Raw genomic sequence first — 57,671 nt, 5'->3', positions numbered from 1 at the left:
GCCACTGGCGCCCACAATCAGCGTATTCAACATCGGGGCTGCTCACCTTCTTAGATTCTGTTGCCAGGTATAAGCCTTTATCACCTCACCTTACACTTGGTGGGTTTTATTACGCTCAACGTTAATGTATTTTTATTCATAAATACTGCATGAATATTGATACTATCATGACCCGAGGTGTGTCAACAATGAAAAACAATTTACCGCCATTTATCGAGATTTACCGCGCTCTGATTGCCACGCCATCGATTAGCGCTACCGAAGAAGCGCTCGATCAAAGCAATGCAGGTTTAATCACTCTGTTGGCGGGCTGGTTTAAAGATTTAGGCTTCAATGTGGAGGTCCAGCCGGTTCCCGATACGCGGAATAAATTCAATATGCTGGCGAGCATTGGACAGGGCGCTGGTGGTCTGTTGTTGGCGGGCCATACCGATACCGTACCCTTTGACGACGGACGCTGGACGCGCGATCCGTTCACCCTGACCGAGCATGACAATAAGCTCTATGGTTTGGGTACGGCGGACATGAAAGGCTTCTTCGCCTTTATCCTCGACGCGTTGCGTGATGTCGACGTCACGAAGCTGAAAAAGCCCCTCTACATTCTGGCCACTGCTGACGAAGAGACCAGCATGGCGGGAGCTCGCTACTTCTCTGAAACCACTGCTCTGCGCCCAGACTGCGCGATTATTGGCGAACCCACTTCACTGCAACCGGTTCGCGCACACAAAGGTCATATCTCTAATGCGATACGCATTCTGGGACAATCGGGTCATTCAAGCGATCCGGCGCGTGGCGTTAATGCGATTGAACTGATGCATGATGCCATCGGCCATATCATGCATCTGCGCGATGACCTGAAAGCGCGCTATCACCATGATGCCTTTACCGTTCCGTATCCAACGTTAAATTTGGGCCACATCCACGGCGGCGACGCCGCCAACCGAATCTGCGCCTGCTGCGAACTGCATATGGATATTCGCCCGCTACCGGGTATGACGCTAAACGATCTCAATGGGTTACTTAACGAAGCGCTGGCCCCTGTCAGCGAACGCTGGCCGGGCCGCCTGACCGTATCGGAACTGCATCCACCGATTCCAGGCTATGAGTGTCCGCCTGACCATCAACTGGTAGAGGTGGTTGAGAAACTGCTGGGCGCACAGACTGAAGTGGTGAACTACTGCACCGAAGCGCCATTTATCCAGACGCTTTGCCCGACGCTGGTATTGGGTCCAGGTTCTATTAATCAAGCGCATCAGCCGGATGAATATCTGGAAACACGCTTTATTAAGCCAACTCGCGAATTAATCACCCAGGTTGTGCATCATTTCTGCTGGCATTAACTGCTTGTCACCCCGCTAATCCTTTAGTGGTAAGCGGGGTGATTTTTTAACATTTCCATAAGCAACGCTTATTTGATTGGATGTGAATTAAATAACGTAAATTCACGGCATTTATTCGTTTGCTGAACCGATTTCGCAGCAATTGACGTCACGTGTTTTACGTGGCTTTATAAAAGACGGCTAAAAAGTTAAGTCCGCAAGATTTCGCGTGATAGTCAGGCGTGAAAGATACAGGACATATTCAAAATAGATGGGGTGTCTGGGTTAATATGAACGAACAATATTCCGCGTTGCGTAGTAATGTCAGTATGCTCGGCAAAGTGCTGGGAGAGACCATCAAGGATGCGCTGGGAGAGAACATTCTTGATCGCGTAGAAACAATTCGTAAGCTGTCCAAATCATCTCGCGCTGGCAATGAAGTTAATCGCCAGGAATTGCTCACCACACTGCAAAATCTGTCTAACGACGAGCTGCTGCCGGTTGCCCGCGCATTTAGCCAGTTCCTGAACCTGGCCAACACCGCCGAGCAATACCACAGCATTTCGCCAAAAGGCGAAGCAGCCAGCAACCCGGAAGTGATTGCTCGCACTCTGCGTAAACTGAAAGAGCAGCCCAACCTCAATGACGCCACCATCAAGAAAGCCGTAGAATCACTCTCTCTGGAGCTGGTACTCACCGCCCACCCGACCGAGATCACTCGTCGTACGCTGATCCATAAAATGGGTGAAGTAAACGCCTGCCTCAAACAGCTTGATAACAAAGACCTCGTCGATTATGAACGCAACCAACTGATGCGCCGTCTGCGTCAGCTCATTGCCCAGTCCTGGCATACGGATGAGATCCGCAAGCTGCGCCCAAGCCCGGTTGATGAAGCTAAATGGGGTTTCGCGGTAGTTGAAAACAGCCTGTGGGAAGGTGTACCGAACTACCTGCGTGAGCTGAATGAACAACTGGAAGAGCATCTGGGTTATAAGCTGCCGGTTGATTTTGTCCCGGTTCGATTTACTTCCTGGATGGGCGGTGACCGTGATGGTAACCCGAACGTAACGGCAGATATCACCCGTCACGTGCTGCTGCTCAGCCGCTGGAAAGCGACAGACCTGTTCCTGAAAGACATCCAGTTTCTGATTTCTGAGCTGTCGATGGTGGATGCCACGCCGGAGCTGATGGCGCTGGTAGGCGAAGAAGGTGCAGCTGAACCTTATCGCTATCTGATGAAAACCCTGCGTTCTCGTCTGATGGCAACCCAGGCCTGGCTTGAAGCCCGTCTGAAAGGCGAGAAATTGCCGAAACCAGCGGGACTTCTCACCCAAAACGAACAGCTTTGGGACCCGCTTTACGCGTGCTACCAGTCTCTACAGGCCTGTGGCATGGGCATCATCGCCAATGGTGAATTGCTCGACACCCTTAGGCGCGTGAAGTGTTTCGGTGTGCCGCTGGTGCGTATTGATATTCGTCAGGAAAGCACCCGTCATACTGAAGCCTTGGGCGAACTGACCCGTTATCTGGGCATTGGCGACTACGAAAACTGGTCGGAAGCGGATAAACAGGCTTTCCTGATCCGCGAACTGAATTCCAAGCGTCCGCTCCTGCCGCGTAACTGGGAACCGAGCAACGACACCCGTGAAGTGCTCGATACCTGTCGGGTCATTGCCGAAGCCCCATATGGCTCCATTGCCGCCTATGTTATCTCGATGGCGAAAACTCCGTCGGATGTGCTGGCCGTGCATCTGCTGCTGAAAGAAGCCGGAATTGGTTTTGCTATGCCGGTCGCTCCGCTATTTGAAACGCTGGACGACCTCAACAATGCCGATGACGTCATGTCTCAACTTTTAAATATCGACTGGTACCGCGGCTTTATTCAGGGCAAACAGATGGTCATGATTGGCTATTCTGATTCCGCAAAAGACGCGGGCGTGATGGCGGCCTCCTGGGCGCAATACCAGGCTCAGGACGCGCTAATCAAAACCTGCGAAAAAGCCGGTATCGAACTGACGCTTTTCCACGGTCGCGGTGGTTCCATTGGTCGCGGCGGCGCGCCTGCACATGCGGCGCTACTCTCTCAACCGCCGGGCAGCCTGAAAGGCGGTCTGCGCGTGACAGAACAAGGGGAGATGATCCGCTTTAAGTACGGCCTGCCGGAAGTGACCATCAGCAGCCTGTCGCTGTACACCGGAGCAATTCTGGAGGCCAACCTGTTACCACCGCCAGAACCGAAAGATAGCTGGCGTCATATCATGGATGAGCTTTCCGATATTTCCTGCGAGCTCTATCGTGGATATGTGCGTGAAAACAAAGACTTCGTCCCTTATTTCCGCTCAGCGACACCGGAGCAGGAACTGGGTAAACTCCCGCTCGGTTCACGTCCGGCAAAACGCCGTCCGACCGGCGGGGTAGAGTCTCTGCGCGCCATTCCGTGGATCTTCGCCTGGACGCAGAACCGCCTGATGCTCCCGGCCTGGCTGGGTGCAGGTACCGCGCTGCAAAAAGTGGTTGAAGACGGCAAGCAAAGCGAACTTGAAGCCATGTGCCGCGACTGGCCATTCTTCTCCACACGCCTTGGCATGCTGGAAATGGTTTTCGCGAAAGCAGACCTGTGGCTGGCAGAGTATTACGATCAGCGCCTGGTCAAAAAAGATCTGTGGCCGTTGGGTGCAGAGCTACGCCAACGCCTGGCAGCAGATATCGATGTCGTACTGGCGATTGCCAACGACTCACATTTGATGGCCGACCTGCCGTGGATTGCCGAGTCCATTCAGTTAAGAAATATTTATACTGACCCGCTAAACGTATTACAGGCAGAGCTGTTACACCGCTCACGCCTGGCGGAAGAGCAAGGCAATGCACCGGACCCACGCGTAGAACAAGCATTGATGGTCACAATCGCTGGTGTCGCCGCTGGTATGCGCAATACAGGCTAACGTCCCTCCCCCGTCGCCTTCGTGCTATTATTCGGAGGCGACGGCAAAAACCGCTGTTACAACCACTTCATTTTCAATATATTCCCCCTCGAATATATTCATCAAATGAATATAAAGATGGCAAAACACGATCCTAAGATCGTGATGCTTCAGTTCCTCTTAATGTTTAAGTGCTACTCTTGGCGCTACAATTAAAGACAGGCTTACATTATGCAATCCTTACACCCCCAGTCTAAACCTAAATTTAGCTGGAAAGCCCTGGGCTGGGCGCTCCTCTATTTTTGTTTTTTTTCCAGTTTACTCCAGGTCGTTATTCTCTTATCCGGCTATAGCGGAACTAATGGTTTACGCGACTCCTTGCTGTTCAGTTCGCTGTGGTTGATTCCGGTATTCTTATTTCCAAACCGTATCCGCGTTATTGCTGCCGTCATTGGCGTAATGCTATGGGCAGCCTCGCTGGCTGCTCTAAGCTATTACGTCATTTACGGACAAGAGTTCTCGCAAAGCGTTCTGTACGTAATGTTTGAAACCAATGCGAACGAAGCCAGCGAATATCTGAGCCAGTATTTCAGTCTGAAGATTGTCTTGATTGCGCTGGCCTATACAGCTGTGGCAATTCTGCTATGGACACGTCTGCGTCCTGTGCATATTCCATCGCCCTGGCGCTATCTGGTGTCGTTTGCACTGTTATACGGTTTGATTCTGCATCCGATGACGGTGAACACGTTTATCAAACATAAACCATTTGAAAAAACGTTGAATGGTCTCGCCTCACGCATGGAACCAGCTGCACCATGGCAATTCATCTCCGGTTATTATCAGTATCGTCAGCAGTTGACCGCGCTGAACAGCCTGCTGAATGAGAACAATGCCCTGCCGCCGTTGGCCAACTTTAAAGACAGCTCAGGTGATGCACCGCGTACGCTGGTACTGGTGATTGGCGAATCAACGCAACGTGGCCGCATGAGCCTGTACGGTTACCCACGCGAAACAACGCCGGAACTGGATGCACTGCATAAATCCGATCCTAACTTCACCGTGTTCAATAATGTCGTGACCTCCCGTCCGTACACCATTGAAATCCTGCAGCAGGCGCTGACCTTTGCCAACGAGAAGAACCCGGATCTGTATCTGACTCAGCCGTCCCTGATGAACATGATGAAACAGGCAGGTTATAAAACCTTCTGGATCACCAATCAGCAGACGATGACCGCCCGCAACACCATGCTGACGGTGTTCTCTAAGCAGACGGATAAACAGTTCTATATGAACCAGCAGCGTACGCAAAGTGCGCGCGAATATGACAGCAACGTGCTGGCACCGTTTAAAGAAGTACTGGCCGACCCTGCACCGAAAAAGTTCATCATCGTGCACCTGCTGGGAACGCATATTAAGTACAAATTCCGCTATCCGGATGGTCAGGGTAAGTTCGACAATAATGTCGACAATGTGCCCGCAGGCCTGAGTGACGATGAGCTGGAAGCCTACAACGATTACGACAGCGCGAATGTCTACAATGACCATATCATTGCCAGTCTGATCAAAGACTATAAAGCGACCGATCCGAACGGCTTCCTGCTGTACTTCTCCGATCATGGGGAAGAGGTATACGATACGCCGCCGCATAAAACGCAGGGTCGTAATGAAGACAACCCAACGCGTCATATGTATACGGTGCCGTTCCTGCTGTGGACCTCGGAAAAATGGCAGGCCGCACACCCGCGTGACTTCTTACAGGATGTGAATCGTAAATACAGCAGCTCAGAGCTTATCCACACCTGGTCTGATTTAGCGGGCTTCACCTATGATGGTTTCGATCCAACTCGTGCCATTACCAGCCCGCAGTTCAAAGAGACGACCCGCTGGATTGGCAACCCGTACAAAAAGAATGCCCTGATTGATTACGATACCCTGCCTTACGGCGATCAAATCGGTAATCAGTAACAGTCTGCCGGATGCGCTACGCTTATCCGGCCTACAGCTCGCAAAGACTTGTAGGCCGGATAAGGCATTAGCCGCCATCCGGCAATAATCACTTGAGGGCGATTGTTTTCAACGTTACTGTTTCCCTGTCTGCTGCCTGCAAGGGATTAACATGTATCACGACATCAGCCACCTGCTCTCTCGCCTGATCAACGGCCCCACACCGCTGCGGCAGATTTACTTTGCCAGCACCAGTAGCTCAACGCCGGAACTGGCGTATCAGGTCGATTTTCCCCGACTGGAGATTGTGCTGGAAGGTGAATTCATCGATAACGGTGTTGCTGGCGCATCCGCGACGTTACAGCCTTGCGATGCCTTGTTCGTTCCGGCTGGTGGCTGGAACTTTCCACAGTGGCTCACACCGGTGACCACGCTCAGTATATTATTTGGCAAACAGCAACTGGGTTTTAGCATCGTGCAGTGGGACGGTAAGCAATATCAAAACCTTACCCGCCAGCACGTCGCGCGCCGTGGACCGCGTATTGGCTCATTCCTGCTGCAAACGCTCAATGAAATGCAGATGCAGCCGCAGGAGCAGCAAACCGCCAGGCTAATCGTTGCAAGCTTACTGAGCCACTGCCGCGATCTGCTCGGCAGCCAGATCCAAACCGCATCACGCAGCCAGGCGCTTTTCGAAGCCATTCGCAACTATATTGACGAACGCTACGCTTCACCGCTCACCCGAGAATCCGTCGCGCAGGCGTTCTACATCTCACCCAATTATCTTTCCCACCTTTTTCAAAAAACGGGCGCTATCGGTTTTAACGAATACCTGAACCACACGCGACTGGAACACGCAAAAACGCTGTTGAAGGGTTACGAATTGAAGATTAAAGAGGTGGCGCACATTTGTGGGTTTGTTGACAGCAACTACTTCTGCCGCCTGTTTCGCAAAAATACAGAACGTTCACCATCAGAATACCGTCGGCAATACCACAGCCAATTGACGGAGAAAGAAGCTAATCCAGAGTAAGATGTGTGTGCTGTGGCGCTGAAAGCAGCTTTCGCACGGCGCTCATCACCCGCTGCGGCTCACGCAGAAATGCGCTAATGCCCGACTGAACGTATCGGCTCTGCGTAAAACGCTCTGCTCCTGCCAGTTCAATATCAGTAATGAGCAACACCACATCAGCGCGGTTAATATCCTCTTCCGTCAGGCGATTTTCGGTACCCAGTGCCCCTTGAGTTTCGATCTTGATGCTCCATTTTTCCTGCTGGCAAAGTTTCTCCAGCCGCTCAGCTGCCATATAGGTATGGGCTACGCCGCTTACGCACGCGGTGACAGCAACCAGATATCGTACAGGTGCGATGGTCATACTATCCTCCTACTGTTACCTGAAATCCGGCGCATTCTGCCATCTTACGTATAATATCCACCTCTTGCGCTGTCGGTACGGGCACTTCTTTCATCAACCAGGGCAAACCGAGCAGGCTGTATTTGGGCTCGCCATATTGATGAAACGGTAGCAGGTGTACCTGTTTTATGCCTAGTGATGACAACATCGTCAACACATGCTGCGTGTTATCTGAATTCATCGTAAAGCCCGGAATCAGCGGCAGGCGAGGTATGACATTAACCCCTTCCTCCACCAATAGCCGTAAATTCGCCAGTACACGCGGTAGGTTCATGTTGATGACCTCACGAGCCAGATCTCCATCCATTATTTTGAGGTCGAACAACACCTCATCACACTCTTTTGCCAGCGATAACAAGCGACCGGCCGGCGCATCGCCAGCCGTTTCAATTGCACAGCGCACATCCCAGCGCCGCAGACGTTGCAGGAACCGTGTGGCAAAGGGCGCTTGCATCAGCACTTCACCGCCGGAAAGCGTTACCCCCCCACCAGAAGAGCGAAAGAAAATATCATCTTTCATCACTTCACGTTCCAGATCGTCCAACGTGATATCACGACCAATACGTTCAAATGCCCCAGAGGGACACTCGTCGGCATCACGCAGACAGGGTGTACAGTGCAGACATTTACTCTCCCGCCGTACCGTTTCAATACGTGGCGAGAGTGATTCCGGGTTAGCACACCAAGGGCAGGTATGCGGACAGCCTTTAAAAAAGACGACCGTACGAATACCCTGCCCATCATTCAGTGAGTAACGCTGAATGTTGAATATACGCGCGACTTCCTCGCCTCGTGGGTCAATTACCTCACAGTTGATGCGCGGTGCGGCGAATAATGTCATCCTGGATCTCCTTCGACAACTCGACAAAGAAGGCGCTGTAACCCGCCACGCGCACCACCAGCCCGGTGAAATCCTGCGGGCGCTGCTGCGCTTCGCGCAATGTGTCGGCATTCACCACGTTAAACTGGATATGCTGGAGTTTGAGCTGGGTAAATGCCCGCAGAAAATCCGCCAGCTTGCGTAAACCGGCCTCACCTTCCAGTGTGGCTGGCGTAAACTTCACGTTCAGCAACGTCCCATTGGAAAGCAGTGTGTTATCCAGCTTGCTGACCGACTTCAATACCGCCGTCGGTCCTTGCATATCCTGTCCCAGCATCGGCGACAGCCCCCCATCTGCCAGTTGCTCCCCGGCTAAGCGGCCATCCGGTGTTGCCCCAACGACCGAACCCAGCGGCACGTGTGCAGAGACGGTATACGAACCCGGCGTAAATTGCCCGCCGCGCGGATTCTGGTATTTCTCTACCTCTTTGCAGTAATGACGTAGCAGTTCGGCGCTAATGTTATCTACATCATCGATATCGTTGCCGTATTTTTCGAAGCGATTGATCAGCCTGGCGCGAACTTTCTCGCCTTCCGGGGTAGCAAAGTTATCTTTTAGCACCGACAAAAGTTCATCAAAAGATAAGCGCTGTTGTTCGAATACCAGCCCATTGAGCGCATGCAGCGAATCGCTCAGGTTTGCAATACCGATCCCCTGTACGCCGGAGAAGTTATAACGCGCACCGCCGTCGGTAATATCGCACCCTTTATCCAGACAGTCGCTAATAAACGAGGAGAGCAGCGGCACCGGCGCCCAGTCGCGGTGACCGATATCGCAGATATTACTGCCCTCCACCATCAACGTGATGTAGTGGCTGATTTTGGCACGAATATGCGCCAGGAGATCGTCGTACGTCAGAGTACGGTTGCCTTCGTTCTCATGCAGACAAATTTCCATCACTTTCAGCAGATTAAACATAGCGATATCGTGCAAACCGTATGTTCTGCCTGGAATAGACAGCTCGACACAGCCTACTACCGCGTAATCCCGCGCATCTTCCAGCGAAACACCGCGATTCAGAAACGCGGGCACCACCACTTCATCGTTAAAGATTTGCGGGATGCCGGTACCAAGACGAATGGTCTGTGCTGTTTTCATCAGGAACGGTGTATCGATCAACGCATTCGTGCGCACACCGAGGTTTGGTTGTGGTAGCTGTACGTTCTGATACGCATCAAGACAGAGGAAAGACAATACATTTACCGCACTACGACCATTCTCCGTCAATCCCCCCAGTAGCGCGGTGTAGCCTGTTGGGAAGCCAGCGAAGTAGCGCGCACTGCTGGTGGAACGCAGCAGTACGATGTCATTACATTTCACCCACAGGGATTCGAGGATCTCTTGTAAGAATGCTGGGTCTTCCCCCTGGGTCAGCGAGGCCTGATAAAACGGCAGCATATACTGGTCGAAGCGTCCGAGTGAAAGAGAACTGGCGTTGGATTCATATTGCAAAATAATGTTCATGTACCAGAACAGCTGACATGCCTGCCAGAAAGTTTGCGGCTTGCTTTGAGCGTTATGCCGAGAGTTTTCAGCAATCGTCAGTAATTCCTGGCGTCGCTGCGCATCCGGGCAGCTTTCCGCCATCTTCTCTGCCAGCATAGCGTAACGCAGAATATGGTTTTGCGAAGCCTCAAGCAGCAGCAGCGCAGCCTGATAAAAGTGATTCTCCGGCTGCTGCAGACAATGCGCTCGCATCTGCGCTACCAGTTCGCCAAGCCCATGATTCAACAGGCGTGGATAATCAATAATGATATGTCCCTGACCTTTGTCAGTCTGGTTAATGCTAAAAATCTGGGTACTGACGGCAGCTTTAACCTCATCGGTCATCTGACCGTTGATGAAATCTTTCATCGACCGCTTTTCCCAGTACGGATACAGCACATCGCGATAGAGATGTTTATCCTCTTCGCTGATGTCAAAACGGTCCTGCGGACGGGTTGGAAACTGCTCCAACTCTTTAAGCAGCCAGTAAGGATCCATTTCCGGTGACATAATGCCCGCACGCGGTTTAACAGTACGGTTTCCGGCAATCAGTTCCTCATCACGAATCGAAATCTCAACGTGCTCAAGAATATATGCGGTGGCTTTCGCCCGACGCAGAATAACCGGCTCTCCCTCCGTCTGCTGGTGGCTGGCGGTATATAACAGCGCACGTTCAAGCGAAATTTCACGGTTGTTCTGAAACAGAGCGGTTTTTAAACGTTGGATACGGTTCGTCATGAGGAACTCCTGCGGAAATAGTTGCCTGATGGCGCTACGCTTATCAGGCCTACGCATCTGTAGGCCGGATAAGGCGAAGCCGCCATCCGGCAAACAAACGGTTAAGCGGTTTGCGCCAGATGCGCGCCAATCTTGTTCATGATGGCGTCGGCACGTTTCACTGCATCGCTGATGTTGACGCGAACGATAGTTTTGCCCGCAAAACGTTCTTCAAATTTAATACCAATGTCCTTGGTCAGAATGACCATGTCGGCTTCCGCCACATCCGCCGCGGTCAGTTCGTTTTCCAGACCGATCGAACCCTGAGTCTCAACCTTTACTTGCCAACCTTTAGCTTTAGCGGCGCTTTCCAGCGCTTCGGCTGCCATATAGGTGTGGGCAACGCCAGAAGGACATGCGGTTACTGCGATAATCTTGGTCATGACTCATTCCTCACTTAATTCATTTCAAAATCTAAATCCAGGTCATCTTCTTTCTGATCGACCTGAGACACTTTTTTCCGCGCCAGACTTTTCAGTACGTTAACGCACACGGCGGTCACTACAGCACCAACGGCAACCGCCGCGATATAACCCAGTTTTCCTTCCACTACAGGCAGAACAATCAGCCCGCCCCAGCCGGCATAACACTGCGCACCAAACAGGGCGGCGGTTACCGTGCCACAGGCGGAACCCACCATAATCGATGGAATGACACGCAGCGGATCGGCTGCAGCAAACGGAATCGCGCCTTCCGTTACGCCAACGCAGCCCATTACCAGCGCAGCTTTACCGGCTTCGCGTTCTTCAGAAGAGAAATTCTTACGACCAATCAACGTCGCCAAACCTAAACCCAGCGGCGGCACGCAGATCCCTACTGCGGCGATTGCCACGACGGTATAAACCCCCTGCGCCACGCAAATCAGCATGAAGGCGTAGGCAACTTTGTTAATTGGCCCTCCCATATCGAAGGCCAACATCAGTCCCATAATTACCGCCAGCAGCACAATGCTGCCCTGCTGCATACCCTGCAGCCACTCGGTCAGGCTAGTGGTTAACGCGCCAACAGGCTCCCCCAGCCCCCACATCATGATGCCTGCGGTGATAAAAGTGCCGACGATGGGAATAACGAAGATAGGCATTACCGAACGCAACACCTTATGTACGGGGATCTTCTTCAGATAATGGACAACGATACCGCCAATAATCCCAGCAATTAATGCGCCAAAGAAACCTGCACCGAAGCTGTTTCCCACCCATGCGCCAATCGCACAAGGGGCCAGAGCAGAACGTTCAGCGATGGAATAGCCGATATAAGCAGCAAGAAATGGCACCATCAAAGTCAACCCGGCGACGCCAATATCAAACAGCTTTTTAAGATTAGGATCGGTCGCAGCATCCGGTACCGCGCCTTTGCCATACAGCATGACGGAGACAGCCAGCAAAATACCGCCCGCTACTACGAAGGGGATCATATGCGAAACACCGGTCATCAGGTGCTGACGAGTATTTTTCAGGATTTGTACCAACTCTTTCATAAGTCGCTCCCGGGCTGCCTAAAGCCCATATCCATAAACTTGTTGCGGAAAACAATAGGCAATCTGACGCGACGCAAACAGTGGATAAAAAGGCCATTTGCTGGACTTTTGTAATGTCAGTACAAAAATGCGATCCGCCTCATAACTTGCAGTTTCTCAGAATTTATAGTGGATACGCTGACTTGTGAGGGATGTCTCACTTTGATAGTTACATTACATTTATCCAGTTTTTGGCAGATTTGTCACATGGCAGGCTCAGGCGTTGCCCTTTTATCCTGTAGCGAGAAATCGTTATGGGAGATGAGGCTATGGCCCTGATTGTGGAATTTACCTGTGAGCTACCCAATGGCGTACATGCACGCCCGGCAAGCCACATAGAAACGCAGTGCAACACCTTTACCTCACACATTGAGTGGCACAACCTGCGTACCGAACGTAAGGGCAACGCTAAGAGCGCACTATCGTTGATTGGCACCGATACTCTGGCGGGTGATAGCTGCCAGTTGCTGATTTCCGGTACAGATGAACAGGCAGCCCACCAGCATCTGAGCCAATGGTTACGAAATGAATTTCCGCACTGCGATGCACCGCTAGCGGAAGCCAAAAACAACGAGCTGGAGCCACTTCCGGCATCGCTCACCCATTTAAATCCACAGCTTTTCCGCGCTCGCACCGTCTGCAGCGGCAGCGCAGGGGGCGTTCTGAGTCTGCTTTCTTCGCTGGATCTTAACGCGCTCAGTAACCTTCCATCCGCTCAAGATATTGAAACCGAGCAAGCGGCACTGGATAACGGTTTAACGCTGTTGATGAAAAATATTGAGTTTCGATTACTCGACAGCGACGGCGCTACCAGTGCGATTCTGGAAGCACACCGCTCGCTGGCAAGCGACCTCTCACTGCGCCAGCACCTGCTCGCCGGCGTATCACGCGGGTTAAGCTGCGCCCAGGCGGTTGTCGAAAGTGCCGGACATTTTTGTGATGAATTCGCCCGTTCAAGCAGCAGTTATTTACAGGAGCGTGCACTGGATGTACGCGATGTTTGCTTCCAGCTTCTGCAGCAAATTTATGGGGAACAGCGCTTCCCTGCACCGGGAAAACTGACCCAGCCTACGGTTTGCATGGCGGATGAGCTAACACCGAGCCAGTTCCTCGAACTGGACAAAACATTGCTGAAAGGCTTGCTGTTAAAAAGCGGTGGTACTACGTCACACACGGTGATTCTCGCCCGGTCATTCAACATCCCTACGCTGGTTGGCGTAGATATTGAATCTTTGATGCCATGGCTACAGCAAACGGTTTATATCGATGGTAACGCAGGAGCAGTCGTCGTTGCCCCTGATGAATCCATCGTACGTTATTATCAGCAAGAAGCCCGTATCCAGGATGCCATTCGGGAACAGCAACGTATCTGGCTGACCCAGGAGGCACGCACGGCTGATGGCATCCGTATGGAAGCCGCCGCCAACATCGCCCACTCCGTCGAAGCACAAGCAGCTTTTAGTAACGGTGCGGAAGCGGTTGGCCTGTTCCGTACGGAAATGCTGTATATGGACCGTACCTGCGCCCCGGATGAGAACGAGCTATACAACATTTTCTGCCAGGCGCTGGAACCCGCAAAGGGACGCAGCATTATTGTACGCACCATGGATATCGGCGGTGATAAACCCGTTGATTATCTTAATATTCCTGCTGAGGCCAACCCGTTTCTCGGTTATCGCGCGGTGCGTATTTATGAAGAATATGCCACGTTGTTTACCACGCAACTACGATCGATCCTGCGCGCCTCAGCGCACGGTAGCCTGAAAATCATGATCCCAATGATCTCCTCGATGGAAGAGATCCTGTGGGTCAAAGAGAAACTGGCAGAAGCCAAGCAGCAACTGCGAAGTGAACACATTCCGTTTGATGAGAAGATCCAGCTCGGTATTATGCTGGAGGTTCCGTCTGTGATGTTCATCATTGACCAATGCTGTGAAGAGATTGATTTCTTTAGTATTGGTAGCAATGACCTGACGCAATACCTGCTGGCAGTCGACCGCGACAACGCCAAAGTTACCCGCCACTACAACAGCCTGAATCCGGCCTTCCTGCGCGCACTGGATTACGCCGTGCAGGCAGTACATCGGCAGGGGAAATGGATTGGCCTGTGTGGCGAACTGGGTGCCAAAGGTTCGGTGCTGCCATTGCTGGTGGGACTGGGTCTGGACGAAATCAGTATGAGCGCTCCCTCCATTCCCGCCGCCAAAGCGCGGATGGCGCAACTCGACAGCCGTGCCTGCCGTCAATTGCTGAATCAAGCGATGGCTTGTCGAACCTCGCTGGAGGTCGAACATCTGCTGGCTCAGTTCCGCATGACCCAACAGGATACGCCTCTGGTTACCGCCGAATGCATCACACTGGACAGCGACTGGCGCAGTAAAGAAGAGGTCATCAAAGGGATGACCGACAACCTCCTGCTGGCAGGCCGTTGCCGCTATCCACGTAAACTGGAAGCAGACCTGTGGGCGCGCGAAGCCGTCTTCTCTACCGGATTAGGTTTTAGCTTCGCCATTCCACACAGCAAATCCGAACATATTGAGCAGTCCACCATCAGCGTAGCGCGCCTGCAAGCGCCGGTACGTTGGGGTGATGATGATGCACAGTTCATTATTATGCTGACGCTCAACAAACATGCCGCTGGCGATCAGCATATGCGTATTTTCTCGCGTCTGGCGCGCCGCATTATGCATGAAGAATTCCGTAACGCGCTGGTTAGTGCCGCCTCAGCCGACGCTATCGCCAGCCTGTTGCAACATGAACTTGAACTTTAAAGAGGATGTTTTTGTATGGAACTTTACCTTGATACCGCCAACGTCGCGGAAGTTGAACGTCTGGCACGCATCTTTCCTATCGCGGGAGTCACCACCAACCCAAGCATTGTGGCGGCAAGCAAAGAATCTATCTGGGATGTACTGCCACGCCTGCAAAACGCCATCGGCGAAGAGGGTATTTTGTTTGCCCAAACCATGAGCCGCGAGGCGCAGGGCATGGTGGAAGAAGCCAAACGCCTGAGCAATGCAGTGCCCGGTCTGGTAGTGAAAATCCCGGTGACATCCGAAGGTCTGGCCGCGATTAAGATGCTGAAAAAAGAGGGTATCACCACGCTGGGAACCGCCGTTTACAGTGCTTCTCAGGGGCTACTGGCTGCGCTGGCAGGAGCCAAATATATCGCGCCTTACGTTAACCGTATCGACGCACAGGGCGGCGACGGGATTCGCACAGTACAAGAACTGCAAACGTTACTGGAGCTGCATGAGCCAAACAGCATGGTACTGGCAGCCAGCTTTAAAACCCCGCGTCAGGCGCTGGATTGCTTACTGGCAGGATGTGAAGCTATCACCCTGCCATTAGACGTAGCGCAACAAATGCTCAATACCCCTGCGGTAGAGTCAGCAATAGAGAAGTTTGAGCAGGACTGGAACAACGCATTTGGTCACATCAACCTGTGAGGGAAATAAAGTATGGATCGCATTATTCAATCACCTGGTAAGTACATCCAGGGTGCCGATGTTATTACCCGTCTTGGCAGCTACCTCAAACCACTGGCAGAACGCTGGCTGGTCGTTGGGGACAAGTTTGTCTTAGGCTTTGCCCAGAGCGCACTGGAAAAAAGCTTTCAGGATGCCGGACTGGCGCTGGAAATTGCACCGTTTGGCGGCGAATGTTCACAAAACGAAATCGACCGTCTGCGCGGCGTAGCGGAAAAAGCGCAGTGTGGCGCAGTACTTGGTATTGGCGGCGGTAAAACGCTGGATACCGCCAAAGCGCTGGCACACTTTATGGGCGTGCCTGTCGCCATTGCCCCAACCATCGCCTCTACCGATGCGCCGTGCAGCGCGCTGTCCGTCATTTACACCGATGCCGGTGAATTCGATCGCTATCTGCTGCTGCCCAACAATCCGGACAGGGTCATTGTGGATACCAAAATTGTTGCGGGTGCACCGGCGCGTCTGTTATCTGCGGGTATTGGCGATGCGCTGGCAACCTGGTTCGAAGCGCGTGCTTGTTCACGCAGCGGCGCAACCACCATGGCGGGCGGTCAGTGTACTCAGGCGGCGCTGGCGCTGGCAGAGCTGTGCTTTAATACGCTAATCGAAGAAGGTGAAAAAGCGATGCTGGCAGCCGAGCAGCACGTGGTTACACCAGCACTGGAGCGCGTTATTGAAGCCAACACCTATCTGAGCGGTGTCGGTTTTGAAAGCGGTGGTCTGGCAGCTGCTCACGCCATTCATAACGGTCTGACCGCAATCCCGGATGCGCATCACTACTACCACGGCGAGAAAGTGGCTTTCGGTACGCTAACGCAGCTGGTGCTGGAAAACGCGCCAGTTGATGAAATTGAAACCGTTGCCGCGCTGTGTCATTCCGTTGGCCTGCCGATTACCCTGGCGCAACTGGACATCAAACAGGATATCCCGGCGAAAATGCGCATTGTGGCTGAGGCAGCCTGTGCAGAAGGCGAAACCATCCACAACATGCCTGGCGGCGCAACTCCGGACCAGGTGTATGCCGCCCTGCTGGTGGCTGACCAGTACGGTCAACGTTACCTGCAAGAGTGGGAATAACCTGCCAATAGAAAATCCCCGCAATCGCGGGGATTTTCTTATTCATACTATGCCGGATACGCACAAGCGACATCCGGCATTATCTGTTACAGCAGATCGAAACGATCCAGGTTCATCACTTTCACCCATGCGGCAACGAAATCTCTCACGAACTTCTCGTGAGCATCGCTGCAGGCATAAACTTCAGCCACTGCGCGCAGTACGGAGTTAGAACCGAACACCAGATCGGCGCGGGTTGCCGTGTATTTTACTTCACCGCTCAGACGGTCACGACCTTCGAACAGCTCTTTTGACTCATCAACCGCCTTCCACTCATGGCGCATATCCAGCAGATTGACGAAGAAGTCAGTGCTGAGCACGCCAGGACGATCGGTAAAGACGCCATGCTGGCTGCCGTCGAAGTTGGTGCCCAGTACGCGCATACCGCCCACCAGCACGGTCATTTCCGGTGCGGTCAGCGTCAGCTGCTGCGCTTTATCAATCAGCAACGACTCGGTGGTCGATACGTCAGGACGGGAGCGGTAGTTACGGAAGCCATCGGCGATCGGCTCAAGCAGTTCAAACATCTCAATATCCGTTTGGTCCTGACGCGCATCCACGCGGCCCGGCGCAAAAGGTACTTTAATGCTGACACCCGCAGCGCTAGCCGCCTGCTCTATACCAACAACACCGGCCAGCACGATAATATCGGCTAACGAAGCGGTATGGGCTGACTTATAAATGCCTTCCAGCACAGGCAGTACGCGTGCCGCGGTAGCATTCACATCCCAGCCACGCTGTGGGTCCAGCGCCAGACGCGCACCGTTAGCGCCGCCACGTTTATCCCCACCGCGGAACGTTGATGCAGAAGCCCACGCCACTGACACCAGCTCGCCCACGGACAACCCGGAAGCAGCAATGGTCGCCTTCAGTTTCAGGATATCTTCTTCGCTTGGGTTAAAGAACGCATGCGGCAGCGGGTCTTGCCAAATCAGATCTTCTTTTGGCACTTCCGGTCCGATGTAACGCGCTTTTGGCCCCATATCACGGTGCGTCAGCTTAAACCATGCGCGGGCAAACGCTTCGTTAAACGCCTGCGGATCGTTCAGGAAACGGCGGGAAATCTTCTCGAACTCCGGATCGAAACGCAGCGTCAAGTCGGTAACCAACATTGTTGGCTTACGTTTTTTCGACGGATCGAACGGATCGGGGATAATTTCCGGTGCGTCAACCGCTTCAAACTGAATAGCGCCTGCCGGACTGCGAGTTTGCACCCATTCATATTTGAACAGGTTCTCGAAGAAATAGTTGCTCCATTGGGTCGGCGTCTGCGTCCAGACCACTTCCAGACCGGAAGTAATTGCGTCTGCACCCGCGCCGCTGCCGTAGCTGCTGGCCCAGCCCAGGCCCTGCGCTTCAATTGGTGCGGATTCTGGATCGGCGCCTACGTGCGAAGCCGGCGCTGCACCGTGAGTTTTGCCCAACGTATGACCGCCGCCAATCAGCGCTACGGTTTCTTCGTCGTTCATACCCATGTTACCGAAGGTCGCGCGAATAGCCGCTGCCGCAGAAAGCGGTTCGCCGCTATGGTCCGGCCCTTCCGGGTTCACATAGATAAGACCCATTTCGGTTGCGCCCAGCGGCGCTTTTGCCAATTCTTCCGGATGACGGTGGGTCAACCAGGCTTTTTCATCACCCCAGTTTACGTCGAGATCCGGTTCCCAGACGTCTTCACGACCGGCACCGAAGCCGAAAGTGCGGAAGCCTGAGTTTTCCAGCGCCACGTTACCCGCAAGGATAAACAGGTCGGCCCAGGAAATTTTCTGGCCATATTTCTGCTTGATTGGCCACAGCAGACGACGCGCTTTATCCAGGCTGACGTTGTCTGGCCAGGAGTTCAGTGGTGCAAAACGCTGCTGTCCGCGACCCGCGCCACCGCGTCCATCGATGGAACGATAGGTCCCAGCACCGTGCCATGCCATGCGGATAAACAAACCGGCATAAGAGCCCCAGTCAGCAGGCCACCACGGTTGAGATTCGGACAGAAGGGCTCTGAGATCCCCTTTCAGGGCAGAGTAATCAAGTTTGCTAAATTCTTTGCGGTAGTCGAAGTTCTCACCCAGCGGGTTCGAACGATTGGAATGTTGGTTTAAAAGATCAACGCGGAGTTGATTAGGCCACCAGTCGCGGTTATTTCTTCCTGCACCCGCGCTGTGATCCGGCCCGCCCTGATGAAAAGGACACTTACCGGCAGTTGATGCGTTTTGGCTATCGTCGGACATGCTCATCTATATGCTCCCTTTACAGTGTTCTGACTACGATATACACCACCAGAGATAAGATATAGTCGAAAAAACCCACAGATTCGATAGCTCATTCCTTTTATATTTAAAGTTACAGAGATGTAGATCAAAATGATCAATAAAAAACCCTCCGAAGAGGGCTGAGGCACTAATTATGCTGGTCTTACTCCCAGCGTGTGACAAATTGCGTAGCTCATCTCGGCGCGATTTAGAGTATAGAAGTGAAAATCTTTCACCCCTTCGCGACTGAGGATTTTCACCATGTCCATGGCGATGTTTGCACCTACCAGCTTGCGGGTTTCCGCATCGTCATCCAGACCATCAAACATGGTCGACATCCAGGAGGGGATACGAACATTGGTCATATCGGCAAATTTTTTCGCCTGTTTAAAGTTGGAGACTGGCAGGATACCCGGAATAATTTCCACATCGATTCCCGCAGACACGCAGCGATCGCGAAAGCGCAGATAGCTTTCCACATCGAAGAAAAACTGAGTAATGGCGCGGTTTGCACCAGCATCAACCTTACGCTTCAGGTTCAGCAAATCGGCCTGAGCGCTCTTCGCTTCTGGGTGTACTTCCGGATAAGCCGCAACGGAGATATCAAAGTCCGCAACGTCTTTCAGCAGAGTCACCAGGTCAGAGGCATACATATCCGGTTTACCGCTTCCCGGCGGCAAGTCACCGCGCAGAGCAACAATATGACGAATACCGTTATTCCAGTAGTCCTGAGCAATGGTGCGCAGCTCATCGCGGGTAGCATCAATACAGGTCAGGTGCGGAGCTGCTTCAAGACCAGTGCGATCCTTAATGCCTTTAATAATGCTGTGCGTACGGTCGCGCTCACCAGAGTTTGCACCGTAGGTGACTGAAACAAACTTCGGCTTCAGGCTGCTCAGGCGATCGATGGAGTTCCACAGGGTTTGCTCCATTTCACTGGTGCGCGGCGGGAAAAACTCAAACGAAACGTTAATCTGACCCTGTACTTCCGCCAGGCTCTGATTCAGGGCTTCCCGCTGGTTGGCGTGAAAAAAGCTCATACCTTACCTCATCAATCTTTTGTCGTTATATGTTGTGTTGTGAACTGCTATACGTTTAGACGTCTAGATGTAAAAATGACGGAAAAGCACGCTGGCGTCAACACAAAAATCATCGTTAAAGGTGAGGAATACTCAGCCAACGTGAAAAAAATTCACATCAGCCTGAAATGATGGGGAATTGCGTCACGACCGTCTGCAGCCACGCTAATTTTGTTACGTTCTCAGGCAGCATCAGCAACCCCATGCTAATACGCAATTCGGTATCGGTAAGAGGAAGGAATATCACGCCCTGACGCTGGATCGCGGAAAAGGAGGCCGGAATCAGGCTCAGGCCGTCACCCTGCGCGATCCGCGCCAGCAGCACGTCATGTTCCAGCGGCTCTTCAATACAGGCAGGCGAGTAACCCGCACGACGAAAAATGTGTCGGGTGTAATCAAAGAAAGCAGGGTTACGTTCGCGTTTGAACCAGAACAGCGGTCGGTGGCTCAGCGCGGTTAATGAGAGTGACGACAGTGCCGCTTCTGCCCACTGCGCGGGTAAGGCGGCAATCATCGATTCTTGCCAGCCAAGCGGCGTGACGCTAAGCCCCGAAGTTTCAAGCGGTAGTGCCACCAGAGCGGCATCCAGTTTGCCCCGACGCACCTGGCGCGCCAGTTCAGGCGAACCATGCCGGACAATATGTAGCTTCTGTACGCGCATATTAAGCCGGGACTCAAGCGCCGTAAAGACACCCTGCTCAAACGCCGTACTTAGCCCTAAGCGCAGAGATTGCTCCCCCGTTTTCACTAACTGACCCAGCGCCGCCCAGGTTTTATCCTGTAGCGCCAATAGCGGGCGTACGATTTCAAGTACGCGTTGGCCATCCTCCGTCAGCGTAAGTCCACGGGTATGACGGACAAAAAGCGTCACTCCCAGGCGTTCTTCAAGCTGGCGAATGTGGCGACTCAGCGGCGGCTGCGACATAAACAAGCGCTGCGCCGCCCGGCTCATATTGTTCTCTTCCGCTACTACGGAAAAGTAACGCAGCAGGCGAATGTCCAGAGAGTGCAAAGACGATGTTGTCATACCGAAAAGGTATCACGGAAACGGTATTATCCCAATCATTCCGCACGCCCTATCCTCACACTACAAACCACACGAAAGAGGAAGGAATGATGCCTTCAGAACGCTTTATTACCGGTCAGGAGATGTTGCAAAAAGTGGATGGTAAAGGGGGCGATGCGGTCGTCGAAATTCTGCAGGATATTGCGCCAGACTTCGCCCAATACCTGATTGAATTTCCTTTTGGCGACATCTATTCAAGGCCGGGGCTGGATTTACGCAGTAGAGAAATCGCTACCGTCGCGGCATTAACTGCGCTGGGTAACGCCGCACCGCAGTTGAAAGTGCATATTGGCGCGGCATTACACGTGGGTTTAACGCAGGATGAGATCATTGAAGTGATTATGCAGATGGCCGTATATGCTGGCTTCCCCGCGGCACTCAACGGCTTGTTCGCCGCAAAAGAGGTGTTTGCCTCCCACAAAGGCTAAAACAACAGGCCAGCGGAATATCTGCTGGCCTGACCTCACTACGGTTTCACATCTTCCACACGCATGCCTTTGAGTTGCTCATCCGTCAGCGTATTTCCCACTTTGAAATAATCAACGACAGCATTAGAGACATAGTAACCGCCGGATGTGTTACGCGCTTTACCTTCGGTGAAGGCCGTAAAACCATCACCGCCGTCTGCCAGGAAGCTATTGGTGGCAATGTGATAAACCACAGCGTCCTCAATTGGCTTACCGTTAAGCGTCAATACGGTGACCCGCTGGCCAACCGGTTTGCTGCTGTCATACTTCATCTCCAGTCCTTTGGACACCTGCAATACGCCGTTGCTTAAACCCGCGCCGTGCTCCATCAGGCTACGTAACTGCTTCCCGGTGAGATCCATGGTTGCCAGCTCGTTCGGAAACGGGAAGGTGCTAATGACGGCACCCATCGTGATAGCACCCGCCGGAATTTCATTCCGGATGCCGCCCGAGTTAGTGAGTGCTAACTGGGTATCTTTGCCCGCCGCAGCCAGCAATGCATCTGCCGCCAGATTTCCCAGGGAAGAAGATTCACCGTAAGCACGCGTCAGCTCAACCGGAGAGTTGGCTACCGTTTGTTGTACCACTTTATCGAGCTTTTTATTCCAGCCATCAATGACCTGTTTCGTTTGCGGGTCTGGCTGCCACTCATCAGCAAAAATGGTCTTCAGTTCGAAGTTCTTAACGGTAAATTGATGCGGTTTTTGCTGGTAATCCAGCACCAGTTTACCCACATCAATACCGCCGCTGTCGGTAGACAGAATCAGGGTGTTACCGACTTTAATCGGCTCCGGCGTGCCCACATGCGCATGACCGGTGATCAGGATATCCAGCCCCTGCACCTGGCCTGCGGTCTGGATATCTTTATCCAGCGCACGGCGCACATCGGTGCCCCCCAGACTGGACTGACGTGCTGGCGTGCCTTCGTGGATGAGTGCCACGGTGAGATCGACTTTGCCTTTAAGCTCATCGATATAGCGTTGCAACCACTTAACCTATCAGGGATGGTGGCAAAATGAGTGGCAAATCTGGCAACGAGGCGATACGCGTAAAATGGTGTGTTTGTTAACGCAGGGGCGTGTTGAAGAAGGCGCGTCAAAAACTCTGGCGGCAAGCCATCATTTTCTCGCCTGGTTGCGGCAGCAGACGGAATTTCAGCAAAGCCCCCGCTACTCCGCCCATTCGGTATTTCAGACGATAAGGACGCTGGTAGATCAATACAACGCCCTGATCACCCAGCACGATTTGCCCCGGTGGTGCTGCCGCTTACCGGGCCTACGATTCATGAAATATGTAGGCCGGATAAGCGTAAGCGCCATCAGGCAACGCAAACTACAGCAGCTGCGCCAGACGGTTGATGTCTGACTGAATAGCGCCGGCGGTGACGTCACGACCTGCGCCCGGTCCACGGATCACCAGCGGGTTATCGCGATACCAGCGGCTTTCAATAGCGAATACGTTATCGCACGGCAGCAGCGCCGCCAGCGGGTGTTCAGGACGAACCGCTTCAACACCAACGCGCGCTTTACCGTTAGCATCAAAACGCGCCACATAGCGTAGCACCAGCCCCATTTCACGCGCCGCTTCCAGACGCTGCACCATCTGCTCGTTAAGCTCATCACCATTCTCAAAGAAATGGTCAATAGAGCCTTCTTCACAGTGCGCAGGCACCAGCGATTCCACGCGAACCTGGTCCGGTTCGATGTCGTAACCTGCTTCACGCGCCAGAATCACCAGCTTACGCATCACATCTTTGCCGGAAAGATCTACGCGCGGATCGGGTTCAGTCAGCCCCTGTTGCCACGCCTGATCCACCAGATCGGTGAACGGGACCGTGCCATCAAATTGCAGGAACAACCACGACAACGTACCGGAGAAGATCCCGCTGATCGACAGAATGGTATCTCCGCTATCAATCAGATCGCGCACGGTATGATTGATCGGCAAGCCTGCGCCTACGGTAGCGTTATACAGCCAGTGGCGACCGGTTTTTTCAAAAGCGTCATGAATTTGGCGATAATTATGACTGCTGCTCGCCCCCGCCAGTTTGTTGGCGCTGATAACGTGGAAACCATGGCTGGCAAAATCCAGATACTGATCCGCAAGTTGCTCGCTGGCAGTAACGTCCAGCACCACTAAATCATCATACGGGTGAGCACGCATCCACAGGAATAGAGACTCTTCATCCTGCTCTACTGCCTCGTCATCAAAGAAAGCTAACGCGCGGCTGGCATCCAGCCCTTCGTAATTCAGCAGGCTACGACGGCTATCAACCACTCCCGCCAGCACAAACTCTAATCCGGTGCGCGCCGAGAGCGTGCTCTGCTCGCGAGCGAACAGTTCCAGCCAGCGCGAACCAATGTTGCCTTTGCCGAACAACACCAGACCAATGCGTTTTTCCGCGCGGAAAATTGACTGATGCAGGCCCTGAATCAGGCTCTCTGTTGGCCCAGTACGCAGTACCGCGACCAGGCTGATACCCTCTTCCGATTGCCAGGTGAATTCAACCGGCTGACCTTTCAACTGTTGCCAGAAACGGTGGCAGTGCAGCGGATTACGGGTGACGCCCGCCCCGACCATCGCTACCAGCGCCAGCCCCTGGCGCAAACGCAGCTCGCCCGGCAGACCAGCTTCATCCAGAATTTTCAGTGCGCCATCAGCGACTTCGGAGGTATAGCAAAATTGCAGCAGTTGGCGGTCAGAATGCACACCCACTGCCAGCGGACGCACCTGGGTACGTTTTAAAACCTGATCAATCTCTTTATAAGCCAGCTTAAAGTCCTGGCCAGTCGGAACCAAAAACTCAATCAGGCAGACGTCATCATGACTGGTCACAATACGCGCCCCGGTACCGGAGGCCAGTACGCGTTCAATGCGCGTTGAACCCTGCTCCGGCGTATAGCTACAACGCAGTTGGAGATCGATATCGCTACCGGAAACCGGCTGTAAGGTACGGGCATGGAGAACCGGCGCCGCCAGACGCGCCAGTTCGCTGGCTTCATCCAGACGCAGCAGCGGCAGCAAACAGGCGTCTTTTACTTTACGCGGATCCGCACTGTAAACCCCGGCGACATCGCTCCAGATAGTTACGCGAGAAACGCCCGCCAGCGCGCCAACCTGCGTCGCCGAGTAGTCGGAGCCGTTACGCCCCAGCAGGACCGTTTCACCGCAATTGCTGCGGCTAATAAAGCCGGTAACCACCAGCCGTTTACCCGGATGCTGCGCCAGCAGTTGCTGTAGCAGTGGGTAAGAAAGACCTTCATCTACCTGCGGCTGGGCACCGCGTTCAGCACGTAAAAAATCGCGCGCATCCAGCCAGGCTGACTCCAGCCCCTGTTGGTTAAGGACCGCAGACATCAAACGCGCGGACCATACCTCACCATGCCCAACAACCTCAGCATAGACGGCATCGTTCACGCCGCTGTCGAGTAATCCAGCCAGACGCTCCAGATCGTGAATAAACGCGCCAATCAATCCATCCGCTATCTCAGGCGGTAACAAACCGCTGATAAGCTCGCTCTGATAGCGACGTAACGCCTGTTGAACCTGATGCGCAGAAAGGCGATCGGTCTGGCTTAATTTCAGCCAGCTAATCAACTGGTTAGTGGTACTGCCTGCGGCTGAAACAACCATCATGTCATCAGGCTGCGAGTACTCCGCCATAATGCCTGCGACACGCAGATAACATTTCACATCAGCCAGACTACTACCACCAAATTTGTGCAGTTGACGACCCTTCGCCCCTGCCTGCGCAATCACACTCATGTTTACCCCTTGTTTGCAGCCCGGAAGCCATTTTCCAGGTCGGCAATTAAATCTTCGCCATCTTCAATACCGGTGGAGATACGCAGCAGCGTTTCGGAAATTCCGGCAGCAGCACGCGCTTCTGGCGCCATGCCCGCGTGTGTCATGGTTGCGGCGTGGGAGATCAGACTTTCAACGCCCCCTAACGATTCCGCCAGCGTAAACAATGACAACCCGCCAAGGAAGCGGCGCAGCGTTTGCTCATCACCATCCAGTTCAAAACTTAACATCGCGCCAAAGCCTTTTTGCTGACGCGCGGCAATCTCATGGCCCTGATTATCCGGCAATGACGGGTGATACAATTTTTTCACCAGCGGCTGAGTTTGCAGATAATCGACTATCGCCTGAGCATTACGTTGCGCCACCTCCATTCGAGGAGACAGAGTACGCAGGCCGCGCAACAGCAGATAACTATCAAACGCGCCGCCGGTCACACCAATATTATTCGCCCACCATGCCAGTTCAGTGACCGTTTCCGGATCTTTCGCTATCACAACACCAGCCACCACATCTGAGTGACCGTTTAAATATTTCGTGCATGAATGCAACACCAGATCGGCGCCCAATGCCAGTGGATTTTGCAATGCCGGGCTTAAAAAAGTGTTGTCGACCACGCTGACCGCGCCAGCTTCACGCGCCAGCTGACAGATTTTCGCAATATCCACCACGCGCAGCAGCGGGTTGCTTGGGCTTTCTACCAGCACCAGTTTCGGTTTTTCCGCCAATGCGGCCTGCAATGCCTGCTCATCACCTTGATCGACAAACAGGACGCGGTAACAGCCACGTTTTGCCAGACTGTCAAACAGTCGGTAGCTCCCGCCGTAGCAGTCATGCGGTGCGACCAGCAGATCGCCTGGCTTGAGGAAGACCGTGGTCACCAGATGAATCGCCGACATGCCAGTATTGGTCAGCACAGCACCTGCACCGCCTTCCAGTTCCGCCAGCGCACGCTGAACAACATCGCGCGTTGGGTTGCCGCGACGCGAATAGTCATGGGCGCGAGGTTCATTAAATCCGGTAAAGTTATAGGTGCTGGAGAGGTGAATCGGCGGGACAACGCAACCGTACTGTTCGTCGTCATTTAACCCGCTACGCACTGCGATGGTGGCCTGTTTACGCGTCATATTGAGGAGATCCTGGCTGAGTCGGTGAAAAGTCAGACACCAGAGTAATCATAGTTACGATAGCCGTCAATACATCTGGACATCTAAACTTCTTTGCGTATAGATTGAGCAAACTGGAAATAGCCGTTAAAATTATATGCATTAGCGTACATCTGCGTCGGCTTACTTCGTGTCAGGGCCACGCCACCACGATAAACTACGCGCAATTATGGTCCGGGCTCAGGTTCTGGCCTCAATATTAATGACGAAGAGGATTAGGTATCTCATGGCTGAATGGAGCGGCGAATATATCAGCCCATACGCTGAGCACGGTAAGAAGAGTGAGCAAGTCAAAAAAATTACGGTTTCCATTCCTCTGAAGGTGTTAAAAATCCTTACCGATGAACGCACGCGTCGTCAGGTGAACAACCTGCGCCACGCCACCAACAGCGAACTGCTGTGTGAAGCGTTTCTGCATGCTTTTACTGGGCAACCCTTACCCAACGATGACGACCTGCGTAAAGAACGCAGTGATGAAATCCCGGAAGAAGCAAAGGTAATCATGCGTGAACTGGGTATCAACCCGGAAACGTGGGAATACTGATAGTTAGAACAGCAATGGGCGTGTAGAGGCGGGAATGCTCCCGCCTTTTCTCACAGTGTTACTTACTAATACCATTGAGTTTATTCAATGTTTCTTCCATTTTGAGCGTTTCCGTACGGTTCAATGGATAGAAATAAATCAGAATGACCGCCGCCAAAAACAGGCATAGCGCCGGCAAGAGATTCGCCATCGTATAAATATTTTCCTGCACAATGCTGGTTTGCACTGCACCACCTGTTGACAATGATTGATAGCCAATGATAGCCAACATAAAGCCACCAATCGCCCCTGCGCATGCCTGACCAACCTTGCGCGCAAAGAAGTTCACACCATAAACCGTGCCATCCTCGCGATCGCCAGTGACATACTGATGGTAGTCACAAACATCAGTCATAAACGCCCAAATCATCAGGTTGAATAACCCTGCACCCAGCGTCGCCAGGAACAAGAAAACCAGATAGACCTTTGCATCCGTAATGTGGACAAAGTACATAATCACATACATGACCACGGCAAAAAGCAACGCGCCTACACTGGCTTCTTTTTTACCAAACCGCTTCGTGAGCCAGGATGCCGATGGCGCCAGCAAAACCAGGGAACCAAAGGTAAACAGCAACGCGACTGACATCGCCTCTTTATTGTGGAAATAGTCATTAAACAGGTAAGTCATGTTGGTACCGGACAACCCCTGATTAATTACAATCAGCAAATCCACAACCACTAAAACAATCAGCGCCTTATTGCGTGCCAGTCCCTTCAGCAACACCGAAACGGGCATGCTCTCTTTTCTCTCCACGCGCACGCGCTCCGTCGTTAAATGACAGGTCAAGGATAAAAAGATCAAGCCCAGCACTGCGCAACCAATGGAAATCCAGAAGAAGTGTTGCCCGGAAATCACCTGGCTTCCATCCACCAGGGTGGTGTACATCAGGATTGGAATGAAAAAGCCAGTTGCCCCACCGCCAATTGCTGACCCAACGCTACGCCAGGTTGAAAGCGATACACGATCTTCAGGATTCGAGCTAATCGCCGCAGACATAGCACCGTACGGAATACTCACGGTCGATAACAGCGAACCGTAAATGAAATAGGAGCAGCAGATGTAGATGATTTTCGCCGTATAAGAAAAATCATTCACAAACGGCAGGAACAGGACAACCGCAATGATGCAAAATGGATACTTCATACGACGCACCCACGGGTTGAAACGTCCATGTACCGTCAGTTTAGAGGTATCACATAAGCGCCCTACACCAACATCAACAAACGCATCAAAGAGTTTGGTCACAAAATAGAGTGAACCAACAATAACGCCGGAAATACCGAGGACGTTAGTGTAATAAATCATTAAAAAACTATTAACTAAGCCAAGAATAAAACAGGTTCCGAGGTCACCACATAAATAACCAATTTTATCTCTAATTCCGAAAGGCCTGACGGCAGTGGTTTCATTATTTCCGATAATAGTTCCATCATTAGACATGATGTCAACTCCTTAGACATATTATTCACACAAACTATGCTTATCGACGTAATCAGCCGATACGAAAACTATTACCGATTAAAAGTTATAACCAAGACCGACACGATAACGGGTCTGACGATCGTCTGTCGTTGTTGTGTTATAACCCGAGGAAACGTTGCCAACCTCAACAAATGGAACCCAGGAGCCTAATTTGTACGCCACGCGGAAGTTATATTCATAATCATCTTTCCGGTTGTTATATAAATCTTCGCTATCGGCAATTTTATAAATACCATTTAGCTCAAACATCCAGTCATTGACATTATAACCAAGCCAGGCTTCCGGACGATAGACCATGCGGTCATCTTTGCCGTCAGTGTTTCTGCGCATGTATTCCTGACGATAGCGGAACGCGGTCCACCAGTTGTCGTTGATGTTGTACTGCACGCGGATATAAGGCTTATAAATCGCGATATTATCGCCCGTTTCGATCGCAATGCCGGGCTGCCAGACAAGACCCTGCCAGGTGAACTGATAGCTTGCGGTATACTCGTTGCCGTTACTTTCCATATTATTCCACGCATCATTTGACTGCGTGTTTTCGGAACGAGAAATGGCTTCTACTGCCACACCAAAACCCGTGGCAAAACGGTGAGACATATACACACGATCGTAATTACGTCCATCGTCATAATATTCATGTCGGTAATCAACATAACCCGCCTGTGCGGCCGCAGAGAATAATGGAATCAGTAATAACGCAGATTTAAATTTCATGACAATCCCTCTTCACACTCAACAACGGAAATAATCCATCTCGTTTGTCCATAAAATGGGAAAACAAAAAGGCTTTTAGATTAATTTTATATTTCCACGAAAGTGTATTTTAGAAAGAAAGCAGAAACCTTTGGTATTTTGCCAGGAGCTGGTAAAAGTGGCAAAAGACAGAAGATAAAAAGGACGCAGATCACCAGTTGCAATATTTTATCGAAAAAATAAAACACCGTTTTATTTATTGAATAAAATAGATTATTCAATACATCAATATATATTTCAGTTCTGAAGCGCAGAAACAAAAAAAGCGCCATAAGGCGCTTTTTTCTGACAGCTGAAACTTACTTGCTGCCTGGGATGCTGAAACGCTTGTTGAAGCGATCAACACGGCCACCGGTAGCAACATCACGCTGCTTGCCAGTATAGAACGGGTGGCACTGACCGCACACGTCCAGGTTCAGATCGTGACCGACGGTAGAGCGGATTTTCATGACGTTACCGCAAGAGCAGTTTGCAGTAATTTCTTCGTATTTCGGGTGAATATCTTTTTTCATGGGAAAACCTCGGTTTAAGGCCGCGTCGCTCTTCCAGCCCTAACGCCAGACACCACGCGATGTTAATTATTCCCCGTCACCTTTCACGCTGCATCAACAGCCTGAAACTCTCGGGTAATGGTCATTGTTTGACGCAATCAATTTGCATCAAAGGCGGCGAATCATACAGAAATTAACCTGCTCATGCAAACTGATCCGCATTCTACCCTCCACTAATGTGTATACTAACCCGCCAGATTTCAAGTCAGGATGATTCAATGCCCGTTGCGCACGTTGCCTTACCTGTTCCGCTACCTCGCACCTTTGACTACCTCCTGCCGGAAGGCTTGAGTGCCAAAGCCGGGTGTCGTGTACGCGTGCCCTTTGGCAAGCAGCAGGAGCGCGTGGGTATCGTCCTTTCCGTCAGCGAGCACAGTGAACTGCCGCGGAGCGAATTGAAAGCCGTTCTCGAAGTGCTGGACAGCGAACCGGTCTACTCGACCTCTGTCTGGCGTCTGCTGTTGTGGGCGGCTGATTATTATCATCATCCCATCGGTGACGTACTGTTTCACGCTCTGCCAATTTTACTGCGCCAGGGACGCCCGGCGACAAACGCGCCCATGTGGTACTGGTTTGCCACTGAAGAAGGCCAGGTAATTGACCTCAACAGCCTGAAGCGTTCTCCCAAGCAGCAACAGGCGCTGGCTGCGCTACGCCAGGGGAAAATCTGGCGCGACCAGGTGGCTGAACTGGAATTTAATGATGCCGCATTACAGGCTCTGCGGAAAAAAGGGCTGTGCGATCTGGCGAGCGAAACACCAGGCTTTAGCGACTGGCGTACGCACTACGCGGTTTCTGGTGAGCGTCTGCGGCTGAACACCGAGCAGGCCACCGCCGTCGGGGCGATTCACAGCGCCTCAGACAGTTTTAGCGCCTGGCTATTAGCGGGCGTAACGGGATCAGGCAAAACAGAGGTCTATCTTAGCGTTCTGGAAAACGTCCTTGCCCAGGGCAAGCAGGCTCTGGTGATGGTGCCGGAGATTGGCCTGACGCCGCAAACTATTGCCCGTTTTCGCGAACGTTTCAATGCGCCGGTCGAAGTCCTGCACTCCGGTTTAAACGACAGTGAACGTCTTTCAGCCTGGCTGAAAGCAAAAAATGGCGAGGCGGCGATAGTTATCGGCACGCGTTCTTCGCTGTTTACGCCGTTTAAAAATCTCGGCGTGATTGTCATCGACGAAGAACACGACAGCTCTTATAAACAGCAGGAAGGCTGGCGCTATCATGCGCGCGACCTCGCGGTTTACCGCGCCCATAGCGAGCAAATCCCGATTATTCTCGGCTCAGCCACCCCGGCACTGGAAACGCTGTGTAACGTGCGGCAGAACAAATATCGCATGCTACGCCTGACGCGCCGCGCCGGAAATGCGCGCCCAGCCACTCAGCACGTGCTGGATCTCAAAGGTCAGCAGGTGCAGGCCGGACTCGCCCCTGCGCTAATCGCCCGTATGCGTCAGCACCTGCAGGCGGATAACCAGGTGATCCTGTTTTTGAACCGTCGCGGTTTTGCACCCGCCCTGCTTTGCCACGACTGTGGCTGGATTGCCGAATGTCCGCGTTGCGATCACTACTACACGCTACATCAGGCGCAGCACCACCTGCGTTGCCACCACTGTGACAGCCAGCGCCCAATACCACGTCAGTGCCCCTCCTGCGGTTCGACGCATATGGTTCCGGTAGGACTCGGCACCGAACAGCTTGAGCAGGCTCTGGCACCTTTTTTCCCCGGTGTGCCAATTTCACGTATCGATCGCGACACCACCAGCCGTAAAGGGTCGCTGGAGCAGCATCTGGCGGAAGTGCATCGCGGCGGCGCACGAATTCTTATAGGCACGCAAATGCTGGCCAAAGGCCACCACTTCCCGGACGTCACTCTGGTGGCGCTGCTGGACGTTGACGGCGCGCTATTCTCCGCAGATTTCCGGTCAGCAGAACGCTTCGCCCAGCTCTATACGCAGGTCTCTGGCCGTGCCGGACGCGCCGGGAAACAAGGCGAAGTGGTGCTGCAAACGCACCATCCTGAACATCCGCTGCTGCAAACCTTGCTGTATAAAGGCTATGACGCGTTTGCCGAACAGGCGCTGGCCGAGCGACAAACGCTCCAGCTTCCACCGTGGACCAGCCATGTGATCGTGCGGGCAGAAGATCATAACAACCAGCATGCACCAATGTTCTTGCAGCAACTACGGAATCTCATTCAAGCCAGCCCGTTGGCCGATGATAAACTCTGGGTGCTCGGCCCGGTTCCCGCACTGGCGCCCAAACGCGGTGGTCGTTATCGTTGGCAAATATTGTTGCAACATCCATCACGAATTCGTCTGCAACATATCGTCAGCGGCACGCTGGCACTGATCAATACGCTACCCGATGCACGCAAGGTTAAATGGGTGCTGGATGTCGATCCCATCGAGGGTTAACCCCTCACGATGCGAGGCGGATCGTAAAATTAAAGATCCATCACACTTTTTATGAAAATTCTGTAACCGCTTCCATTCACTATCTGATAAAAATGTTTCAGATGAAGGTTATCCAGGGACGAGTCTGTGCCAGCAGCTCTCTGGCGAGGAGAAAGAGTGAAACCGAATAAGCAGGTTGCCGCCGCTACGATGAAAGATGTTGCTCTGAAGGCGAAAGTCTCAACGGCAACCGTATCCCGCGCATTAATGAACCCGGACAAAGTCTCGCAGTCAACCCGTAACAAGGTTGAGCAGGCAGCGCTGGAAGTGGGATATCTACCCCAATCAATGGGACGTAACGTTAAGCGTAATGAGTCACGTACCATTCTGGTGATTGTGCCGGATATCTGCGATCCCTTTTTTAGCGAAGTGATTCGTGGCATCGAAGTGACTGCCGCAGAACAGGGATACCTGGTGCTTATTGGCGACTGCGCGCACCAGAATCAGCAGGAAAAGACGTTTCTTAACCTCATTATCACCAAGCAGATCGATGGCATGGTACTGCTCAGCTCGCGCCTGCCGTTTGATGCCAGCGTGGAAGAACAGCGCAATTTACCGCCGATGGTCATGTCGAACGAGTTCGCGCCAGAGCTGGAACTCCCTACCGTGCACATTGATAACCTCACCGCCGCCTTTAATGCGATGAATTATCTGCTGGAACTGGGGCATAAACGCATTGGCTGTATCGCCGGACCCGAAGATATGCCGCTGTGCCATTACCGCCTGCAAGGCTACGTTCAGGCATTACGTCGCAGCGGAATTACGGTCGATCCGCATTTCATCGCGCGCGGTGACTTTACCTATGAAGCGGGAGCCAATGCGTTGAAGCAGCTCCTTGAACTACCACAGCCGCCGACCGCTGTCTTTTGTCACAGCGACGTCATGGCGCTGGGCGCACTCTCTTACGCCAAACGTCAGGGTCTGAAAGTCCCTGATGATTTATCCATTATTGGCTTTGATAACATTTCGCTCACGGAATTTTGTGATCCACCCCTGACAACCGTCGCACAGCCGCGTTTCGATATCGGACGTGAAGCTATGCTGTTACTGCTCGATCAATTACAAGGGCAGAGCGTCAGCAGTGGCTCACGTTTACTGGACTGCGAGCTTATTATTCGGGGTACTACCCGGGCACTGACGTAAAGTAAAGTGCTTTCGGACTCCCCTGTCTGGTCAAAGGCCCGCCGCTTAAGTAACATGGCGGGCTGACGAACGAATAAATACAGCGAAACGATAGTGGCACAACGAGATTATGTACGTCGCGGCCAACCGGCACCTTCGCGGCGCAAGAAGAGCACATCACGGAAAAAACAACGCAATACGCCTGCGGTATCGCCCGCAATGGTTGCTATTGCTGCAGCCGTACTCGTGACCTTTATCGGTGGTCTGTACTTCATTACGCATCACAAGAAAGAAGAGTCCGAAACGCTGCAAAACCAGAAAGTCACCGGTAATGGCATTCCGCCAAAACCGGAAGAGCGCTGGCGATACATCAAAGAGCTGGAAAGCCGTCAGCCTGGCGTACGTGCGCCTACCGAACCGTCTGCGGGCGGCGAGGTGCTGAATGCCGACCAGCTAACCAATGAGCAGCGCCAGCTATTGGCGCAAATGCAGGCTGATATGCGTCAACAGCCGACACAGCTCAACGAAGTACCGTGGAACGAGCAAACGCCTGAACAGCGCCAGCAAACGCTGCAGCGTCAGCGTCAGGTGCAACAGCAGCAGTGGAACAACACCCAGCAGCAGGCTCAGCAGCCGCGTCCACGGGCAACAGAACAGCCGTATCAGCAGCAGCAAACGCGTACAGCACAAGCCGCGCCGGTACAGCAGCCGAAAGCGCAGCCAAAACCGGCGGCGCAACAGCCGTATCAGGATCTGCTGCAAACGCCAGCGCATACCACCGCCGCTCAGCCGAAAACGCAACCGGCCGCGCCAATAACGAATGAAACGCAGCCGCCAAAACAGACTGCTGAGAAAAAAGATGAACGCCGCTGGATGGTTCAGTGCGGATCATTTAAAGGCGCTGAGCAGGCAGAAACTGTGCGTGCGCAGCTGGCCTTTGAAGGCTTTAACTCCCGTATTACCACCAATAACGGCTGGAATCGTGTGGTCATTGGTCCGGTCAAAGGCAAAGAGAATGCCGACAACACCATCAGCCGCCTGAAGGTTGCTGGTCACACAAACTGCATTCGACTCTCCACTGGGGGTTGAAACCCCCAAAATCCCCCCCATCTATACTTGCATTACGCCCCGTACACTGTGCGGGGCCTGTACATTGCATTTGTAACCAAGGGGTCTGCTCGTGACAACAATAGTAAGCGTACGCCGTAACGGCCATGTGGTAATCGCCGGTGATGGTCAGGCCACACTGGGTAACACCGTAATGAAAGGCAACGTGAAGAAAGTCCGCCGTCTGTACAACGATAAAGTCATCGCGGGCTTTGCGGGCGGTACTGCGGATGCATTCACGCTGTTTGAACTGTTTGAACGCAAGCTGGAAATGCACCAGGGTCACCTGGTGAAAGCTGCCGTTGAACTGGCAAAAGACTGGCGTACCGACCGTATGCTGCGCAAACTCGAAGCGCTGCTGGCCGTCGCAGATGAAACTGCATCGCTCATCATCACCGGTAACGGCGACGTCATCCAGCCAGAAAACGATCTGATTGCCATCGGCTCCGGCGGTCCCTACGCCCAGGCTGCTGCACGCGCTCTGCTTGAAAATACCGAGCTTGGCGCACGCGAGATTGCTGAGAAAGCGTTGGATATTGCAGGGGATATCTGCATTTATACCAACCACTTCCATACCATCGAAGAATTGAACTCCAAAGCGTAAGGATCCCCCATGTCTGAAATGACCCCACGCGAAATTGTCAGCGAACTGAACAAACACATCATCGGCCAGGATAACGCTAAGCGTTCCGTGGCGATCGCCCTGCGTAACCGCTGGCGTCGTATGCAGCTCAACGAAGAGTTGCGTCATGAAGTCACGCCGAAAAACATTCTGATGATTGGCCCGACCGGCGTCGGTAAAACCGAAATCGCCCGTCGTCTGGCAAAACTAGCCAACGCGCCGTTCATCAAAGTTGAAGCAACAAAATTCACCGAAGTCGGCTATGTTGGTAAAGAAGTAGATTCCATCATCCGCGATCTGACCGATGCTGCCATCAAAATGGTCCGCGTGCAGGCAATCGAGAAAAACCGCTTCCGTGCCGAAGAGATGGCGGAAGAGCGCATTCTCGACGTGCTGATCCCACCAGCTAAAAATAACTGGGGGCAGTCAGAGCAGCCGCAGGAACCTTCTGCAGCGCGTCAGGCATTCCGTAAAAAACTGCGTGAAGGCCAGCTGGATGATAAAGAGATCGAAATCGATCTCGCGGCCGCACCGATGGGCGTTGAAATTATGGCGCCTCCAGGAATGGAAGAGATGACCAGCCAGCTGCAGTCCATGTTCCAGAACCTGGGCGGTCAGAAGCAAAAACCGCGTAAGCTGAAAATCAAAGACGCGATGAAGCTGCTGATTGAAGAGGAAGCGGCCAAACTGGTGAACCCGGAAGAGCTGAAACAAGAAGCTATCGACGCCGTTGAGCAGCACGGGATCGTGTTTATCGACGAAATCGACAAAATCTGTAAGCGCGGCGAATCCTCCGGCCCGGACGTGTCCCGTGAAGGCGTACAGCGCGACCTGCTGCCGCTGGTTGAAGGCTGCACGGTCTCCACCAAGCACGGCATGGTGAAAACAGATCACATTCTGTTTATCGCTTCTGGTGCATTCCAGGTAGCCAAACCGTCCGACCTGATCCCAGAACTGCAGGGTCGTCTGCCGATTCGTGTCGAGCTGCAGGCGCTGACCACCAGCGATTTTGAGCGTATCCTTACCGAACCGAATGCCTCCATCACCGTCCAGTACAAAGCGCTGATGGCGACTGAAGGTGTGGACATCAACTTCACTGAATCCGGTATTAAACGCATTGCCGAAGCGGCCTGGCAGGTTAACGAAACCACCGAAAACATCGGTGCACGTCGTCTGCATACCGTTCTGGAACGTCTGATGGAAGATATTTCCTATGATGCGAGCGATTTGAACGGCCAAAGCATCACAATTGATGCCGAATATGTGAGCAAACATCTGGATGCGCTGGTCGCAGATGAAGATCTGAGCCGTTTTATCCTATAATCGCGTTCAATGCATTTTCATCACTGTTGATGGGGCTGATAAAGCCCCATTTTTATTGGCGCTAAATATGACTGAACAACAACAAATTAGCCGCTCACAAGCCTGGCTGGAAAGTTTACGACCTAAGACCTTACCGCTCGCCTTCGCGGCGATCATCGTCGGTACGGCATTAGCATGGTGGCAAGGATACTTCGATCCGCTGGTTGCTCTGCTGGCATTGATTACGGCAGGACTGCTGCAAATTCTGTCCAATCTCGCTAACGACTATGGCGATGCCGTTAAAGGCAGCGACAAGCCCGACCGTATTGGACCGCTGCGCGGTATGCAAAAAGGGGTCATCACCCAACAGCAGATGAAGCGCGCGCTGATCGTCACCGTGGTGCTGATCTGTCTGTCCGGGCTGGCACTGGTTGCTGTAGCCTGTCACACGCTGGCGGACTTTGTCGGTTTCCTGGTGCTCGGCGGCCTGTCGATTATCGCCGCGATCACCTACACCGTGGGTAATCGCCCTTACGGATATATTGGCCTGGGCGATATTTCTGTGCTGGTATTCTTCGGCTGGCTCAGCGTAATGGGAAGTTGGTATCTGCAGGCGCATACATTGATTCCAGCGCTGATTCTGCCTGCCACCGCCTGCGGCCTGCTGGCAACCGCCGTGCTCAATGTCAACAACCTGCGCGATATCAACAGCGACAGAGAAAACGGCAAGAACACGCTGGTCGTGCGTTTAGGCGCTGTCAATGCCCGCCGCTACCACGCCTGTCTGCTGATGGGCACGCTGGTCTGTCTGGCACTGTTCAACCTGTTCTCACTGCAAAGCCTGTGGGGATGGCTGTTTATCCTCGCCGCTCCGCTGCTGATCAAACAGGCTCGCTATGTAATGCGCGAGATGGACCCGGCTGCAATGCGTCCGATGCTGGAACGCACCGTAAAAGCGGCATTGTTAACTAACCTGCTGTTTGTCGTTGGAATTTTCTTAAGTCAGTGGTCTCTTTAACTGACAAATATCAATTAACAATTGATGATTTTGCCAACAGTACACATAGCGCGATATACTAAAAATTCTCGCAGCAACTGAACGTTAAGCCTATGAAATACGATACATCCGAGCTTTGTGACATCTATCAGGAAGATGTCAACGTCGTGGAACCGCTGTTCTCTAACTTTGGAGGACGGTCGTCGTTTGGCGGACAAATCATCACGGTAAAATGTTTCGAGGACAACGGGTTGCTGTACGATCTGCTCGAACAAAACGGCCGTGGTCGCATTCTGCTGGTCGATGGCGGCGGTTCTGTTCGTCGTGCGCTGGTCGATGCCGAACTGGCACAGCTGGCCGTACAGAATGAATGGGAAGGTCTGGTCATCTACGGCTCAGTACGCCAGGTAGACGATCTGGAAGAACTGGATATCGGCATTCAGGCGATTGCCGCTATTCCGGTAGGTGCCTCAGGTGAAGGCATTGGAGAAAGCGATGTACGCGTCAACTTCGGTGGCGTGACGTTCTTCTCCGGCGACCACCTGTACGCCGATAACACCGGGATAATCCTCTCCGAAGACCCGCTCGATATCGAGTAAGCGAAAAAGGCACCGCAAGGTGCCTTTTTTATGCGTTGTCGCTGATTGCCGGATGTCGGCTTACGCCTTATCCGGCCTACAGGTATCCGCATTCTAAATCCTCTATAGATTTCGCGTCAGGGCAAGGCGGCAAGTAAGTGAATCCCCAGGAGCATAGGCCACTATGTGACTGGGGTGAACGCACGCAGCCAACGCCGCCATAACGTGAAATATGACGAGGATTAGACTTCTTCCATACGACCCAGCAGGGCATGCAGACGATCCTGCCAGCCGCTCTGCTGTTCTTTCAGGCTGTTGTTCTCACGCTCCAGTTCTTCACGCTGCTGCTGTGCAGTCTGAACTTCCTGCGACAGTGAGTTGTTCTTTTCTTTCAGCTCTTCGATTTCCATCTGCAACAGCGTGATGGTATCAATCGCCTGCTGTACTTTTGCTTCCAGTTTCTCAAACACTTCTAATGACATCGTCATACCTCTCCTGAATTGCAAGGCGTTGATGGATAAAAATCCTCGTCCCGATAACCGGCGACGCCTTAATAAAAACGAGCGCACTCTACTTAACACCGATTGTATGAAGCCGCGTCATCCCTGTCCAGCGGCATCCCGCGCAGATTGCGGTTTGCAACACTTTTAGTCTTTCTCCTGGTGACATTACTGTCATAACTCTTAAGTGTTAACAGGTTGATCAGTGAAATGATTCAGCTCACACTATTTTTGTATAACAAATACCTCACAATGGCGCGAAAACGCTCATTTTGTTGATGCAGTACACACATTTTAATTTCGATATTTCTCGTTTTTGCGCGTTAACGATAAATTAACAGTGTGCCTACCGGCTCCGGGGATGTCAGTGACCTTCTCGCACACAATAAACATTAAACTCTCTTCAGGATCCGATTATGAGTCAAACATCAACCTTAAAAGGCCAGTGCATTGCTGAATTCCTCGGTACCGGGTTGTTGATTTTCTTCGGTGTGGGCTGTGTCGCTGCACTTAAAGTGGCTGGGGCTACTTTCGGTCAGTGGGAAATCAGTGTCATCTGGGGTCTGGGGGTAGCGATGGCTATCTATCTGACCGCAGGCGTTTCTGGTGCACACCTGAATCCCGCGGTAACCATCGCACTCTGGCTGTTCGCCTGTTTTGATAAACGCAAAGTTGTTCCTTTTATTATTTCTCAAATTGCCGGCGCCTTTTGCGCAGCGGCACTGGTTTACGGGCTTTATTACAATCTTTTCCTCGATTTCGAACAAACCAACCATATCGTACGCGGCAGTACCGAGAGCCTGGGTCTGGCAGGTACTTTCTCCACCTATCCGAACCCGCATATCAATTTTGTGCAGGCCTTCGCGGTTGAAATGGTCATTACCGCTATTCTAATGGGGCTGATTCTGGCTCTTACCGACGATGGTAACGGTGTACCTCGTGGTCCGCTGGCACCACTGCTGATCGGCTTGTTGATTGCCGTTATTGGTGCTTCCATGGGTCCGCTGACAGGTTTTGCGATGAACCCGGCACGTGACTTCGGACCGAAACTCTTCGCCTGGATGGCCGGATGGGGTGAGATTGCCTTCACGGGTGGTCGCGATATCCCTTACTTCCTGGTTCCGGTGTTTGGCCCGATTACCGGCGCGATTTTGGGCGCATGGGCATATCGCAAACTGATTGGTCGTCATTTACCGTGCGATGTCTGCGCGATTGAAGAAAAAGACGTTGCGGCCAACACTCAACAAAAAGCTTCGCAGTAATGTGACTACGGGACAAAAAATTATGACTGAAAAAAAATATATCGTTGCGCTCGACCAGGGCACCACCAGCTCCCGCGCGGTCGTAATGGACCACGATGCGAATATCGTTGCCGTTTCACAGCGCGAATTCGAGCAAATTTACCCGAAAGCAGGTTGGGTAGAACATGACCCGATGGAAATTTGGGCGACCCAAAGCTCCACGCTGGTAGAAGTTCTGGCGAAAGCCGATATCAGTTCCGATGAAATTGCAGCGATCGGTATTACCAACCAGCGTGAAACCACCATTGTCTGGGAACGCGAAACCGGTAAACCTATCTATAACGCGATTGTGTGGCAGTGTCGTCGTACCGCGGAAATCTGCGAAAAGCTCAAGCGCGACGGTATGGAAGAGTACATCCGTAATAATACAGGTCTGGTCATTGACCCGTACTTCTCCGGCACCAAAGTGAAGTGGATCCTCGACCACGTGGAAGGCTCACGTGAGCGCGCTCGTCGCGGCGAACTGCTGTTCGGTACCGTAGATACCTGGCTTATCTGGAAAATGACGCAGGGACGTGTACACGTCACGGATTACACCAACGCCTCACGTACCATGCTGTTCAACATCCACTCCCTGGACTGGGATGACACGATGCTGGATGCGCTGGATATTCCGCGTGCAATGCTGCCGGAAGTACGTCGTTCTTCTGAAGTGTACGGCCAGACCAACATCGGTGGTAAAGGCGGCATTCGTATTCCTATCTCCGGTATCGCTGGTGACCAGCAGGCGGCGCTGTTTGGCCAGCTGTGCGTGAAGGAAGGGATGGCGAAAAATACTTACGGTACCGGCTGCTTCATGCTGATGAACACCGGCGAGAAAGCCGTTAAGTCCGAAAACGGACTGCTGACCACCATCGCCTGCGGACCGACCGGGGAAGTGAACTACGCGCTGGAAGGTGCGGTATTTATGGCTGGCGCATCTATCCAGTGGCTGCGTGATGAAATGAAACTCATCAGCGATGCGTTCGACTCCGAATATTTCGCCACCAAAGTGAAAGACACCAACGGCGTGTACGTCGTTCCAGCATTTACTGGCCTGGGCGCACCATACTGGGACCCGTATGCTCGCGGCGCCATCTTTGGTCTGACCCGTGGGGTAAACTCCAACCACATCATCCGTGCCACGCTTGAGTCTATTGCATACCAGACCCGTGATGTTCTGGAAGCAATGCAGGCTGACTCCGGTATTCGCCTGCACGCCCTGCGCGTTGATGGCGGTGCGGTCGCCAATAACTTCCTGATGCAGTTCCAGTCCGACATTCTCGGCACGCGCGTTGAGCGCCCGGAAGTCCGCGAAGTCACCGCATTGGGTGCGGCATACCTGGCCGGTCTGGCAGTAGGCTTCTGGCAGAATCTGGATGAGCTGCAGGAAAAAGCGGTCATCGAGCGTGAATTCCGCCCAGGCATCGAAACCACCGAACGTAACTTCCGTTACAGCGGCTGGAAAAAAGCGGTCAAACGCGCCATGGCATGGGAAGATCACGACGAGTAATACGTCATAGCCGGATGGCAACTGTGCCTTATCCGGCAATATCTTCGTGCGGGGGCAACCCCGCACACACATCAATAATCTCGCCCCTCCCCTGTGCTACACTTCGCGCCATTCCTTTCAGCTACGAGTTTGCAATGAGACGAGAACTTGCCATTGAATTTTCACGCGTGACCGAAGCGGCCGCGCTGGCTGGCTATAAATGGCTGGGCCGCGGCGACAAAAATACCGCTGACGGCGCGGCGGTAAACGCCATGCGTATTATGCTCAACCAGGTCAACATTGACGGCACCATCGTGATTGGCGAGGGTGAGATCGATGAAGCACCGATGCTGTTTATCGGTGAGAAAGTCGGGACCGGTCTTGGTGATGCGGTCGACATCGCCGTCGATCCTATCGAAGGCACGCGTATGACGGCAATGGGTCAGGCAAACGCGCTGGCCGTACTGGCTGTTGGCGATAAAGGCTGCTTCCTGAACGCGCCAGACATGTACATGGAAAAGCTGATTGTCGGCCCAGGCGCAAAAGGGTCTATCGACCTGAACCTGCCGCTGGAAGCCAACCTGCATAACGTTGCCGCTGCACTCAATAAGCCGCTGAGTGAACTGACCGTCACCATTCTGGCCAAGCCACGCCATGATGAAACGATCGCCGAAATGCAAAAACTGGGCGTGCGCGTCTTTGCTATTCCAGACGGTGACGTTGCGGCCTCCATTCTGACCTGCATGCCAGACAGTGAAGTTGACGTGCTGTACGGCATTGGCGGCGCACCGGAAGGTGTCGTTTCTGCCGCCGTTATCCGCGCGCTGGACGGCGACATGCAGGGTCGTTTGCTGGCGCGTCATGACGTCAAAGGCGACAGCGAAGAGAACCGTCGCATTGGCGAACAGGAACTCGCTCGTTGCGCCGCCATGGGTATTGAAGCGGGCAAAGCGCTGCGTCTCGATGAAATGGCGCGTAGCGACAACGTCATTTTCTCTGCCACCGGCATCACCAAAGGCGATTTGCTGGAAGGGATTAGCCGCAAAGGTAATATCGCGACCACCGAAACGCTGCTGATCCGCGGTAAATCACGTACGATCCGTCGCATTCAGTCGATTCACTACCTCGATCGTAAAGATCCCGATGTGCAGGCGCACATCCTGTAATTGATTTGATCAATAGAGCCTTCCAGCCCATATGGGCTGGAAATCTTTCGTCCAACGAACGAAGATAAGGCAATCAAAGCAGACAGGAGAAAACCATGGCAGATTGGGTAACAGGCAAAGTCACGAAGGTACAGAACTGGACCGATGCCCTGTTTAGTTTGACCGTGCGAGCTCCGGTTCTTCCTTTCACTGCAGGTCAATTCACCAAGCTTGGCCTTGAGATCGAGGGCGAGCGCGTCCAGCGTGCTTATTCTTACGTCAATGCCCCTGATAACCCCGATTTAGAGTTTTATCTGGTGACGGTTCCCGACGGCAAACTCAGCCCTCGTCTGGCAGCACTGAAGCCTGGCGATGAAGTCCAGGTGGTGAGTGAAGCTGCTGGTTTCTTCGTGCTGGATGAAGTCCCCGATTGCGACACGCTGTGGATGCTGGCAACCGGCACGGCTATCGGCCCATACTTGTCGATTCTACAATTAGGCAACGACCTGGATCGCTTCAAAAATCTGGTGCTGGTCCACGCCGCGCGCTATGCCGCCGATTTGAGCTATCTGCCGTTGATGCAGGCGCTGGAAAAGCGCTACGAAGGTAAATTACGCATCCAGACGGTAGTCAGCCGTGAAACCGTGGCAGATTCGCTGACCGGGCGTGTACCGGCGCTAATTGAAAGCGGTGAACTGGAAAAAGCGGTCGGGCTGCCAATGGATAAAGAAACCTGTCATGTGATGCTGTGCGGAAACCCGCAGATGGTACGCGACACGCAGCAGTTGCTGAAGGACACCCGGCAGATGACCAAACACCTGCGCCGCCGACCAGGCCATATGACCGCAGAGCACTACTGGTAAGAACGTTTCAATGCCCGGTTAACACCCGGGCAATTTGCCGGATGGCGCTTATCCGGCCTACGAGTCAGCCCTGTACTTTACGTCCTGCGTATCCTTACCATATTTATTTGCGTCCTGGGTGCCGATGAACGCACCCAGATCGATAAGCATGCCGACCAGAATCAACGTTGGAACAAAGCGGCCTACCGCCCATTGCCAGACGCCGGGTAACATCGCCCAATTTCCGGCCAGCAGCATCCACGCCAGAATCATCAACAGCGCCCACGCTCCAGAACGCCCACGGTCATGCAGACGTTTTACCGTCACTGCCGCCGTTGGCCATAGCAGACATACCAGACAAAAAGCCGCGGTCTGAATATCGAGTAATTGTTTGCTCGCCAGCGAAAACAAAACCAGCATGCCGACGATCCATAGGCCAATCCAAATCCAGAAATCACGGCGCCCGATGCGCCCTTTAAATGAGAATAACCACTGCTGTATGGTCATGTAAGTTCCTTTATTATTACCTTCCAGAACAGTTTACCCTTTTGACAAGCTCGACGGTTACCGTTTTAATCGTGAGCAGTGAGAATGAAAGGTACGATTGATGAAGCACGGATTTACACTGTTTTTATTATTGTTTTCAGCCTTAACCGCCAGCCCTGCGGCATTGGCGGAAGCGCCATCGACGGCAACCACAGCCCCCTATTTACTGGCGGGCGCGCCGACCTTTGACCTGTCGATTAGCCAGTTTCGCGAAAACTTTAATACACAGAATCCGAAGCTTATCCTGAATGAGTTCCGCGCCATCGACAGCAGTCGCGATCGGGCAAATCTCACCCGCGCGGCCAGCAAAATCAATGAAAACCTGTATGCGTCTTCCGCCCTTGAGCGCGGTACCCTGAAAATCAAAAGCATGCAGATAACCTGGTTACCAATTCAGGGACCAGAGCAAAAGGCAGCTAAAGCGAAAGCGCTGGAATACATGACCGCCGTCATCCGCACCGTCGCACCGCTACTGACGAAGGAACAGAGCCAGAAAAAGCTACAAAAACTGCTCGCCGCAGGCAAAGGTAAGCACTATTACGCCGAAACAGAAGGCGCAATTCGCTATGTCGTGGCAGATAACGGTGAAAAGGGGCTGACCTTCGCTGTTGAACCGATTAAGCTGGCTCTATCTGAAAACCTCGAAGGGTCGAATCCCCCCTAAATTATTCACGTTTCAGGAAGGCGGCGACGCAACGAATCCCCAGGAGCTTACATCAGTAAGTGACTGGGGTGAGAGAGTACAGCCAACGCACCTGCAACGTGGAGAATGACGGGGAAATGACAAAAAGCAAAGCCTTTCGGGGGATGAATCTCTATACTGTTTCACAGACCATGCTGCCCTTACGGGCGGCCATATTCCTTAATTCGCTGACAAGCGTGGAGAAATGAAATGCGACATCCTTTAGTGATGGGTAACTGGAAACTGAACGGCAGCCGCCACATGGTAAACGAACTGGTTGCTAATCTGCGTAAAGAACTGGCTGGCGTTGCTGGCTGTGCAGTAGCGATTGCTCCGCCGGAAATGTATATCGACCTGGCGAAACACGCCGCTGCCGGTAGCCACATCATTCTGGGCGCGCAGAACGTTGACCTGAACCTGTCTGGCGCATTCACTGGTGAAACAAGTGCTGAAATGCTGAAAGACATCGGCGCACAGTACATCATTATCGGTCACTCTGAGCGTCGTACTTATCACAAAGAATCTGACGAGCTGATCGCTAAAAAATTCGCCGTGCTGAAAGAGCAGGGTCTGACTCCAGTTCTGTGCATCGGTGAAACCGAAGCAGAAAACGAAGCGGGCAAAACTGAAGAAGTTTGTGCACGTCAGATCGACGCGGTTCTGAAAACTCAGGGCGCGGCAGCATTCGAAGGCGTCGTTATCGCTTACGAACCAGTATGGGCTATCGGTACCGGTAAATCTGCAACTCCTGCTCAGGCTCAGGCTGTTCACAAATTTATTCGTGACCACATTGCTAAAGCTGACGCGAAAATCGCTGAGCAAGTAATCATCCAGTACGGCGGTTCTGTAAACGCGGCTAACGCGGCAGAACTGTTTGCTCAGCCGGACATCGACGGTGCGCTGGTTGGTGGTGCTTCTCTGAAAGCAGACGCCTTCGCCGTCATCGTTAAAGCAGCAGAAGCCGCTAAACAGGCTTAAGTTGTTAAGGCGGGAGGAGCACTCCTCCCGCTGTATTAACTACCAGTATCCCAACCAGTGCCACCAGAAGGCGCCGGTCACCCCCCAAATGGTCAGGTTGACCACACTCATCACCAGCCCCGTTTTCCACCACTCTGCCAGCGTGACATAGCCCGAACCAAAGATGATCGGCGCAGTACCCGTGCCATAGTGCGTGAGCGACATCATCAGGGAGGAGGAGAAACCGAGCATTAAACCAAGCAATGCTGGCGGCGCGCCGAGGCCTAATCCTGCGGCGAAAAACGCAGCGAACATAGCCGTAATATGCGCAGTAGTGCTGGCGAAAAAGTAGTGCGAGTAGACATAAAGCAGAATCAACAGCAGCGTTGCAACACTCCAGTGCACGCCAAGATGGTCGATTGCGCTACCAACGCTGGTTGCCAGCCATCCCACCAACCCCAGTTTGCTGAGAAAATCCGCCATCATCACCAGCGCGGCAAACCAGACTATCGTATCCCATGCCCCGCGGCATTTAAGAATGTCATCCCAGCTCAATACGCCCGCCATCAATAGAATCGACAAACCAATTAACGCGGCGCTAGTGGGGTTTACGCTCCAGGCACTGCCCATCAGCATCGCTGGAACACCCGCCCACAGGCAGAGCAGCAAAATGAACACTGCCAGGGTGATTTTTTCTGCCAGTGATAGTGGACCCAGCGCATCCAGTTTTTGCCGCGCGAACTGCGGCGCATTTGGCGTGCGCGTGATAGCTGGCGGATAGAGCCACCAGATTACAATCGGCATGACAACCAGTGATACCAGAGCGGGAAGAAGCGCCGCAATAGCCCACATTCCCCAGGTCATGTTCAGCACGCCATCCGTCCCCTTCGTCAAAAAGCTGACGATTAACGGGTTAGGTGCGGTCGCGGTGATGAACATTGCCGAGCTGATCGGGTTAATGTTGTAGTTCACCAGCGCGAGATAACGGCCCGTTGAGCCATTCTCGGCATGGCCTGGCTGCGAGCCGAGGCTCTCCGCAATCGCCCGCATTACCGGGTGGATAATGCCGCCGCCACGCGCGGTATTACTTGGCGTTACGGGTGCAATTAGCGTTTCCGCAAGGGTTAATGCCCACGCAATACCCAGCGTTCTTTTACCAAATAGCGCAATAAACCCGTAGCCAATACGCGCTCCCAGGCCAGTCTTTAACAGACTTTGCGACAGCATAATGGATAAACCAATCAGCCAGATTAACTGGTTCGAAAAGCCACTCAACGCATCGTTCAACGCCGCGGAGGGTTTGCCGGGGTTAGTAACGCCAGTCATAGCCACCAGCATAATCGCCACAATCGCAATTGCGCCAATGGGCATAGCTTTACCGATAATCGCAGCGATCGTACCAATAAACAGTGCCAGCAGGTGCCACGCTTGCGGGGTTACGTCAGGAGGACACGGGATAACAAACCAGATGGTCAGCGTAATCACGAGCGAGATGATGGCAGGCCAACAGCGGATGGGGGTCAAACTGTCCATGAATCAATCCTTGAGTTTCCAGTGCGCAAATCTGCGCTCGGGCATTAACCGATATTGCCGCACAGAATACAATTCACTCACTCACAAAACATAAAATTAACATTTTGATACATCTACAGTTTTCCTAACACCGTGAACCAGGCGTAATCCAGCGGCAGAAGAATCAAATACGTTGCCGCCGCCAGTGCGATACACAGCAGCATCCCCGCCCTTGCAGGTACTTTCCCGAGCGCCATCGCCACCACAATCGGCGAAGCCTGATACGGCAGCAGCGGTGTGGAATATCCCAATACCTGAATCATAATCACCGACAGCAGCGGAAACCCCGTCGCATCGGCAAAACTTTGTGCCAGCGTGGTATACAACGCCGGAACACCGTTCGCTGTCATAATAAAATTGAGCGCGGTGGTAATGCCTGTCAGCGCGAGAAAGCTGGTAAACGGCTTTTCCGCATCCAGCGGCATCACCTGTAACAGCGCTTCGCCAACAGCGCTACCAATACCGGTTTGCGTGACGGTGATCGCCAGCCCCAGAATACCCGCCACATAAATACAGGTACGAATATTTACCCCAGTGGAAAACTCATCGCCATTGATAAAACCAACCCGTGGTAGCAGTGTGATAACCGCCGCCGCCAGCCCGGTCCACGCAGGACCAATGCCGTGCCAGCTTTCGCTAACCCACAGCAGCAGCACCACGGCCAGCATCCAGGCCAGGCGTTTTTCATCCCGACTCATCGGCTCCAGCGGTGTGAGATCGCGCGGCGCATGGGGCTTACCAGGGAACAGCCAGCAGATAAGCACGATAAGCACCGCCCCCTTAAGCCAGCCCAGAACTGGCGTATGCAGCAGCAAATAGGGAAGATAATTGAGGTGGATGCCGTAAGAGCCTTCCGCCGCGCCGCTCATCACCAGATTCGGTACGTTAGCGGGTAAAATCGTCGCGGAAAGCTGGAACGTCCCAAACCCGACGGCCAGTGCCAGACCATACCAGGCGCGCGTGCCGTCGTTAATTCCAGTCCGTTTCGCCATCGCCGCGACGATCGGCATCAGCAGCGCAATGCGGCCCATGTTGGATGGCATTACAAATGCCAGCGCGTAACTCAGCAGCACTACGCTCGCCACCATTAACGGCCAGGAATCAGTCAACCTCGATGACAGCGCCCTCGCCGCCCTGTCCGCCAGCCCCGTTTTACGAATCGCAATACCCAATACAAAACCGCTAAACACCAGCCAGAATGCGGAGGACGCAAAGCCGCCAAAAATCACATCCGGTGGCGCGATTTTGGCCACCATCGCCACGGCAAAGAACAGCAGCGCCGTTATAAACTCCGGCAGCAGCGACGTAGCCCAGAGCAGAATGGTGATACCAACCACCAGAGAGGGGATAAACAGAGGGTGTGTAAGCCAGAGCGACATGCCTGTCTCCTGTTGTTTTTTTCAACAAGAATACGGGGACAGGCATGCGGAGTAAACGCCAGATTAGGTGGGGTTAACGCAGAATATCACATTGATGATCCTGAATTTCCTCAGCGGAGGCGAGATTCAGAGCCAGCAGATTGCGCTGAGTAGCCAGCAGGACAAAGGATTCGTCGCTCTGGCGCACCATCGCCAACGCATAGCTGCCCATATGCTCACGCGCATCCGGCACCTCTTCCGCCAGCATCATAAACGGGCTGCGTTGTGCCAGTTCATTTTCCGTGACGCGACGCGCCAGATATTCATGACCGCGCAGCCCACCTGGTAATGGTAGCCAGCGGGTGCTGATTTTCGCCAGGTTGTCATCCAGCTGCTTTCTGACATCGGTTCGCAGGCAGGAGATATGAATATGCAGGTGATTTTGCGTACGCCCGCTACGTGAGTTAATGGTCAGAGAGACTGCTTTGTCAGGGATTTCCTGGCCGTATTTTTGGCTCATAAAGCTACGCGCCTGCCAGGCCAGCCAGAAAAAGTTCGGCGTGCCTGATTTCAACAGCAGCGGACTTTCCGTACCGTTGATCCGCCAGGTAGGCATCAACAGATATTGCAGTGGGCCGTTACGGTCTTTGAACACCACATATCCGGCATCCGGCTTTACTTCAGCGCATGGGGCGGGGTCCTGCTGCTGCAACTGGTGCGGCAGGCATTGCTGAAGAACGATCTGGCGTAATGCGTCCGGGTTGCCGGTGAATTTCCAGTACCCGATACCTGCAGCGGCGGCGACCACAATCACCGCCAGTAAAAGATAGCCTGCTTTTTTCATTACGCGTTTCCAGTATCCCATTGAAGGGCAAGAGTAACGCAAAACCATGACAAATAAAAAACCCGGTCGCGCTTGGCCACCGGGTCGTAAATCACAGACTTATTTATCGTTTACTGATTTGGTCGAACGTACCGCCGTTAGAGAAGTGCTCTTTCTGCGCTTTCGTCCAGCCGCCAAACTCTTCGTCGATAGTGAACAGCTTCAGCTTCGGAAATGCGTTTTCGTATTTCTTCGCGACTTCTGCATCACGTGGACGGTAGAAGTTTTTCGCTGCTATCTCCTGACCTTCCGGCGAGTAGAGATACTTCAGGTAAGCTTCCGCTACCGCCTTGGTGTCTTTCTTTTCCACCACTTTATCAACCACGGATACGGTCGGCTCCGCGAGGATAGATTCACTCGGGGTCACTATCTCGAATTTATCTTTGCCCAGCTCGTTCGTTGCCAACAGCGCTTCGTTTTCCCAGGCAATCAGCACATCACCGATACCACGTTCAACGAAGGTATTGGTTGAGCCACGTGCGCCAGAATCGAGTACCTCAACGTTTTTATACAGGGCCTTCACAAAGTCTTGTGCCTTGGCCTGATCGTTGTTGTTGTGGTGCAGGGCATAGCCCCATGCCGCCAGATAGTTCCAGCGAGCTCCGCCGGAGCTTTTCGGGTTTGGCGTAATGACCGACACGCCCGGTTTGATTAAATCGTTCCAGTCATGAATTTGTTTGGGATTGCCTTTGCGGACCAGGAACACGATGGTGGAGGTGTAAGGCGCGGAGTTATCCGGCAGGCGTTTAATCCAGTTTTTATCGATACGGCCACGTTCAGCAATGGCATCCACGTCGTAAGCAAGTGCCAGCGTCACAACATCGGCTTCAATACCGTTGATGACGGAAGTCGCCTGTTTACCCGAACCGCCATGCGACTGGCGGATCACAACGTTGTCGCCCGTTTCCTGCTTCCAGTGCGCGCTGAAGGCCTTATTGTACTGCTCGTACAATTCACGCGTTGGATCGTACGATACGTTAAGTAACTGAATATCCTTTGCCAGAACGCTGGTCGATGCCAGCAATAATGTTAACCCTACGCCCCATTTGTTCATCGCCCAGCTCTCTTAGGTAGTGTTGTGATGAGCAAAGCGTGCCAGAAAGGCATCCAAACATTAAAGAATAAAAAAAGATTTGCTATAACTTGGGGGAATATATGGAGTCGAGTTTTTGCCGGATGGCGCTACGCTTATCAGGCCTACGATTTGCATCATGTAGGCCGGATAAGGCGCAAGCCGCCATCCGGCAATTGCAATTAGTACAGTTTTTTCGCGCAGTCCAGCCAGTCACCTTTGAACGGACGCTTCATGTTTTCGATAGCGTCGATGATGTCGTGGTGAACCAGCTGCTCGTTCTGAATACCTACGCAGCGACCGCCGTGACCTTCCAGCAGAAGTTCAATGGCATAGGCGCCCATACGGGATGCCAGGATACGGTCGTAAGGAACCGGGGAACCACCACGCTGGATGTGACCCAGTACGGTTGCACGCGTTTCACGACCCGTTTCTTTCTCAATGTAATGCGCCAGTTCGTCAACGTCACACATGTGTTCAGTGATCGCTACGATTGCGTGTTTTTTACCTTTCGCGATGCCCGCTTTGATTTCAGTAACCAAATCGTCACGGCTGAATTCCACTTCCGGAACCACCACGAACTCACAGCCACCGGCAATCGCTGCTGCCAGGGTCAGGTCACCACAGTAGCGGCCCATCACTTCAACGATGGAAATACGCTGGTGAGAAGAAGATGTATCACGCAGACGGTCAATCGCTTCGACAACGGTACCCAGCGCGGTGAAGTAACCGATGGTGTAGTCGGTACCTTTGATATCGTTATCGATAGTGCCCGGCAGACCGATGCATGGGAAGCCCATTTCGGTCAGGCGTTTTGCACCCATGTAAGAACCGTCACCCCCGATAACAACCAGGGCGTCGATGCCACGCTTCTTCAGGTTTTCGATCGCCACCGCACGTACGTTTTCATCACGGAATTCCGGGAAGCGAGCAGAACCGAGGAAAGTACCGCCACGGTTGATCATGTCGGACACGCTGTAGCGGTCAAGCTGGACCATACGGTCTTCATACAAACCCAGGTAGCCATCATGGATCCCCATGACTTCCAGCCCTTCCGTCAACGCTGCACGTACAACACCACGGATTGCTGCGTTCATGCCCGGCGCATCACCGCCGCTTGTCAACACACCGATTTTCTTAATCATGACTACCTCTGAACTTTGGAATGCAAAATGAAATCTGCTGCCGGAAGTCGATTCCGCATATCGAAACGATCCAACGAATATGCAGATAGTATAACAATCACTTCCTGCTGAATTGATTCAGGTCAGGCCAAATGGTGGTAATTTATACACAAAATGCTGGCCCGATTCACTTTTTTTACAACGAATTATGAAAGCTCAAACATCTTGCCTTCCTTGGGTACGACTGAACAGGGATCCTGATGAATGATGACATCCGATCCCGGGAAACGCCGTAAAATTGCCTGCTCAACCTGTTCAGCCACTAAATGCGCCTGAACGAGCGGCAGATTATCTTCCATTTCCAAATGAATCTGAATAAAGCGGGTCGGCCCTGACTGCCGCGTGCGAAGATCGTGAGCGCCGCTGACTCCAGGCCATGACGTCACGATATCAATAATTTCCTGACGTTCCTCATCGGGTAAAGCGCGATCCAGCAAAGATTGCACTGCCTCATACCCCATGCGTAATGCGCTATATAAAATATAGATGCCAATCCCGAGCGCAAACAAGGCATCTGCACGATGCCAGCCATACCATGCCAGCCCGAGCGCAATGAGAATCGCACCGTTCATCATAACATCAGACTGATAATGAAGCATATCTGCCCGAACGGCCTGACTTTGCGTACGCTTCACTACCCAGCGCTGAAACGAGACCAGAATGATTGTACACACTAACGCAATGATGGTGACAACCACCCCAACGCCCGGATCTTTCATCGGCGTGGGTTGGATGAGATGCTGAATCCCGGTCAGGAATAAAAACAGCGCCGAACCAGAAATAAACATGCTTTGCGCCAGCGCCGCCAGCGATTCCGCTTTTCCGTGTCCGAACGTATGCTCATCATCGGCCGGTTGCAGCGAATAGCGCACCACCAACAGGTTGGTTAACGACGCCGCGATGTCCACCAGAGAATCCACCAGTGCAGCCAGAATACTGACCGATCCGGTGTACCACCACGCGAAAATTTTGATCAAAAGTAACAGCGATGCCATCACGGTTGCCGCGATTGCCGCCCGGCTCACCAGCCGCCCATAGGTTTGATTCATAAACACTCCTGCCAGGATATGCCGCTAGTATAACGGATGAAGTAAAACAGTCAGGCAATAACCGAGGGACAAATTTTGGGCAAAAAAAAACCCCACATCATGTGGGGGAAGACAGGGATGGTGTCTATGGCAAGGAAAACAGGGTTACTACTGGGAACGTGAGTTGCTACTACTCAATAAATTCAACGATGAGCTTTTTTTCCAGTGCGCTACATCGCGCAGTTGCTCCATTCGTTGTTCATGTTTCTCATTTAAAACCGCTTGCTGCTCTGGCGTTAACAGGCGATACATCTGGTTGCGGATCCTGGCTATTTCAACCTGGCGGGCAACCTGTTCTTGCGCCATTCTTTCTGCCTGAGCGCGCACTGCGCTTTCATCAAATTTCTCTGCGGTGACAAGGCGATGCATTGTCTCCATTTCGCTAACATTAACAGGAGGCTGTTCGTGTCTTGCCTGCTGCATTAAATCTCGCATCTGTTGACGTTGATGTTCGGTTAAACTAATACCGTCAAACATGTGGCTCTGAACGCTGCGTTGCGATGAGCCTTCACCCAGGTGCCAGTGATCGCCTGTGACGACTTCAGCTGCATGGCTAAATGTACTGAGTGCCAGCGTTGAGGCCATGACGGCAGCGGTAACTTTGCCCATCACTTGCTCCCAAAATCTTTTCTGTCGCGATTCAACGAGAGACAGTTTACGATTCGGGCTGCAAACATGCGTCAGGGGGTGTAAAACAACGTAAAGTCATAGATTAGCGACGCCTGATGACGTAATTTCTGCCTCGGAGGTACGTAAACAATGAATAAAATCCTGTTAGTTGATGATGACCGAGAGCTGACTTCCCTGTTAAAGGAGTTGCTCGAAATGGAAGGTTTCGATGTGCTGGTTGCCTATGATGGGGAACAGGCGCTTGAGCTTCTGGATGACAGCATCGATTTACTTTTGCTCGACGTCATGATGCCGAAGAAAAACGGCATTGATACGCTGAAAGCACTTCGTCAGACACACCAGACACCTGTAATCATGCTGACCGCTCGCGGCAGCGAATTGGATCGCGTACTTGGCCTTGAGCTGGGCGCGGACGACTATTTACCTAAACCGTTTAACGACCGTGAACTGGTCGCGCGCATCCGCGCTATTCTGCGTCGCTCACACTGGAGCGAACAGCAGCAGAACAGCGATAACGGCTCGCCGACGCTGGAAGTAGATGCGTTAAGCCTTAATCCGGGTCGCCAGGAAGCCAGCTTTGACGGGCAAATTCTGGAGTTAACCGGCACCGAATTCACCCTGCTCTATTTGCTGGCTCAGCATCTCGGTCAGGTGGTTTCGCGTGAGCACCTGAGCCAGGAAGTGCTGGGCAAACGCCTGACGCCTTTCGATCGCGCGATCGACATGCATATCTCGAACCTGCGTCGTAAGCTGCCAGAGCGTAAAGACGGACACCCGTGGTTTAAAACCCTGCGTGGTCGCGGCTACCTGATGGTCTCCGCTTCATGATAGGGAGCTTAACCGCACGCATCTTTGCCATCTTCTGGTTGACGCTGGCACTGGTGTTGATGTTGGTACTGATGTTACCCAAGCTCGACTCACGCCAGATGACCGAGCTACTGGACAGCGAGCAGCGCCAGGGGTTAATGATTGAGCAACATGTTGAAGCTGAACTGGCGAACGATCCACCCAACGATTTGATGTGGTGGCGTCGCTTGTTTCGGGCGATAGACAAGTGGGCGCCGCCAGGACAGCGGTTATTACTTGTTACGACGGAAGGACGCGTGATCGGCGCAGAACGCAACGAAATGCAGATCATTCGTAACTTTATTGGTCAGGCCGATAACGCCGACCATCCGCAAAAGAAAAAATACGGTCGCGTTGAGATGGTCGGGCCTTTCTCCGTCAGAGACGGTGAAGATAACTACCAGTTGTATCTCATACGACCTGCCAGCAGCTCACAATCTGACTTTATCAACCTGCTGTTCGACCGACCGCTGTTGTTGCTGATCGTCACCATGTTAGTCAGCTCACCGCTATTGCTTTGGCTTGCCTGGAGTCTGGCGAAACCGGCGCGTAAGTTGAAAAACGCGGCGGATGAAGTAGCTCAGGGTAACCTGCGTCAGCATCCGGAGCTGGAAGCCGGTCCGCAGGAGTTCCTGGCGGCAGGCGCAAGCTTTAACCAGATGGTGACGGCGCTGGAACGGATGATGACCACACAGCAACGCCTGCTGTCGGACATCTCTCACGAGCTGAGAACACCGCTAACGCGTCTGCAACTGGGCACCGCTCTGCTGCGCCGTCGTAGCGGTGAGAGCAAAGAGCTGGAGCGCATTGAAACAGAAGCTCACCGACTGGACAGCATGATCAACGACCTGCTGGTGATGTCACGTAATCAGCAGAAAAACGCGCTGGTCAGCGAAACAGTGAAAGCTAATCAGCTTTGGGGTGAAGTGTTGGATAACGCCGCCTTTGAAGCTGAGCAGATGGGTAAATCACTCACGGTGAATTTCCCGCCGGGTCCGTGGCCGCTGTACGGTAACCCAAATGCGTTGGAAAGTGCGCTGGAAAACATTGTGCGCAATGCCCTGCGCTATTCACATACGAAGATTGAAGTTGGCTTCGCGGTGGATATCGACGGGATTACCATCACCGTGGACGACGATGGCCCAGGCGTTAGCCCTGAAGACAGAGAACAGATTTTCCGTCCGTTCTATCGTACCGATGAGGCGCGCGATCGCGAGTCTGGCGGAACAGGTCTGGGTCTGGCGATTGTTGAAACCGCAATTCAGCAGCATCGTGGCTGGGTAAAGGCCGAAGACAGCCCACTGGGTGGTTTACGGCTGGTGATTTGGTTGCCACTGTATAAACGCGCTTAACTGGCTTCCCCGGTACGACATGATTACCGGGGAAGCATTTACGTTATGCCGCCGCAGCCGCAGCCGCTAGCTTTTGCTTTTTAATTCGCTTCACCAGAATGGTCGAGCAGATAAAGCCCATTAAGCTGAACGCAATCATCACGCTAAAGACATAGTTGTAGCCAGTGATGCCGCTATTGGTATCCAGCAAATAGCCGTACAACGTGTACGCAAACATCGCTGGCATATAACCGATGATGCAACCAAATGCCATTGCCGAGCCCGCATACTCACGTGGGGTACCGATCTCATCCATCGGCGCGAAGAAAATGGCGCGCTGTGAGAAGATAATCGCTCCGAATCCTAATGTCGCCGCCATACCGATATACACGTTCATTGTTTGATGCGGTAACTGCATGAACACAAGCATCGCCACAGCAGAGATCAGGAACGTCCACTTCAGATACACTGTCGGTGATTTAGCAACTTTATCTGCCAACATTCCGCCAATCGGCCCACCTACCATTTTTAACGCATACTGGTTGATGATGCCGTACGCACCGACGAGAGCTACCGGCAGCATATAGATATCTTTTAAGAACGGGATAAAGTAAGTCAGTCCACAGTACGCGGCATAAACGAAGAAAATACCTAAAGAAGCCAGCCAAACATTAGGGCAGGACAAAACATGTTTGATACCCTTTAACACTTCCATGTTGGCACTAGTTTTCTCGCCGCCTTTCACTTTGTCATCATCGACAATAAAGTACGTCACAATACCTGCCACAAGCGTAATTACCGTATAGAACAACAGGCCCGCCTGCATCCCCGCTTTACCTTCACCAAACTGGACGAAGACAAACAGAGCGCCAGATGCAACGATAACATCCACCACGCCACGTCCGGCTTCTAAAAAGCCGAACATGCGTCCTTGTTCTTCTTTCGTTCCCAGCAAACGAACGGCTTTCAGCAATACCGGCCAATAAACCACATCGGCAAAGAAAGCCATCGCGGCAAAGCAAATGAGATAACCAGTAAATGACGGTAGCGTTGCCAGATATAAGCCACATAACCCAACGCCAATCAGACCGAACGGTAATAATATTTTCTTGGAGTAACGATCTGCGATATAGAGAGAAAGAAAAAGTCCGGTTGTCTGAACAATCGTATAAACCGTAAAGCTCAACCCAATTTGCGTATTAGTTAAACCCCAGTCATTCTGCATTGGCACATAGAAAACATCTTTCATACTTGAAAGCTTGAATATCGTGCCGCCGCCTAAAATCAAAAAACAGAGCCTTGCCCATTTATTCATGAACATGATTAAACCCTCATTGCTTGTTGAGAGAAATATCTAAATTAAATTGTATAATTAATAAAGCCAGGGGATTACTTTCATAATCCTTTCCGCATTTAATAATATTTTAAGAAAACTAATTAATTGCCTATAAACTTGTCACATATATCACGAATGTATTTTATTTGGGCAAGAGCATGTTCTTTTTCCTGCGCCAGTCGCGCATCAATCATGTTGCTGTCAGGCAGCGGCGTATAACTTGCATCGCGCCATGGGATCCATGGATTATCACCCTCATCGTCGAAGCGAAATGCAGGGGCATAATATTCAACTTCTTCTTCCAGGCCAAAAGCATGTACTTGCGGTTTATCTTCACCTAAAAGTAATAATGCCTTAAGCATTTCTTCCATAGGTAAATCGCCGTGTCCTGAACGACAAGCCTCATGCCCCCAGCCTTTACCTTCTTTAATAATTTTTGCGTCTTTGATATGCACCTGAGTGATCAGAGGAGACATAACCTCTAACGCAGAAAGCGGCTGCTCATTGGCATTAATCATGTTGCCAAAATCAAACAGAATAGAGAGATTTTTCATCCCGCTATTGTTAACCAGCGTCACCAGCTCATGGCCTTGCAGATCTTCATGCTGTTCGATAGTAAAGCTTAGTCCGCAATCGTCATACTGAGACAGCCATGCAATATCATTGGCAATCTTCGCCATAAC

Annotated in this window: 50 protein-coding genes and 1 pseudogene (2 of these 51 cut by a window edge); 24 read left to right on the top strand and 27 right to left on the bottom strand. The window is 52.6% G+C overall.

What is annotated here, in order from left to right; genetic code table 11:
• A protein-coding gene (gene argC, locus OGY68_RS11670; protein WP_057068741.1) for an N-acetyl-gamma-glutamyl-phosphate reductase crosses the window boundary here: on the bottom strand, positions 1–33 show its start. 972 nt of this gene lie to the left of the window's left edge; 33 of the gene's 1,005 nt are visible here — the first part of the coding sequence; the start codon lies at positions 31–33; its stop codon lies beyond the left edge, outside the window.
• A gap of 155 nt (positions 34–188) precedes the next feature.
• On the opposite strand from argC, the gene argE reads away from it, so the two are divergent.
• From argE to OGY68_RS11650, 4 genes are all read left to right on the top strand, one after another.
• The gene (argE, locus tag OGY68_RS11665; protein ID WP_003028848.1) at positions 189–1,340 is read left to right on the top strand and encodes an acetylornithine deacetylase; all 1,152 of its coding nucleotides are present in this window, start codon (positions 189–191) and stop codon (positions 1,338–1,340) included.
• A gap of 269 nt (positions 1,341–1,609) precedes the next feature.
• A complete protein-coding gene (ppc, locus tag OGY68_RS11660; RefSeq protein ID WP_003825139.1) occupies positions 1,610–4,261 on the top strand; it encodes a phosphoenolpyruvate carboxylase in 2,652 nt (883 codons plus the stop codon).
• 210 nt (positions 4,262–4,471) lie between these two features.
• A complete protein-coding gene (locus OGY68_RS11655) occupies positions 4,472–6,205 on the top strand; it encodes a phosphoethanolamine transferase CptA (protein WP_057068739.1) in 1,734 nt (577 codons plus the stop codon).
• 151 nt (positions 6,206–6,356) lie between these two features.
• The gene (locus OGY68_RS11650) at positions 6,357–7,217 is read left to right on the top strand and encodes a helix-turn-helix transcriptional regulator (protein ID WP_032945642.1); all 861 of its coding nucleotides are present in this window, start codon (positions 6,357–6,359) and stop codon (positions 7,215–7,217) included.
• On the opposite strand, the gene OGY68_RS11645 is transcribed toward OGY68_RS11650, so the two are convergent.
• The 5 genes from OGY68_RS11645 to OGY68_RS11625 form a co-directional block, all read right to left on the bottom strand.
• The gene (locus tag OGY68_RS11645) at positions 7,204–7,560 is read right to left on the bottom strand and encodes a PTS fructose-like transporter subunit IIB (RefSeq protein WP_008787052.1); all 357 of its coding nucleotides are present in this window, start codon (positions 7,558–7,560) and stop codon (positions 7,204–7,206) included. The two genes, OGY68_RS11650 and OGY68_RS11645, sit on opposite strands and share 14 nt — an antisense overlap.
• Position 7,561: 1 nt before the next feature.
• Entirely contained in the window at positions 7,562–8,440 is an 879-nt protein-coding gene (locus tag OGY68_RS11640) for a [formate-C-acetyltransferase]-activating enzyme (protein ID WP_128317573.1), read from the bottom strand.
• Positions 8,406–10,703: a formate C-acetyltransferase gene (locus OGY68_RS11635; RefSeq protein ID WP_032945638.1), complete on the bottom strand. Its 2,298-nt coding sequence runs from the start codon at positions 10,701–10,703 to the stop codon at positions 8,406–8,408. Before OGY68_RS11635 ends, OGY68_RS11640 begins: the two co-directional genes overlap by 35 nt.
• Before the next feature lie 101 nt (positions 10,704–10,804).
• Positions 10,805–11,125 carry a PTS fructose-like transporter subunit IIB gene (locus tag OGY68_RS11630; RefSeq protein ID WP_003825151.1) on the bottom strand — a complete coding sequence of 107 codons (321 nt, stop codon included), beginning with the start codon at positions 11,123–11,125 and terminating at the stop codon, positions 10,805–10,807.
• A gap of 14 nt (positions 11,126–11,139) precedes the next feature.
• Positions 11,140–12,219 carry a PTS fructose transporter subunit EIIC gene (locus OGY68_RS11625; protein WP_003825153.1) on the bottom strand — a complete coding sequence of 360 codons (1,080 nt, stop codon included), beginning with the start codon at positions 12,217–12,219 and terminating at the stop codon, positions 11,140–11,142.
• A gap of 308 nt (positions 12,220–12,527) precedes the next feature.
• On the opposite strand from OGY68_RS11625, the gene ptsP reads away from it, so the two are divergent.
• From ptsP to gldA, 3 genes are read left to right on the top strand one after another with little or no spacing between them, the layout of a single operon-like run.
• On the top strand, positions 12,528–15,029 hold the full coding sequence (ptsP, locus tag OGY68_RS11620; RefSeq protein WP_057068747.1) for a phosphoenolpyruvate--protein phosphotransferase: 2,502 nt from the start codon (positions 12,528–12,530) through the stop codon (positions 15,027–15,029).
• A gap of 15 nt (positions 15,030–15,044) precedes the next feature.
• The gene (fsa, locus tag OGY68_RS11615) at positions 15,045–15,707 is read left to right on the top strand and encodes a fructose-6-phosphate aldolase (protein ID WP_057068736.1); all 663 of its coding nucleotides are present in this window, start codon (positions 15,045–15,047) and stop codon (positions 15,705–15,707) included.
• A 12-nt stretch (positions 15,708–15,719) separates the two neighbouring features.
• Entirely contained in the window at positions 15,720–16,823 is a 1,104-nt protein-coding gene (gene gldA, locus OGY68_RS11610) for a bifunctional L-1,2-propanediol dehydrogenase/glycerol dehydrogenase (RefSeq protein ID WP_057068734.1), read from the top strand.
• Positions 16,824–16,909: 86 nt separating this feature from the next.
• Here the strand turns inward: gldA and katG are convergent, their stop codons facing one another.
• The 3 genes from katG to OGY68_RS11595 form a co-directional block, all read right to left on the bottom strand.
• A complete protein-coding gene (gene katG, locus OGY68_RS11605) occupies positions 16,910–19,090 on the bottom strand; it encodes a catalase/peroxidase HPI (RefSeq protein WP_057068732.1) in 2,181 nt (726 codons plus the stop codon).
• A gap of 167 nt (positions 19,091–19,257) precedes the next feature.
• Positions 19,258–20,145 (bottom strand): methylenetetrahydrofolate reductase, encoded by an 888-nt coding sequence (gene metF, locus OGY68_RS11600; RefSeq protein WP_008787045.1) that lies wholly within the window; start codon positions 20,143–20,145, stop codon positions 19,258–19,260.
• 157 nt (positions 20,146–20,302) lie between these two features.
• Complete coding sequence (locus tag OGY68_RS11595; RefSeq protein WP_057068730.1) at positions 20,303–21,211, bottom strand: LysR family transcriptional regulator; 909 nt, start codon at positions 21,209–21,211, stop codon at positions 20,303–20,305.
• A gap of 89 nt (positions 21,212–21,300) precedes the next feature.
• Here OGY68_RS11595 and OGY68_RS11590 point away from each other — a divergent pair, with 89 nt between their 5' ends.
• On the top strand, positions 21,301–21,678 hold the full coding sequence (locus tag OGY68_RS11590; RefSeq protein ID WP_057068728.1) for a carboxymuconolactone decarboxylase family protein: 378 nt from the start codon (positions 21,301–21,303) through the stop codon (positions 21,676–21,678).
• A 38-nt stretch (positions 21,679–21,716) separates the two neighbouring features.
• On the opposite strand, the pseudogene OGY68_RS11585 reads toward OGY68_RS11590, so the two are convergent.
• The 4 genes and pseudogenes from OGY68_RS11585 to metB all read right to left on the bottom strand — a co-directional run.
• Positions 21,717–22,712 (bottom strand): annotated as a pseudogene (locus OGY68_RS11585) (bifunctional metallophosphatase/5'-nucleotidase); the annotation flags it as partial.
• A gap of 100 nt (positions 22,713–22,812) precedes the next feature.
• Positions 22,813–22,959, bottom strand: coding sequence for a hypothetical protein (locus tag OGY68_RS11580; protein WP_188093462.1), 147 nt, complete (start codon positions 22,957–22,959; stop codon positions 22,813–22,815).
• Positions 22,960–23,049: 90 nt separating this feature from the next.
• Positions 23,050–25,482: a bifunctional aspartate kinase/homoserine dehydrogenase II gene (locus tag OGY68_RS11575; protein WP_057068726.1), complete on the bottom strand. Its 2,433-nt coding sequence runs from the start codon at positions 25,480–25,482 to the stop codon at positions 23,050–23,052.
• A 2-nt stretch (positions 25,483–25,484) separates the two neighbouring features.
• Positions 25,485–26,645 (bottom strand): cystathionine gamma-synthase, encoded by a 1,161-nt coding sequence (gene metB, locus OGY68_RS11570; protein WP_003028818.1) that lies wholly within the window; start codon positions 26,643–26,645, stop codon positions 25,485–25,487.
• Positions 26,646–26,910: 265 nt separating this feature from the next.
• Between metB and metJ the strand changes: the two genes are divergently transcribed.
• Positions 26,911–27,228 carry a met regulon transcriptional regulator MetJ gene (gene metJ / locus OGY68_RS11565; RefSeq protein ID WP_003825168.1) on the top strand — a complete coding sequence of 106 codons (318 nt, stop codon included), beginning with the start codon at positions 26,911–26,913 and terminating at the stop codon, positions 27,226–27,228.
• 58 nt (positions 27,229–27,286) lie between these two features.
• Here the strand turns inward: metJ and OGY68_RS11560 are convergent, their stop codons facing one another.
• From OGY68_RS11560 to rpmE, 3 genes are all read right to left on the bottom strand, one after another.
• Positions 27,287–28,711, bottom strand: coding sequence for an MFS transporter (locus OGY68_RS11560; protein WP_286617066.1), 1,425 nt, complete (start codon positions 28,709–28,711; stop codon positions 27,287–27,289).
• Between the two features lie 78 nt (positions 28,712–28,789).
• Positions 28,790–29,470 carry an oligogalacturonate-specific porin KdgM family protein gene (locus OGY68_RS11555; RefSeq protein WP_003825173.1) on the bottom strand — a complete coding sequence of 227 codons (681 nt, stop codon included), beginning with the start codon at positions 29,468–29,470 and terminating at the stop codon, positions 28,790–28,792.
• Between the two features lie 338 nt (positions 29,471–29,808).
• Entirely contained in the window at positions 29,809–30,021 is a 213-nt protein-coding gene (rpmE, locus tag OGY68_RS11550) for a 50S ribosomal protein L31 (RefSeq protein WP_008787040.1), read from the bottom strand.
• Between the two features lie 257 nt (positions 30,022–30,278).
• Between rpmE and priA the strand changes: the two genes are divergently transcribed.
• The 7 genes from priA to rraA all read left to right on the top strand — a co-directional run bounded on the left by priA (position 30,279) and on the right by rraA (position 38,265).
• On the top strand, positions 30,279–32,477 hold the full coding sequence (priA, locus tag OGY68_RS11545) for a primosomal protein N' (protein WP_048215183.1): 2,199 nt from the start codon (positions 30,279–30,281) through the stop codon (positions 32,475–32,477).
• Between the two features lie 156 nt (positions 32,478–32,633).
• Complete coding sequence (cytR, locus tag OGY68_RS11540) at positions 32,634–33,659, top strand: DNA-binding transcriptional regulator CytR (RefSeq protein ID WP_003825179.1); 1,026 nt, start codon at positions 32,634–32,636, stop codon at positions 33,657–33,659.
• Positions 33,660–33,752: 93 nt separating this feature from the next.
• Positions 33,753–34,727 carry a cell division protein FtsN gene (gene ftsN, locus OGY68_RS11535; protein ID WP_071941308.1) on the top strand — a complete coding sequence of 325 codons (975 nt, stop codon included), beginning with the start codon at positions 33,753–33,755 and terminating at the stop codon, positions 34,725–34,727.
• Positions 34,728–34,818: 91 nt separating this feature from the next.
• Entirely contained in the window at positions 34,819–35,349 is a 531-nt protein-coding gene (gene hslV / locus OGY68_RS11530; protein ID WP_003028805.1) for an ATP-dependent protease subunit HslV, read from the top strand.
• 9 nt (positions 35,350–35,358) lie between these two features.
• Positions 35,359–36,690 (top strand): ATP-dependent protease ATPase subunit HslU, encoded by a 1,332-nt coding sequence (gene hslU, locus OGY68_RS11525; RefSeq protein WP_003028803.1) that lies wholly within the window; start codon positions 35,359–35,361, stop codon positions 36,688–36,690.
• A gap of 67 nt (positions 36,691–36,757) precedes the next feature.
• Positions 36,758–37,687: a 1,4-dihydroxy-2-naphthoate polyprenyltransferase gene (gene menA, locus OGY68_RS11520; RefSeq protein WP_003825185.1), complete on the top strand. Its 930-nt coding sequence runs from the start codon at positions 36,758–36,760 to the stop codon at positions 37,685–37,687.
• A gap of 92 nt (positions 37,688–37,779) precedes the next feature.
• Positions 37,780–38,265, top strand: coding sequence for a ribonuclease E activity regulator RraA (gene rraA, locus OGY68_RS11515; protein ID WP_048237079.1), 486 nt, complete (start codon positions 37,780–37,782; stop codon positions 38,263–38,265).
• Between the two features lie 221 nt (positions 38,266–38,486).
• Here rraA and zapB read toward each other — a convergent pair whose 3' ends face one another.
• On the bottom strand, positions 38,487–38,732 hold the full coding sequence (gene zapB / locus OGY68_RS11510) for a septal ring assembly protein ZapB (protein ID WP_095533156.1): 246 nt from the start codon (positions 38,730–38,732) through the stop codon (positions 38,487–38,489).
• Between the two features lie 428 nt (positions 38,733–39,160).
• On the opposite strand from zapB, the gene OGY68_RS11505 reads away from it, so the two are divergent.
• The 4 genes from OGY68_RS11505 (at position 39,161) to fpr (ending at position 43,524) form a co-directional block, all read left to right on the top strand.
• Positions 39,161–40,006 carry an MIP/aquaporin family protein gene (locus OGY68_RS11505; RefSeq protein WP_008787032.1) on the top strand — a complete coding sequence of 282 codons (846 nt, stop codon included), beginning with the start codon at positions 39,161–39,163 and terminating at the stop codon, positions 40,004–40,006.
• 22 nt (positions 40,007–40,028) lie between these two features.
• The gene (gene glpK, locus OGY68_RS11500) at positions 40,029–41,537 is read left to right on the top strand and encodes a glycerol kinase GlpK (RefSeq protein WP_032945601.1); all 1,509 of its coding nucleotides are present in this window, start codon (positions 40,029–40,031) and stop codon (positions 41,535–41,537) included.
• 134 nt (positions 41,538–41,671) lie between these two features.
• Positions 41,672–42,682, top strand: coding sequence for a class II fructose-bisphosphatase (gene glpX / locus OGY68_RS11495; protein ID WP_057066675.1), 1,011 nt, complete (start codon positions 41,672–41,674; stop codon positions 42,680–42,682).
• Between the two features lie 95 nt (positions 42,683–42,777).
• The gene (fpr, locus tag OGY68_RS11490; protein WP_048227737.1) at positions 42,778–43,524 is read left to right on the top strand and encodes a ferredoxin--NADP(+) reductase; all 747 of its coding nucleotides are present in this window, start codon (positions 42,778–42,780) and stop codon (positions 43,522–43,524) included.
• A 57-nt stretch (positions 43,525–43,581) separates the two neighbouring features.
• Here the strand turns inward: fpr and OGY68_RS11485 are convergent, their stop codons facing one another.
• On the bottom strand, positions 43,582–44,010 hold the full coding sequence (locus tag OGY68_RS11485) for a DUF805 domain-containing protein (RefSeq protein ID WP_008787028.1): 429 nt from the start codon (positions 44,008–44,010) through the stop codon (positions 43,582–43,584).
• A gap of 100 nt (positions 44,011–44,110) precedes the next feature.
• Between OGY68_RS11485 and OGY68_RS11480 the strand changes: the two genes are divergently transcribed.
• Both OGY68_RS11480 and tpiA read left to right on the top strand, forming a co-directional pair.
• A complete protein-coding gene (locus OGY68_RS11480; RefSeq protein WP_057066674.1) occupies positions 44,111–44,713 on the top strand; it encodes a YiiQ family protein in 603 nt (200 codons plus the stop codon).
• A gap of 228 nt (positions 44,714–44,941) precedes the next feature.
• Positions 44,942–45,709, top strand: a complete 768-nt coding sequence (tpiA, locus tag OGY68_RS11475) for a triose-phosphate isomerase (RefSeq protein WP_003028783.1) — start codon at positions 44,942–44,944, stop codon at positions 45,707–45,709.
• Positions 45,710–45,748: 39 nt separating this feature from the next.
• On the opposite strand, the gene OGY68_RS11470 is transcribed toward tpiA, so the two are convergent.
• The 7 genes from OGY68_RS11470 to cpxP form a co-directional block, all read right to left on the bottom strand.
• On the bottom strand, positions 45,749–47,221 hold the full coding sequence (locus OGY68_RS11470; RefSeq protein WP_003825206.1) for a DASS family sodium-coupled anion symporter: 1,473 nt from the start codon (positions 47,219–47,221) through the stop codon (positions 45,749–45,751).
• A gap of 113 nt (positions 47,222–47,334) precedes the next feature.
• Complete coding sequence (locus tag OGY68_RS11465) at positions 47,335–48,639, bottom strand: SLC13 family permease (RefSeq protein WP_057066673.1); 1,305 nt, start codon at positions 48,637–48,639, stop codon at positions 47,335–47,337.
• A 73-nt stretch (positions 48,640–48,712) separates the two neighbouring features.
• Positions 48,713–49,462: a CDP-diacylglycerol diphosphatase gene (locus OGY68_RS11460; protein WP_020996109.1), complete on the bottom strand. Its 750-nt coding sequence runs from the start codon at positions 49,460–49,462 to the stop codon at positions 48,713–48,715.
• A 103-nt stretch (positions 49,463–49,565) separates the two neighbouring features.
• Positions 49,566–50,555 (bottom strand): sulfate/thiosulfate ABC transporter substrate-binding protein Sbp, encoded by a 990-nt coding sequence (gene sbp, locus OGY68_RS11455; protein ID WP_032945592.1) that lies wholly within the window; start codon positions 50,553–50,555, stop codon positions 49,566–49,568.
• 200 nt (positions 50,556–50,755) lie between these two features.
• Positions 50,756–51,718 carry a 6-phosphofructokinase gene (gene pfkA / locus OGY68_RS11450; protein WP_003825214.1) on the bottom strand — a complete coding sequence of 321 codons (963 nt, stop codon included), beginning with the start codon at positions 51,716–51,718 and terminating at the stop codon, positions 50,756–50,758.
• Between the two features lie 185 nt (positions 51,719–51,903).
• Positions 51,904–52,806 (bottom strand): CDF family cation-efflux transporter FieF, encoded by a 903-nt coding sequence (gene fieF / locus OGY68_RS11445; RefSeq protein WP_003825216.1) that lies wholly within the window; start codon positions 52,804–52,806, stop codon positions 51,904–51,906.
• A 147-nt stretch (positions 52,807–52,953) separates the two neighbouring features.
• Positions 52,954–53,454, bottom strand: coding sequence for a cell-envelope stress modulator CpxP (cpxP, locus tag OGY68_RS11440; protein WP_008787022.1), 501 nt, complete (start codon positions 53,452–53,454; stop codon positions 52,954–52,956).
• A 150-nt stretch (positions 53,455–53,604) separates the two neighbouring features.
• Here cpxP and cpxR point away from each other — a divergent pair, with 150 nt between their 5' ends.
• Together cpxR and cpxA are read left to right on the top strand one after the other, a co-directional pair.
• The gene (gene cpxR / locus OGY68_RS11435; RefSeq protein ID WP_003028763.1) at positions 53,605–54,303 is read left to right on the top strand and encodes an envelope stress response regulator transcription factor CpxR; all 699 of its coding nucleotides are present in this window, start codon (positions 53,605–53,607) and stop codon (positions 54,301–54,303) included.
• On the top strand, positions 54,300–55,673 hold the full coding sequence (cpxA, locus tag OGY68_RS11430; protein ID WP_003028758.1) for an envelope stress sensor histidine kinase CpxA: 1,374 nt from the start codon (positions 54,300–54,302) through the stop codon (positions 55,671–55,673). Before cpxR ends, cpxA begins: the two co-directional genes overlap by 4 nt.
• 43 nt (positions 55,674–55,716) lie before the next feature.
• Here cpxA and OGY68_RS11425 read toward each other — a convergent pair whose 3' ends face one another.
• Entirely contained in the window at positions 55,717–56,967 is a 1,251-nt protein-coding gene (locus OGY68_RS11425; protein WP_095533158.1) for an MFS transporter, read from the bottom strand.
• A 122-nt stretch (positions 56,968–57,089) separates the two neighbouring features.
• On the bottom strand, positions 57,090–57,671 hold the 3' portion of the coding sequence (locus OGY68_RS11420; RefSeq protein ID WP_020996111.1) for a sugar phosphate isomerase/epimerase family protein. Its footprint extends 372 nt past the window's final position; only the last 582 of its 954 coding nucleotides appear in the window; its start codon lies off the right edge, out of view; its stop codon occupies positions 57,090–57,092.

Origin of the sequence: Citrobacter sp. Cpo065 (assembly GCF_030332805.1) — a bacterium.
Classification (GTDB): domain Bacteria; phylum Pseudomonadota; class Gammaproteobacteria; order Enterobacterales; family Enterobacteriaceae; genus Citrobacter; species Citrobacter portucalensis.
Note: the sequence above shows the minus strand (reverse complement) of the source record. Positions and strands in the feature narration are given on the sequence as shown.

Excerpts from the sequence above, each read along its gene's own strand:
- argE (WP_003028848.1), top strand. The coding sequence starts at position 189 with ATGAAAAACAATTTACCGCCATTTATCGAGATTTACCGCGCTCTGATT.
- ppc (WP_003825139.1), top strand. The coding sequence starts at position 1,610 with ATGAACGAACAATATTCCGCGTTGCGTAGTAATGTCAGTATGCTCGGC.
- OGY68_RS11655 (WP_057068739.1), top strand. The coding sequence starts at position 4,472 with ATGCAATCCTTACACCCCCAGTCTAAACCTAAATTTAGCTGGAAAGCC.
- OGY68_RS11650 (WP_032945642.1), top strand. The coding sequence starts at position 6,357 with ATGTATCACGACATCAGCCACCTGCTCTCTCGCCTGATCAACGGCCCC.
- OGY68_RS11645 (WP_008787052.1), bottom strand. The coding sequence starts at position 7,560 with ATGACCATCGCACCTGTACGATATCTGGTTGCTGTCACCGCGTGCGTA.
- OGY68_RS11640 (WP_128317573.1), bottom strand. The coding sequence starts at position 8,440 with ATGACATTATTCGCCGCACCGCGCATCAACTGTGAGGTAATTGACCCA.
- OGY68_RS11635 (WP_032945638.1), bottom strand. The coding sequence starts at position 10,703 with ATGACGAACCGTATCCAACGTTTAAAAACCGCTCTGTTTCAGAACAAC.
- OGY68_RS11630 (WP_003825151.1), bottom strand. The coding sequence starts at position 11,125 with ATGACCAAGATTATCGCAGTAACCGCATGTCCTTCTGGCGTTGCCCAC.
- OGY68_RS11625 (WP_003825153.1), bottom strand. The coding sequence starts at position 12,219 with ATGAAAGAGTTGGTACAAATCCTGAAAAATACTCGTCAGCACCTGATG.
- ptsP (WP_057068747.1), top strand. The coding sequence starts at position 12,528 with ATGGCCCTGATTGTGGAATTTACCTGTGAGCTACCCAATGGCGTACAT.
- fsa (WP_057068736.1), top strand. The coding sequence starts at position 15,045 with ATGGAACTTTACCTTGATACCGCCAACGTCGCGGAAGTTGAACGTCTG.
- gldA (WP_057068734.1), top strand. The coding sequence starts at position 15,720 with ATGGATCGCATTATTCAATCACCTGGTAAGTACATCCAGGGTGCCGAT.
- katG (WP_057068732.1), bottom strand. The coding sequence starts at position 19,090 with ATGAGCATGTCCGACGATAGCCAAAACGCATCAACTGCCGGTAAGTGT.
- metF (WP_008787045.1), bottom strand. The coding sequence starts at position 20,145 with ATGAGCTTTTTTCACGCCAACCAGCGGGAAGCCCTGAATCAGAGCCTG.
- OGY68_RS11595 (WP_057068730.1), bottom strand. The coding sequence starts at position 21,211 with ATGACAACATCGTCTTTGCACTCTCTGGACATTCGCCTGCTGCGTTAC.
- OGY68_RS11590 (WP_057068728.1), top strand. The coding sequence starts at position 21,301 with ATGCCTTCAGAACGCTTTATTACCGGTCAGGAGATGTTGCAAAAAGTG.
- OGY68_RS11575 (WP_057068726.1), bottom strand. The coding sequence starts at position 25,482 with ATGAGTGTGATTGCGCAGGCAGGGGCGAAGGGTCGTCAACTGCACAAA.
- metB (WP_003028818.1), bottom strand. The coding sequence starts at position 26,645 with ATGACGCGTAAACAGGCCACCATCGCAGTGCGTAGCGGGTTAAATGAC.
- metJ (WP_003825168.1), top strand. The coding sequence starts at position 26,911 with ATGGCTGAATGGAGCGGCGAATATATCAGCCCATACGCTGAGCACGGT.
- OGY68_RS11560 (WP_286617066.1), bottom strand. The coding sequence starts at position 28,711 with ATGTCTAATGATGGAACTATTATCGGAAATAATGAAACCACTGCCGTC.
- OGY68_RS11555 (WP_003825173.1), bottom strand. The coding sequence starts at position 29,470 with ATGAAATTTAAATCTGCGTTATTACTGATTCCATTATTCTCTGCGGCC.
- rpmE (WP_008787040.1), bottom strand. The coding sequence starts at position 30,021 with ATGAAAAAAGATATTCACCCGAAATACGAAGAAATTACTGCAAACTGC.
- priA (WP_048215183.1), top strand. The coding sequence starts at position 30,279 with ATGCCCGTTGCGCACGTTGCCTTACCTGTTCCGCTACCTCGCACCTTT.
- hslU (WP_003028803.1), top strand. The coding sequence starts at position 35,359 with ATGTCTGAAATGACCCCACGCGAAATTGTCAGCGAACTGAACAAACAC.
- menA (WP_003825185.1), top strand. The coding sequence starts at position 36,758 with ATGACTGAACAACAACAAATTAGCCGCTCACAAGCCTGGCTGGAAAGT.
- rraA (WP_048237079.1), top strand. The coding sequence starts at position 37,780 with ATGAAATACGATACATCCGAGCTTTGTGACATCTATCAGGAAGATGTC.
- zapB (WP_095533156.1), bottom strand. The coding sequence starts at position 38,732 with ATGACGATGTCATTAGAAGTGTTTGAGAAACTGGAAGCAAAAGTACAG.
- OGY68_RS11505 (WP_008787032.1), top strand. The coding sequence starts at position 39,161 with ATGAGTCAAACATCAACCTTAAAAGGCCAGTGCATTGCTGAATTCCTC.
- glpK (WP_032945601.1), top strand. The coding sequence starts at position 40,029 with ATGACTGAAAAAAAATATATCGTTGCGCTCGACCAGGGCACCACCAGC.
- glpX (WP_057066675.1), top strand. The coding sequence starts at position 41,672 with ATGAGACGAGAACTTGCCATTGAATTTTCACGCGTGACCGAAGCGGCC.
- fpr (WP_048227737.1), top strand. The coding sequence starts at position 42,778 with ATGGCAGATTGGGTAACAGGCAAAGTCACGAAGGTACAGAACTGGACC.
- OGY68_RS11485 (WP_008787028.1), bottom strand. The coding sequence starts at position 44,010 with ATGACCATACAGCAGTGGTTATTCTCATTTAAAGGGCGCATCGGGCGC.
- OGY68_RS11480 (WP_057066674.1), top strand. The coding sequence starts at position 44,111 with ATGAAGCACGGATTTACACTGTTTTTATTATTGTTTTCAGCCTTAACC.
- tpiA (WP_003028783.1), top strand. The coding sequence starts at position 44,942 with ATGCGACATCCTTTAGTGATGGGTAACTGGAAACTGAACGGCAGCCGC.
- OGY68_RS11470 (WP_003825206.1), bottom strand. The coding sequence starts at position 47,221 with ATGGACAGTTTGACCCCCATCCGCTGTTGGCCTGCCATCATCTCGCTC.
- OGY68_RS11465 (WP_057066673.1), bottom strand. The coding sequence starts at position 48,639 with ATGTCGCTCTGGCTTACACACCCTCTGTTTATCCCCTCTCTGGTGGTT.
- OGY68_RS11460 (WP_020996109.1), bottom strand. The coding sequence starts at position 49,462 with ATGAAAAAAGCAGGCTATCTTTTACTGGCGGTGATTGTGGTCGCCGCC.
- sbp (WP_032945592.1), bottom strand. The coding sequence starts at position 50,555 with ATGAACAAATGGGGCGTAGGGTTAACATTATTGCTGGCATCGACCAGC.
- pfkA (WP_003825214.1), bottom strand. The coding sequence starts at position 51,718 with ATGATTAAGAAAATCGGTGTGTTGACAAGCGGCGGTGATGCGCCGGGC.
- fieF (WP_003825216.1), bottom strand. The coding sequence starts at position 52,806 with ATGAATCAAACCTATGGGCGGCTGGTGAGCCGGGCGGCAATCGCGGCA.
- cpxP (WP_008787022.1), bottom strand. The coding sequence starts at position 53,454 with ATGGGCAAAGTTACCGCTGCCGTCATGGCCTCAACGCTGGCACTCAGT.
- cpxR (WP_003028763.1), top strand. The coding sequence starts at position 53,605 with ATGAATAAAATCCTGTTAGTTGATGATGACCGAGAGCTGACTTCCCTG.
- cpxA (WP_003028758.1), top strand. The coding sequence starts at position 54,300 with ATGATAGGGAGCTTAACCGCACGCATCTTTGCCATCTTCTGGTTGACG.
- OGY68_RS11425 (WP_095533158.1), bottom strand. The coding sequence starts at position 56,967 with ATGAATAAATGGGCAAGGCTCTGTTTTTTGATTTTAGGCGGCGGCACG.